This is a genomic window from Clostridium mucosae, assembly GCF_024622765.1.
GTDB lineage: Bacteria > Bacillota > Clostridia > Clostridiales > Clostridiaceae > Clostridium.
This window is the reverse complement of the sequence record NZ_JANKAF010000004.1, coordinates 115,343-173,013: the sequence shown is the minus strand read 5'-3', so window position 1 is coordinate 173,013 and position 57,671 is coordinate 115,343. Positions and strand designations below refer to the sequence as shown.

Below are 57,671 nucleotides of genomic sequence, written 5' to 3'. Positions count from 1 at the left end.
CTGTATATCTTTTTTATCAACTTCATACCCTTGCAATATATCTTCTTGATCAAAAGTTGAATAACCAATTTCAACACCTGTAACTTCTTTATATGCAAAGTAAGTTAATCCTGAACAGTCAAAAGCCTGATTTCCTATGTATGTTTCTCTCTTTAATGGATAATATTCTTCTCCATAATAACCTATAAGTTCATCTAACCTTTCTTCAGTCATAATCTCACCTTTTCCACCCCATACATATTCTAGTCCTATTTTTTCTTCAGCTAATTCTATAACTTTATTTACAATTTCCTTTTCTTCTTTTGTCATATTTATCCCTTCATTTTCATAATTTTCTTTTTTATATAAATTATTAAATGCGATAATTCCAACAACTAATAAAAATATTAACCCTAATATAAAAACTATATTTCTATTTACTCTCATCTTTTTCATCCTCAAAATCCCTTTCAATTAATTTCCTTTATATAGTTAATTTTACATTAGCCCCCTCACTTTTCCTAATTACTTTTTGATTAAGAAATAATTAATTATAAATTAAAATGAGCTGTTAAATTAAGAACAGCTCATTTCACTTCTAAATCTATCATATTTTCATCTATTCCAACATTGATATGGTGCATAATTAAATATAGCTTCAAATCTATAATAATCATCTCCATAATACGCAACTAGAGGTAATATATCAATTGCTCCAGGTCTTATTCTTCTTTTTGGAACTAATAATATTCCTGCATTTAATATATAATAATTTCCAATAGCTCCACATACCTCATTGAACCTTTCATTGTAATTAGCTCCTATATATTTTACATTAACATTCTCATAACATTTTAATGATGATAATAAAAAATATTGAGCTCTACATGGATATACATATATTACTTTGTTTTCAGATTCAATATGCATTTCTAATCTACAATTTGCTTGCAGTGGAGTTTGTTTTATATCTCGTATTATTTCTTCATTTTTCTCTTTAATCTCATATGTTTCTTTATTTACCTCTTCAAGAATACTCCAAAAATCATTTTCATATTTTTCTCTTATTTCTCGTGCTTCTTTATTTATATTTTCAAATAAATCTCCATTTATTTTGTCACTATCTTTATTAAGATCATTACAATCTAATCTTTCCACTATCATATCCTCCTAATATAGAGTTAATTTAATACTATATATTTGAACCATACATATAATAATCTATTAAGAATGTTTTATTTATCAATTTAAAGATAATTTCTATACAAAACAGACATCTTAAATGCCCATTAAGATGTCTGTTTAGCCACTATCTTTTATATCTACAATTTATTTTTTGCAGCACTTACATGGATCAAATGTAAACACTACATCAAATTTAAATTTATTACATCCATCAAATGCTTCAAAAGGTAATACATCTATTTCCCCTGGCCTTAAGCGTTCATTCGGAATAAATAAAATTCCTGAATTTAAGATAAAATAAGTTCCTAGGTCTCCATTAACCTTTTTAAACTTTTGATTAAATCCATGACCAATATATTTAACATTAATTGGACCACAACATTTTGATGAAGATGCTAAAAAATATTGAGCTGTTTTTGGACATACATATATTATTTTATTTTTGGGATTAATATGAATTTCAGATTTGCAATTTGCCTCAAGTGGTGTGTAGGTTTGATTTGAGAATTCTTCAAAACACTCTTCTTCCGCTTCCACTTTATGGTCTTCTTTAAATATTCCCATTTCTTTTTTTAGATCCTCTTCCAACTCTAAATGCATTTTTACAAATTCTCCGTCACCAACTGTATCTAATTCAGATTCATCATAAAAAGTTCTCATTAATTATATCCTCCTACTAATTAAAGAATTATTTTTTTTGCATATATCGCCAATATTCTATTCGATACAATAGTATATTCACATATATGTGAATTGACATGACAAAAAACGCATTTAAAATATTAATTATAAAGAAATAAAAGGCTGTATTAAATTTAGTTTGTAACTTCAATTTAATACAACCTTCTTTAATTTAAAATACAATACCTCACCTAAATGCTTATAAATAAAGGTTATCTAATACAAATTAAATACTTTATTTATAATAAATAACTTCTATCGTTAACCATGAAAATACCCAGTCCTTGCTGACACTACAACATAGGGTACCTCTTCTCCATCTTTATTTATATATGCTTGGTATAAATCATTTTCTAAATGCTCTAATTTTACTACTTTTTCTCCATATATATCAAATAAATCTTGTTTAAATAGCTCTTCCCAATTATTAATAATCGGAGCATTTAAAGTTATATAACTAGCGAACTTTTCTAAATCATCGGCATTACCTCCAGTAGATATATATTGGTCATATAAACTTTCAATATTAACTTCATTTAAAAATGTTTTACTCCATTTTATTTTTTCTGCTTCTGATTTATTTGATTGACCATTAATAATGTAATTTTTAACTTTTTCGCTAATATCATTATTCACTATTTTCTCATCTGAAGTTGAATTTTCTACCTCAGAAGTATTATCTGAAATTTTTTCAGAATCTTTTTCTTCAGAAATATCAGATGAATTTTTATCAGTATTATCATCTTTTAAATCATTATTTAAATTCTTCTCTGATACTTCACTTGATTTATTATCTACTGTTTTATTTGTAATTTCAGAATTATTGGCAGAACATGATATCATAAAAATTGCAGAAAACAATAAACAAATTATTATTTTTTTCATAGTTAATGGACTCCTTTCTTAATTCAATATAAATATTTTACAACTTTATATATATATTTACAATAATCCTTATATAAGTAAATTTTTGTATTTTATCAAGCGAAATACTCTATAAAAAAAATAGCCTCTTGTTAGACATCATAGGTCTATAAATATAACTCTCCGCTTAGTACTATAACAGCTTCACCACTTAATTTTACCCTATCATTTTCTAATACCTTTAATGAAATTTCTCCACCTCTATGCGAAGCTTGATAAGCATTTAATTGTATTTTATTCAATTTATTACTCCAATAATTTGCTAGTAAAGTATGAACTGAGCCTGTAACTGGATCTTCATTTATGCCTGCCCATGGATTAAAATATCTTGAAATAAAATCATATTTTTCGTTTCCTCTACAAGTAACACCTATTCCTTTTACATTACTTTTAAACTTTAATAATTTTAACATTTCAAAATTTGGTTTTAAATTTATTACATCTTCTTTATCTTTTACTTCTATGACAAGTTTTCTTGTTTTTTCACCTATTATAGCTTTTGAGTAACTTCTTATTCCCATAGCATCTAATATATCTTGCGTTAAATTAAAATCTAGTGGATTATCTATTGGAAAATCTAAACTTATCTTTTCATCTTCCTTTTTAGCTGTAAGTAGTCCACTTTTAGTTTCATATTTAATATATTGCTCTTTTATATTAAACTCATCAAATAAAACCTTAGATGTTGCTATAGTTGCATGTCCACATAAATCAACTTCAACCTCTGGAGTAAACCATCTTAAAGAAAACATCTTGCAGTCACTTATCCTAGAGTTTTCTAAAGGCTTAACAAATGCTGTTTCTGATAAGTTCATTTCCTGGGCAATATTTTTCATCACTTCATCACTTATATCCTCTTCTAAAATACAAACTGCTGCTGGATTTCCTTTGAATGACTTGTTGGTAAATGCATCTACTTGATATATTTTAATTTTATTTTCTTCCTTTATAATAATCAGCTCCTTTAAATATCCATTTATTTTTCAAATTTTATAATTAATATCATTTTACTATTTTTACATATTAATTTATATATTAATCTTCTAAAAGTAATTTTTAATTTAAGATTTCTTTAAGGTTAGCTTTATATAATTACCTCATAAGATATCAATTCTATGGGAGGCATTTATATGGCAATAAAATCATTTCAAAGATATGAAAAGAAATTTATATTAAATGAAAATCAATATAACGCACTTATTCCAATTTTATCAAAATACATGAATCCAGATAAATTCTGTAAGTTTGGACAGAACTACAGTATTTACAATATATATTATGATACTGATGATAATCAAATAATTAGACATTCTATTAATAAACCTTACTATAAAGAAAAACTTAGATTAAGAAGTTACAGTATACCTACTAGTAAAGATGATAAAGTTTTTCTTGAATTAAAGAAAAAAATTAATGGAATTGTAAATAAACGTAGAGCTACTTTAACTCTAAATGAAGCTTATAAATTTTTAGAATTAGGGGAAAGACCTGCGACTTCTGATTATTTAAATAATCAAGTTCTCAATGAAATAGAATATCACATAAGTAATCATGATATTCATCCAACTGTATATATAAGCTATATTAGAAAAGCTTTTTTTGCAAAGAATGATAAAGATTTTAGAATAACTTTTGATTCTAATATAATAACTAGACGTGATAACCTCTTCCTTGAAGCTGGTAGTTTTGGTGATAGACTATTAGATAAAAAACACTACCTTATGGAAGTAAAAATATTAGGTGCTATTCCAGTTTGGTTTACTAAAATTCTTTCAGATTTGGAGATATACAATACTCACTTTTCTAAATATGGAAATGAATATATGAGATATTGTTTAAATAAAAACTATGATACAGGGAGGAAAGATGTATGTTAGAAACTATAATTACATCAACGAATGGAGAATCATTCACACTATTTAACGCACTACTTATTATAATATCTTCAATTATTCTTGGCCTAATTATAAGCCTTGCATATATGAAGACACACAAAAAAGAAGGATATTCAACAGGATTTACAATAACTCTTATAATGCTACCTGTTATAATTGCAATTATCATACTTTTACTTGGAAATAATGTTGCTAGAGCATTTAGCTTAGCTGGAGCTTTTTCAATTATTCGTTTTAGAAGTGCACCTGGAGATCCAAAGGATATAACTTATGTATTCTTTACTTTAGCTGTTGGTTTAACTTGTGGTATGGGCTATATAGGCTATGCATTTATATTTACATTAATACTATGTGCTTTAACCTTAATATTAGATGCAACAAAGTTTGCTATGCCAAAAACAAAAACATCTAAGCTTAAAATCACAATTCCTGAAGATTTAAATTACGATGGTATTTTTGATGATATCCTTAATAAATATACAAATTCATGGCATGTTGAAACTATTAAAACTAGAGATTTCGGCTCATTATTTGAAATTCATTATATAATCCATATGAAACTTGACGCTAATCAAAAGAAATTTATAGATGAATTAAGATGCAAAAACGGTAATTTAAACATTTCATTGAACTTTGCTGGTTTTGAAGAAAAAGTTTATAATTAAATTACTATAAAAGCAAAGATAAATAAAGTATGTTTCATAAGTTAAATAGCTGTACAATAAAGTACTAGGATTGATATATACTTATTTCACACATTTTATTTATCTTCCTTTCTCTATATTTTATTACTTATGTTACTAACTACTAAATAATTTTTCATAAGCCCTATTAATTACTTCATCTTCACTTATTCCTTCAATTGTTGATATCTCTACCATCTTATTAGGTGAAAAAATTATATATTGATGTCCACTTTCATTCATATAAACCTTTATGTCATTTGGTAAACTTGTTTCTTTTTCTATATATTCTATATCTATCTTATTTGCAAATCGTATTGTCTTATCAAAGTTATATTTTACTGCCCATTTATATTTACTTTCAAAAATATCATAACTTAAATAATCATTTTCACCTGCACAACTATAAAATAAATATGATGCTATTGGAGACTTTTCTAATCTATAGTACAGTGAATCATCTTTACTAATATCATTAAAATCCTCTAGTCTTAAAGTAGCTACTTTTTCTAGCATTTCATCATCAAGTTTATAATCTCTTGTATCTATATTTCTAAAAATTATATTTGTCATAATAAAAAATATTACTAATGTTAATAATAAATATACACTTGAAATTATAGTCTTTTTATTTTTATAATTCTTATTTTTAACAAATTTAATTATATAATTTAATAAAGTTATTAAAACGATAAAAGCAATACATATCTTAATAACATTCAAATCAGATTTTACACCATAAACCATAAAGGCTGTAAAAGTTGCAATAAATGAAACTTTATAAATAGTTCTCTTAATTAAGGCAATAACTTTAAAATTATAAGATACTTTTTTCCCTTTACTTATTAATAATTTGCTTCTAATATTGAATATTAAAAATGTTATTAATCCTATAATCTCATGTATTGAGAGAGTACTAACAACTAAAAGACTTCCTAAACTTAATGGACTTGCTAAAAAATGCCCATCTAAGCTTCCTATTGTTATAATATATTGTGAGTATAAAAGAAATACTAAAGTTATAAAATTTAAACAAACATATTTTAATGATGCTTTACGAATAGTATTAAACTTTTCAACTTCATCTGTATGAATATCTATTCTCTCTTGATCTATTTCACTACAATATACTTGTATTTTTTCTCTTCCACAAATAAATTTCCATCCAGCTTCTTTACAATACTCTCTGTACTCTAATAAACTTTCACTATCTTTACCATCAAAAAAAGATACACTATCCATTATATCAACTGAATATTTCAAATTTTTAGGCTCACTTCTTTTAAACTTTAAGAATACGCCCATCATATTCTCTAATATCCATCCCTTTAATGCCATTTTTTCTAGATATTCTTCTAAACTTTTATACTCATACGGTAAAAAATTAAATATAACCCACTTCTTATTTCCCAATACCATTATTATATCCTCCTAAAAAAGATTTTCCATCTTCAACTAACAGAATTAAACGATTATACTCATCTTTTAATACTTCTAATCCTTTATCTGTTATTATGTAGCTTCTTTTCCTCCCTACCACTTCAGTTTCTCTAATCATTCCTTCTTTCTCAAATCTACCAAGTAACGCATATAATGTTCCTGGTCCAACATTAACCCTTCCCCTTGATATTTCTTCAACTGATGCCATTATATCTACGCCACATCTTTCTTCTATTAAAGATACTAATATATAATACATTGGTTCAGTTAAATTTTGAAATTGTTCTCTTGGCATCTTTGGTCACCTCCAAACATCGATATTCGATATTCTAAACACGCATATGAAATAAACTTTATTTTTGTAATACAATTATAATATCGAGCATCAATATTGTAAACAGAATTTTTACTTTTAATCCTATAATATATAATATTTATATATTGACTGCTTTATAAGGCTCTGTTTGTATGTAATTTTAAAAATATGCCTTGTTTTAATATTGCTTAAAGAGGCTCGCGTTTCGTTAGCCCCTTTAGGAATTACTAATTTCAATAAGTCTTCTCCATATTATAATTATTTTAATCCTCTATTTTAGAACTATACATAAAAGCAGTGAGTTGCTTCCCCTCACTGCTCAAATATCTTAACTTAACCATTTTATAATTTGCTTTTAACTGTACATTTTAATTATAATTTATAATTTCTACTTTTCCTCATTAACTAATACTTTCTTCAATGATGTAAATAGCATCCATAAAGCTATCATTACAAGTATGTGAGATACTCCTGCAATTCCTGAAATCATTCCATTGATTGAACTCGTTAATTGCAGCTCTAATGCTTGAATAATTCCTCTAATTAACATCATACATGCCATAAGTGGAAGTCCAATATTATATATAACCATGAATTTTTTAAAAGTTTTGTTATATAATAATTCTGTATCTCTACAAAATAGAGCTATAATTAGAAATAGTATTGAACCTAATACTATTAAATGTACGTGTATATATCCCAATGTTGTTTGCCCTGTGAATCCTATAATTTTCGTAAATTCTCTGTAAAAAACTCCACCTATCATTGCTAGTAAAAAATAGATAAATGAAATATTCAATATCTTTTTCATACAAAACTACCTCCTTGAAATCATACTATTAAATCCTATTAATACAGTCCAAACATATGCACAAGTTTTTGGAATCATCAACATTCCTACTAATGGAATAGTATCTGCAAATAATACTACAGGTATATAAAATGCAAAACTCAATACAATAGTTAACCACATAAAACGAAAACTTCTATCATTATTTTCTTTTGCACTTTTATAAAATAGAATAATTATCAACATTCCTAACAAAGCAAAAGGTATATTTCGATAAATTCCCCAGCTTAAAGGTGCAGTTATGCTTGTCCAACCATTTTGCGGGAATAAACATAAGATTATACGTGTAATTGATAATAAGTATATAGCTAATGTCATTCCATTTTTCCCTTCAATTTTGTAACGTAAACGCCATACATAATAAAGTAGTATATAAAATATAGTCATTGTTATTGAAGTTATAAACTTACCAATTCCTAATGCAAATGTATAATTTTCAAGTCCCGTAGTACATAGTGCAATTGCTCTTGGAACTAAGTGAAATGAGTCTCCTACCCCTAATGTTACTGCCATAACCCCAAATAAAAGATATTGTTTTTTCCCATTGTTTTTCATAATCATTATGATTCCTAAAGTAACTACTGTAATTAGATATACAACATCAAATGTTGTTTCCATAATTGCTTGCATTTTAATTTTCCTCCTTATTCCTTATGTATTTTTCTTTCAAGCTTAAAATAGTTATAACCAAATAGAATTCCAGCACCAAATAATGCACAACCTAAACCAGAATAGAAAACAGCAATAAATACTTCTGGAACAAGACTAAAAGCTCTTATCCCAATACCAAATGTCATCATGAAAGCCATTATATAAAATGATTTTATATCAAAAAATTTCAAAACAAACTGCATCTCTTCTTTATAGTTTTGAATTCTATTTGTATGTTTTGTAACAAGTTTATTAAAAACTATGAACCAAAAAAACACGAACACTAATATTGAAAGAATTAAGTTCAAGAAAGTGATATGTCTTACATAACTTATAAATCCTATTCGCAATATATTAAAACCTGCAATAAACCATACTGCACTTGCTAAAATTAATAGCTTTTCCTTTCTTATTTTCATAAAAATTCCTCCTTTATAATATGAACTTTGTTCATATTGAATTATATTTTTTCCCACTTTATTTAAGTGGGAATATTAATATATATTTACATTTTTATAGAAGCCATTTGTATTAAAATCTTATATATAATAAAAAAATATATATTTATATTTTTTATGAAAAACATCTATTTAAAATAAGATGATAATTTATTCTTAAAACTCCTATTTCTAATTTCGACTATATTTTATATATTGAAATTTAAATTGAACATTGTTCATATAAAGAATATTATACTCTATCATTTAGTTTGTCAATAGTATTCTTTACAAAATAAAATTCATAATTATTTGCACTATGTAGTTACTATATTTTTTAATTAAGTAACTACTTACTCTATCCTTTTTCATTTATTAACATAAATAAGAAGGATATTACCTATAAACAATTAACTTATTTATAGATAACATCCTTTAATAAACTTTATATTAAGGTCTTTCTGGCATTTCTCCTTGTGGTATTCCTTCTTGCCCTCTCATACCACCGCCTTGACCTGGCATTCTTCCTCCACCAGGACCTCCAAAGCCTCCAGTTGATTGACCTACAGTTGTTACTACACTTGAAGATGTAAAACTTTCTAATTCAGTTCCTCCTGAGTAAGCTCCTTCTGAATACAATCCATCACTTGATGTTCCAGTTGATTCTCCTCCTGTATAAACTTTATAATTTCCATTTATCTTGATATTGGGTGATGATATAACTATTGATTGTACATTTTTGCTCGGTGCAAATGTTATTAATTCATTTCCACCTTCATCTTCAACACGTAATAATGTATTTGCTGATAAGCTTGTAAATATATTAACTGAATTTTGTGTTGATGTTGTGCTTGGTGATTGAGCCATACCTGCTCCACCTGCTGCTATTAAAAGTCCACCTGAAATTTCGAACTTTCCATCATAATCTAAAGCTCCATTTCCATTATCTTCAGGTCCATTAACTATAACAACTCCATCTTTCATATATATTGATCCATTAGCATCAATACCATCTCCACTTGCATCTACAATAATCTTTCCACCATTAAGATTGATTGTTCCATTACCTGATGAAGCAAAACTATTTTGTCCTGGTCTTCCATTCATTGAAGATCCATCATTTCCACCTGCAGCATTAATACCATCATCACTTGCAACTAATTTTATGTTCCCATCATTGATATTTATTGTTTCAGCTTCTATTCCTTCATAGGATTTTGATATATTAATATCTCCGTCATTTATATCTATTACTGAATCTGCATGAATACCGTCATCACCTGATGAAGCATTAATACTACCTCCGTTAATTTCTACATTGCCATTAGAATGTATTGAATCATCAGATGAATCAATTTTTATATTTCCAGAATCAATTTTTATTCCTACTACAGCTTTTATTCCCTTAGCACTTGCTGTTTCAGCTTCTTCTACTGTTGTTTCTTGAGGTCCAAAGTCTTTAGGATTTCCCCATGTTCCCCATGAGCTACTAGCTTTACTGCTATTTTCGCTTCCTCCACCTGATTTAATAGTTATGTCTCCTCCAGTGATTGTAACATTTGTTTCTGCTTGTATTCCGTCTTCACCTGATGTTATATTAATAGTCCCACCTTGGATTAATACATATCCTCTTTCTGCATCTTCTGCGTTATTAGATTTCATTCCATCTCCTTGTGAATTTATAGTTATATTTCCACTTGTTATTGTAATAGAATCTTTTCCTCTAATACCATCATGTACAGAAGTTACTGATATATTTGCATCTCCTATCTCTAAATCATCCTTACTTGTTATTCCATTATTATAATTAGCATTTACTATAAGAGATCCTGCACCATTAATAAACAAGTCAGATTTACTAAAAATTGTAGCATTGGGTTCATCAGTAGATTCATCATCAAACACGTAATTTTCTCCATCTGTCATTTGATTCTCTGTTCCATCAGCTAAAATTATATATGTATTTTTAGAATTTTTAACATATATTGCTGAACTATTAGAACAACTTATATTAACACCATTTAAAATAAGTTCTACATTATCTTCATCTCCAGCATTTACTATTATTTGTCCATCACTTAAAGTTCCTGAAATACTATATGTTCCTGCTGAATTTATTATAACTTTATTTTCTTCTACAACTACTCCATTTCCTTCTACAGATATATTCTCTCCTAAGGTTATATTAGCATTAATATTTTCTATACTTTCACTACTTATGGAAGTTTCGTTATTATTAGCTTTTTTACTTGTACAACCAGTAACTCCTATGCATAAGGAAATTACTGATAATATAGCAATAAGTTTTTTACTCATAAATTTTCCTCCTACAATTTCATTGAGTAAATAATATCATTATTACCTTAAATTAATCTTAAAAGATTTTTAAATGTCCATTATAAGAAAAGTAGTCATATATTCCTTTTCTTATTCCATAACTTTATTTCTATTCAAAGTAAACTTATATATACACAATAAAAAATCAAAAAAATCTATAATAACAAATTTTTAAAATTTAATTTATAATAAAAAAAGTTCCTCATTACAAAATGAAGAACTATCTTATTTTAACCTATATATTTATTTTTTATTTAATATTAATGAATTTAAATCAACCTTATTTTTATCATCTTCCGAAATTTCATATTTGTCCTTATTTTCTACAACATCTTTAAGCTCTACATAGGCATTTGTTATTTTTGATGAATACTCATCAACTATTATATCTTCATTAGAAATATCATCATTTATTTTTAATTTATCCAAATCCCTATTCATTCCTAATGCTGTATTTCTTTCAAAATTATGTTGAGATAGATTTTCAGAATTTTTAAGTTGTAATTCATCTAATATATCTTTAATCATTAATAACACCTCCATATTTCTATAAAAGTATTATTAGTTAATTTTTATAAATTTATTTAGATATTTATAACTCCCTTTTATATAATCTTCTAAATGATAGCATTATCCACAATTTTATTATTAATGCATATATTCCTAATACTAGTTCTATCATTTCTGACATAAATATAAAATTAAAATTAATTACAATTATTACTACTGGATATAACCAAAGATACTTTATTGCTTTATTTCTATATTCTTTTCCTAAGCTATCGCTATATTTTTCAGATAAGATTTGTGATGCTCCTTCTAAAAGCTTTACTATAACTATAATTTCCAATATACTTACTACATTAAAGCATATTTCAGTTAAAACTATATTATTAGATGAAGTATCAATTCCCAGAAATGGCAATATAAAAATAATAAAAGAAACAAAGGCACTTATATTATTTAATTTTAATGATAGATTAAGTGAAGCATTTTCATTATCAATTAATATTTCTCTTATTCCTGAAGATACAATCAATATTGCTATAAAGTTTGGTAAAAACTGAATTGACCCTAAATTAATGTGAAAAGCTGTAAAAAACATTCCCCAAAAGATCTTTTTATAACCATTAAGCATTTATATTTCCTCCTTTACTTTTAGATATTTATAAATATCACTAAAGCTAAAGTACGGTTTATAATTGAAGGTGTTGTATACTCTTTTTTCGTATTCTTTTCCACTTCTATCAACAAAATAAATAACTGGTTTTATTTCATAACTACAGAGCTTTTTCTCTATGTCATCTATATTATAAAATTGAAAACTAAAAAATAGATTTTCATTTTTGTTATAAATTAAATCTTTTTTATTCATACTTCCTAACTTGTTTATATTGAAATCAAATAAATCCTTAGCTTCCTCAAACAATGGTGAATAAACATTTGATATCATTATATAATCAGTGGCCCAAAATATACTCCTACTATTTCCATCACTTGATCCCTCTACCCCTGAATCTTGTAGTGGAGTTTTCTCATCACTATATTTATGCAACAGTATTTTTCCTAAATCCACATCCATAATAAGTCCATCATTAAAAGTTATAGTTGCTTCACCTAACTCAAGCTCCTTATTTAAATCATACTCAAAATTTTCATGGTTTAAACTTAAGAAAACTGTATGAACTCCATATCTACCATGTCTTTCAACATTATCATTGCTGTAATCGTAAAAACTCATTAATCCCATGGAATTAGTTTCACTTGCATAAAAATTCAATTCTGGTGCGTCTTTAAAAGTTATATATACTACCTTTCTTTTATCCTCTATATTCGATATGTATTTTAATTCTATATCAAAACCTGAAATTGAAAGGCTTCCCTCACTTTCTATAATTTCAACTTCTTTATAATTTTTTATAAACACAGGTTTATCTACTTTTAATTTCTCTGATATTAAAATTGTTAATACTAAAGATACAGCTATTAATGTAATAGAAATTTTTAAAGTTTTGCTAATACTCTTCATCTTATCTCCCCCTAAATTCCCAAATTTAACACAATTTAATTATATAAAATATATAATTAAATTTCATTATAATAACTAATTATTCTTTATATAAGTAATCATGATATATTTATTAACAATGTACTCTAAATATTTACTTGATAATATAAAGTAATATATCTTATAATGAATATATACTCAATATTATAAAGTAGTTTATTTTAAAAAGGGGTGTATTAAATGGAATTTGATAAGGAAGTCCTTAAAGGGTATATTGATACTATTGTCTTATCAACATTGTATTATGAAGATATGTACGGATATCTATTATCAAAAAAAATTAGAGAAAAGTCAAAAGAAGAGTTTGAAATGAAAGAAGCCACATTATATGTATCACTAAAAAGATTAGAGAAAAAAGGGTACATCAAAGGGTATTGGAATGATACTGAAGGAACCAGTGGCGGAAGAAGAAGATATTACTCTATTACCAATGAAGGTAAAGAAACTTATCTTAAAAGTTCTGAAGAATGGAAAGCTTTAAAAAGAATTTTAGATAATTTTATGGAGGTAAAATAATATGAAAAAAATAGAAGAGTATATAGAAAAAATATATAGAAATTTTGATACAAAAGATGATGAAACAAAAATTCTAAAAGAAGAAACAAAGGTTCATTTATTTGAAGAAGTAGAAGAACTGAAAAAGCAAGGATTAACGGAAGAAGAGAGCATCAATAAAGCACTTTTTAATTTTGGCAGCGAAAAGGCTGTTATAAATGAAATGAACTTAATCCTAAAAAATCAGAACAAGTTTTCAAAGCTACTAAAAAATCTTACTTTAGCTTTCTTCGTAATTGCATGCATATTTTTATCTATTAATATAACTGATGACTTTATGCATAGAAACACTCCTGATCCTTTTACATCTGATAAAAATACAACAGCATATGTATTTGATGTTATAGATAATAAAATCAAAGATAAAGATGTACTTGATTCAGATTTAAAAAATGAAATCACTCAACTGCTAAATGATTTTAATCTGAAAAATGACAATGGATTATATTATATCAGAATAGCAAGAGAAGGAATATCTAATATAGACTATGAATACAAAAAAGATGTAACAGATGATATGATAAAAGAAGGAAAAGGAGGTTTAAGAGGAGTATATAATGATCAAGATAATATAACATGGAATATATATTCTAACAGAACTGATAAACAAGCTAATTATGATTATAAAGTACATAAAGAGGCTTGGGATAAGATGGTCAATAGGATACCAAATAGATTAGGTCAAATATCTAATTATTTATTTGTAGTTTCAGGAGTCTTGCTATGTATTTATATATTTAATAAAATCTACTTAAAAAGTCCATTTAAATGACTAATTATCTTTTGAACAAACAACAGTTATAAATTGGGAATATAAAGGCTACGATAACAGATATGTTCCATAAGCTAAATAGCTACGCAGGCATTAAATACTTAGTGAAGCTGGCTTAACTTAGTATAAAAGCCCATCTACTGAAGCTTGTCTGAAGTAGATGAGCCTATTAAATTTTAGAAAAAAAATATACCAAGAGTTTTGGTTAACTCGCTACGCCCAGGCAATTAATTTTGCCACTTTAAATTATCAAACAAAGAATTAGCCTCATTAATGATATGTATTAAATTGGAGATTTTATTATAATGAGAAACTACAATTCTTATTTAAGATATCTAAGATGGCGTTAAGAATTTTTATTGTTTGAGCGCAGCGAGTTATAAAAATTTAGTCATCTTAGATATCTTAAATTTAGAATTGTATTCGATATTATATAAAAATCAGAAAGTTAATACATATCATTATGTTTAAGTCGCAATTTATAAAACTTATATATTATGCAGCTTCTATATCATTATCACTAGCAGCTTCTATTTCTTCTTTATCTTCTTTTAAAACTATATTTAACACTAATGCTGTAATTGTACCTGTTGATATTCCTGATGCAAAAATCATTTTTAATCCTTCTGGTAGTTGTGCAATAAACTCTGGTCTAAATGTTACTCCAAGCCCTAATCCAATAGATGTAGCTATTATTAAAAGATTACGCTCATTTATTTGTACTTTACTTAATGTTTTTATTCCTGCTGCTGCAACAGTTCCAAACATAACTATTCCAACTCCTCCTAAAACAGGTTGTGGAATGCTATTAACTATTGCTGCAAGTTTAGGTAAAAATCCTAATATAACTAATATAATACCTGCCATAACTGCTACATAACGGCTAGCTACTTTTGTTAAAGGTATTAATCCAACATTTTGACTAAATGTAGTATTCGGTAATGTACCAACAGCTCCACCTATCATACTTCCAATACCATCTGATAATACGCCAGCTCCTATACGCTTGTCAGTCATATCTACTTCTGAAACTTCTCCTACTGCCTTTAAACATCCTACAGTTTCAATTGCAGTAACGAAATATGCTGGAATAAATGCTATAAGTGCTTTTAAATCAAAAGTAACTCCATATTCAAATATCTTAGGCATTGAAATCCAACTTGCTTCTTTAACTGCTGTAAAATCTACTAATCCAAGTGGAATGCATACAACATATCCAACAATCATTCCTATAAGTATTGATGCGCTGCTAAGCATTCCCTTTCCATAACGATTTAGTAATAACGTTCCAAAAAGTACAAGCATTGAAATTGATATATTTTTTATACTACCATAATCTGCAGCTCCACTTCCCCCTGCAGCCCAATCTATTGATACAGGTAATAATGTTAAACCAATTAAACATACAACTGTTCCTGTAACTAGTGGTGGAAATAGCTTCATTAATGGTCTTATAAAATAACTAAGTACTACTTCAAAAACTGCACCCAAAATAGTAGCTCCAATTATTCCTGGTAATCCTAAAACTGATCCAACTGTAATAGATGGTGATACAAAAGTAAAGTCCGTTCCCATTATACAAGCTACTTTTGAACCTACTGGTCCTATGCCCTTAGCTTGTATTATTGTTGCAATACCAGCTGCAAGTATTGATGCACTTATTAATGCTGTTCCTGTTTTAGCATCAAACCCTAATGCACTAGATATAACTAATGGAACAACTATTATTCCACCAAATGCAGCAAATATATGCTGAATTCCAAATAGTATTTTTTCTGATATTGATGGATTATCATCAACCCCATATGTTAGCTTAATCCCATCACTTACTTTTACTTTATCCATGATTTTATCCTCCATTTTTTTAATAATAAAAAACACCTCGTAATCGAGGTGTCGTCTTAAAAAATAGAAATAAAATCATAAATTTATAATACAAATCAATTTATAATAATTTCTTTTTCAAATTCAATACCTCGTAGTCTGCCTATTTACGGTTAGCAGGTAGAAACTTTCGGTCCATATTACCGATGATATACGAGAATTTCTTAATTTATATTCGTATTATACACAAACATTAGTATAATTTCAATAATTAATTATTTTGAAATCATTTTCCAAAATTATGCATCTTTTCAATTAATCTATGTTCATCTATACTAAATAAAACTTTTGAAATAATTAGTATAATGGAGCATGTCCAAATTGATTTAACCCCAAAATTTACAGTTAATATTCCACCTAAAGATGCGCCAACTAAAAATGAAAGAATTACTATTATATATCTTATTGATCTTGCGCATGCCACTCTATCATTTTTAGTTATTGCTAAATATGCAGCTTGTGAAGCTGTTCTTAAATTCCCTGTGCACATAGTTGTGCTATATGGGGAATCAACTAACCTTCTAAAAGATGAAATTTGCACTGATGAAACAAATGATATAGTGGTAGTTACAAATATGTGTTGCACAGTATTTGGTATAAATCCAATTATAAAAAGCACAACTGCTTCAATAATTAAAATGAACTTTTCAGACCTTGATGATCCTTTGTAATTCTTTATTGATTTTTCTCTTATTATTTCTGTGACTATCACACCTACTACAAATGCTAAAATAGGGAGTGCAGCCATAAAAACACTTTTATAATCTCTATTTGTAATTCCAAGTGCAACTAGTACAATATTTCCTGTTTCAGCATTAGCAAAAACACCGCCTCTACATATGAATGTATAAGCATCTAAAAATCCTCCTACTATTGCAAGAAGTATTCCTAACCTTAAAGATTCAGATGTTATTTCATGACTAGGCACCTTTTCTCTTATATTTCTAAAAAGTTTAGACGTATGAACTTCTTTTAAATTCAACTAAAAGCCCCCTTGATACTTCTATTATTACTATTAAAGGCTTATATAACACAAAGAACAATAAACAATGTGAATCCCTTGATACTTCTACTATTACTATTAAAGTATATTTTCAACTAAATACTACTTTTAATATCTAAGCTCCAACTATATTTTTAAGCCACTTCTTTTGTCTATATCTTCTAAAACCTAATATAAACTTATAAACCTCTTCGAGTGTTATCATTGCATAAACATAATAAATAGGTAATCCTAAAACAATTCCTCCAAAGAAAGCCATCGGTATTCCAACACACCACACACCTGTGATATCTAAAAGTAGAGAAGCCTTTGTATCTCCACCACTTCTAAGAACACCTACAATATTAACTAAGTTAAACATTCTAAATGGTAAATAGCATACAAATACAGTCAAACACCTAGTTATATCTAATGCTATATTATCTGGAACCGAGAATAGTTTAATTAATGGAGTTCTTATAATAATACATACTAATCCCATAGCTACTGTTAATAACAATTGTAATACAAAGAAACTCTTGGCATGTTTTTCTGCATCTTTTAGCTTATTTGCACCTAATTCATTTCCTAAAATAACAGCAGTAGCAGAACTTAGTCCTTGGAATAAAACAATACATATTTGCTCAACATTTTGAGTTATTGTAATTGATGCAACAGCTTCATCTCCCATTCTTCCATAAACTAACGAATACATAGTAACTCCTAGTCCCCACATAAATTCATTAGCTATAACAGGTGATACTGTAATAAAATACTTTTTAATAAATTCCTTATTAAAGTCAATAAGCTCTTTTATTTTAGCTGCTGCTGGTCCTCTACTTATGTACACAATAGCTAAAATAGATAAGCATTCAACTAATCTAGCAATAACAGTTGCTATTGCAGCACCTTGAACCCCTAATCTTGGTGCTCCAAAATTACCAAATATGAATGTATAGTTTAGTACTACATTAACTCCAATAGCTACTATACTTATAAAAACCGGAGCCTTAACCTTATTTGTTGCTCTTAAAAGTGAAATATAACAATTTGTTATTGCGGTTAAAGGATAACTTAAGGCTACTATGATTAAATAAGATGCTCCAACAGCTATTGTATTTTCACTTGGAGTAAAAATTCTCATAACAAACTTTGGTATTAAAAGTCCTGCTAGCATAAAAATAATAGCTCCAGAAAGCCCTATAATAAGAGATATGCCAAGAACTCTTCTTATGTTCTTCACATCCCTCTTCCCCCAATATTGTGCAGTTAATATTGAAGATCCACTAACAACACCAAATAATAGTAAAGTAAAAACAAAAAACACCTTATTAGCTAATCCAACTGCTGCAATTGCACTTTGTCCTAAAGTTCCTATCATCATGGTATCAACTAAATTTAGGGTTGTATTAAGAAGTGACTGTATTGCTATAGGAATTCCAATTGCTACAGTTTTCTTTAGAAATTTTTTATCATCAAATAAGTCTTTAAAATATGATATAACCATGGTTCATCTCCTTCCAACTATATTTCATATATTATAAAAAGCGTACCTTTCGATACACTTTTTAATAATCAATAATCCTTCTATTCATAGAATAAAGTAATCATATATAAATACTAATTTTTTACTTTACTTTAATAGTTTTATATTCTATATCTTATTAATTATAACATAATTTAAAGTATAGTAATCTATTTTTAAACCTTAAATTTTTGAATCATTTCATTTAAATCCTGTGCAAACTCTGCTTGAGCTTGAGCTGTATTAGCTACCTGTTCCATAGCTTTAGCTGATTCATAAACACTTTCATTTATTCCATCTAAGTTTCCTGACGATATTTGAGCCATATCTGCCATGCCTTGAACAGACTCACTAACTTGATTCATTGTTGCTAACACTTCTTCCGTCATTGCAGCTAGTTCCTCTGACATATTACTTACAAATATACCATCACCTTGATATTGCTCTCCAATCTCTACAAAGGTTTCAAATTGCGGAACAATATTATCATCAATAAACTTTAATAACTTATTACTATTTTCTGATAAACTTTTAAATGCTTCTTGTACTTTTTCTATAGTAAACTTTACATTACCTACTGCTTTTGAAGATTGTTCAGCTAATTTTCTTACTTCTTCAGCCACTATGGCAAATCCTTTTCCTTGGTCTCCTGCTCTTGCTGCCTCTATAGCAGCATTAAGTGCTAAAAGATTTGTTTGTTCTGCTATCCCTGCAATAGTTTCTGCCATTACTTTAATATCTGCAACAACTTTTCCTTTTTCTATATCTTTTAAAACTTCTTTTTCCATTTCACTATATACTTCTTTTGTGTTTTCAGTAGCTACTTTGCTAGCCTTTTCAACTCTTGTTGCTCTATTTCTTATTTCAACTGCATTATTACTGCCTTCCATTGCTTTACTTGATAGTATATTAACACTTGAATCCACTTCTTGTACTGCTGCTGATATTTCCTCAGCTGTTGCACTATTTTCTTGTACTCCTGAACTAACTTCCCTTGTTAATGCATTTATACTTTCAAGTTTTGCAGTCATTTCTTCTACTGTAGCTGATAACTCTTCACTTGAAGCACTCATATCCTGAGAACTATTCATAATATTTTTTATTAAATCACTAATATTTTCTTGTGCTTTATTTAAATCGCGTCCTATTTCTCCAAACTCATCATTTGATTCTATAATAATAGGATAAGACAAATCATAATTACATAATCTATTAGATAATCCTTTTATCTTACTTAAAGATTTTTTTATTGAACTTTTCATAACAAATGCAAATAGACTTGTAAATATAAATAATGCTAATATAATATAAATAATTAACTTTAATGAATTACTAAAAGTTTCCTTACCTTCAACCTTTATCTCATTAGCCCATTGTTCATTTAACTCTATTAATTTATTTAGCTCATTTTCCATATTATTTCTTGCTTGAATAATAGCTAAATGTTGTATTTCTGCTTCTTTTTTATTTCCATTATCCATTAAATTTATGTACTTCTTAACATCTTCGTTATATAACTTTAAATTATTTTTAAACTCATTAAAAATATTTCTTTCATCCTCATCATCAACTGTCGTTTCATATATTGCAATTTGCTTTTCACTTTCTTCTGAAGCATTAGTAATTTCTTTTATTAATTCATCTGAATTACCTTTATCACTTGAATTTACTAGTAATTGTATATCTTTATAAATAATCAATTGATTTTTATCTATTTTACTAATTGAGTCAATTGATTTTATAGTATTGTTATTTAAATAATCCACCGATTTATCAATACTATGCATATTATATATTCCTATTATTCCAATTACCCCCATTGAAAAAATAGTGCTTAAGAAATAAATTGTCAATCGTGTAGATAATTTTAAGTTATTATAAAATTTCATATGTCTCCCCCTGTATGCTAATCTTTTGTTTATATTACTGTTAAATATTTGTTCATATTTATTATTAAACATTTAATAAACAAATGTCAAATTTATCTTTTATAACCTCATTATGATAAATATGGTAAGTTTTAAATAACCGCATATTTTACATCACTATCTCAACTTCAGTTTCATTGTAAGTTACTTGTCCACCTATATCAGATATTCCTGAATCTGTTAGATAATTAGGATTTCCATGTTTTGTCCACCATCCAACATACATTAAAATCACGTAATCGGATACTATGTTATCAATTTTCAACTTTACTCTTATTTCTCCATTATTATTCTTTAAAGTAACTATTTTATCTTCATTAAAAGATATCTTATTTGCCATATCTTCATTTATATAAGCAATAGATATTTCCTCTTCATCCATCATATGTTGGCTTGATAAAGTATCTCTACTATGGTTAGTAAGTAATTTAAAACTTAATTTATTATCTTTTTTATTATCATTTTCTAAATATAAACTTTCGTTAAAGAATATTTCAAATTTCCCTGAAGGTGTTTTAAATTTTTTATCCTCCCAAGCTACAGGTTTATGAATTGTAAAATAATTATTTTTCAAATACTCTATACTTACTTCTTCTTTGAATTCCTTTAATGGTTCTATAACTTTTGACAAATATTCCTGCTTATCAACATATGGATAATTATCTAATTTAACTCTTTTTGCAAGTTCTTTAAAAAATTCATATTCATCCATTAATTCATTTTTAGGTTCAACAGCCTTTTCATTATAAATTATATATGGACTTGTCATAGAACTATATATTAAATCTTCACTTTCTAATGTACTTGTAGTTGGAATAAACAAATCACATTCCTTAGCTGTATCAGTCATAAACATATCAAAACATACTTTAAATTCTATTTTTGAAAAGGCATTCTTTAGATTATTTAAGTTGGCTAATTGATTTATTAAATTACTTTTTGTAACTACAGCCATTTTTATTGGTATATTATATTTTTTAGTATCCTCATTTAATCTAATATCTTTTAAATAAACTTTATAATCATCATAAAAGTCTTTTCCACTTAATGAATCATTTATAAAATCCGCCATATGACTCACATAAAAAAATCTATTTTCACAAGATTTTTCGCTATTATAAGGATCTGAATCAATTACACTTGGATAAACTTTATTGGCATAATTAACACCACCACCAGTAAATCCTATTTGTCCAGTGATAGCTCCTAAAATATTTACTAGGCTTATAGTATTTCCTCCATTTTTATATTTTTGCATACCATATCCAAGTAAAATAGTAGAATATTTATTTGTATATAGCATTACTAATTCTTCTACTTCTTCTTTGCTTACACCACAAATTTTTATTAAATTTTCAAGACTTAAGCCTTCTACATAACTTTTATATTCTTCAAAGCCATTAACATACTTTTCTATATAATCTCTATCATACAAATTTTTATCAATTATTATTTTGCCCATAGCTAGTGCAAGAGCTCCATCTCCACCTGGTTTAACTCTTACATATTTATCTGACACTTCTGCAGTTTTTGTGTATATTGGATCAATTACTACTATCTTACTTCCATTATTCTTGGCTTTTTTTATACTTTGCATTGTATGTATAGTTGTAAAGGCAGGATTCTTTCCCCATACAAATATAGTCTTACTATTTATCATATCATCTAATGAATGACTTTTTACATCTCCAAAATTAAATGTTTGTGCTTTAATTCCAGCACTCCAGCAAGGTCCACCTTTAGATTTACTAACTCCGCCATAGAAGTTAAAAAATAAATCGCCCATACTTTTAAGTAATGCACCATTTCCATATTGCTCATAATATAGTATAGACTTTGATGAAAATTCACTTTTGTAATACTCAAGTTTTTCAGCCATAATATTTAAAGCTTCATCAAAGGATATTTCTTTCCATTCATTATTGATTTTTATCATTGGCGAATATATTCTATCCTTGTGATTTAATCTATCTAAGTGCGCTAACCCCTTCTTACATATAAATCCCTTAGTATACGGATGATCTTTATCTCCTTGAATTTTTATTATTTCATTTTTATCAACATAAATATTAAACTTACAACAATCAAAACAATCTAATGTACATCCATGACTTAATTTTTCCATAACACACCCTCATTTAATTTATATATTTTACTTATTTTATAGTATTTTATGTTATATCGTTTTCTCCTTATAGAATATCAAATTTTATAATTACTTACTAGCTAAATATTTTTACTACTTATATGATAATTTTGTGGAAATATTAAGAGGCTATATCAAAATAAATTTGATATAGCCTTTTTATCATTTTCAATAATTCCATCTACTATAACTATATGTGTTGGAAATTTTCTCATACTTAATTCCTCTTAAATTATAATTCATTATAAAAAAAGGATATGGAATTAGTTTATATATTATATATTCGACATCTGTATACTATAGTTTTACTATAGTTTATTAAAATGCTGTCCAACCTGCATCTGCAACAATTTCAGTTCCATTTACAAAACTTGAATCATCAGTAGCAAGGAATAGAGCAATTGTAGCTATTTCATCTGGTGAACCTGACCTTGGCACATTTCCCATTCCAAGTCTTACTCTTGAGAATCCAAATTCACTTGGATGACTTATACCTACTCCAATTTCTGATTCTACTCCACCAGGACATATAATATTACATCTTATCCCTTTATCTGCATACATAAATCCAATGTTTTTAGTTAAACCTAATAATGCATATTTAGAAGCTGTATAAGAAACACCTGCTCTACAACCATTTAATCCGCCTATAGATCCTACGTTTATTATAATTCCAGAACCTTGCTTCAACATTGAATTAACAGCTTTTCTACAAGCATAAAATGGACCGTTTAAATTAACACTCATTACTTTTTCCCATAATTCATCTGGAACTTCAGCAACTGGCATCATTTCATCCATAACCCCTGCATTATTAACTAAAATATCAATTTTCCCAAATCTTTCTATAGCAAGATCAATCATTTTTTCATTATCTTCTTTTTTAGAAACATCACCTTGCATAGTAATAATTTTTCCTTCATAGTCCTTAGAAGCCTCAATTAATTCATCTAACTTTTCTTTTCTTCTTGCAACTGCTACAACAAAAGCTCCCTCTTTTGCATACAAAAGAGCAATAGATCTTCCCATACCTGAACTAGCACCTGTAACCACAGCAACCTTACCACTAAGTTTCATATATAATACCTCCCAAATATAATTATTTTTATTTTAAATTTAATAATTTACTTTATAACATGATATAATTTGTTAATTTTCAAACTATATTTTTTATATTATTTTATTTTTTGGTATATATATGAACTAACTTATATTTTATAATAATTTTTAGTATGTAATTGATAAAGGACTAGTCCTAGAAAAATGTATTTTTTATCCATATATTACTTTAAGTGTATTTCATTGTTACTTTTTTGTCAATTACAAATATAAATATTTATTTTATATACCACAATTTACTTTTTATGATAAACTCATATAAAGAGCAAAAATATGGTAATTATATTAAGGAGGTTTTAAAATGTGCAGCTACAATACTCTAGAAAATACGTCTATTGATATTTTGCATAAAGCATTTATATTGGCTTTTTCAGATTATCAAGTAGATCTTGATCTTTCCCTTTCTAAATTTGAAAACATGCTTTTAAGAAGAGGTTATGATTCTAAAATTTCAATTGGCACATTTAAAGAGGATAAGTTAATTGGATTCATTTATAACGGACTCAGAGTCTGGAATAATAAAAAAACTGTATATGACACAGGAACAGGTGTTATTAAAGAATATAGAAAACAAGGAATTACCAGAACAATGTTTAATAATCTAAAAAAAGAACTAATTAAAAATGATATAGAATGTTATTTGCTTGAAGTATTAAAAAACAATACTGCTGCTTTTGAATTGTATAAAAAACAAGGTTTTAAAGTTATAAGAGAATTTGAATGTTTTAAATTAGATAACTTCTCCTCCCTCCCTACAAATATATATAATATTGAAAATAAATCTATATTAAGTGAAAAAGAGTGGAATGAAATAATGAATTTTTGGGATATCACACCTTCATGGCAAAATTCTATTGATTCTGTACGATCTACTATAGATAGCTTCATCTTCTCATTAGTGAAAGATAATAATAAAATTATTGCTTATGGAATTATTGATAAAAATACCGGAGATATTCCACAGCTTGCAGTTCATAATAAATATAGAAATAAAGGTGTTGGAAAAAGTATTATAACGGATTTAATTAGAAATACAAAATCAGATATGATATCTGTTATTAATGTAGATTCTAGTTATACACCTATGATTAAAATGCTTTCATCCATTGGATTTCAAAATTTTGTTGGCCAATATGAAATGTTATTAGAATTGAAAAACTAATTATTATAAGTTTAAAATAAAATTACACTTAATTTTCATAATAAATGTTATAATATTACTATAAATTTGAAAGGAGCTAAAGATTTGGCTAATATATTAACTCTTGTATTATCATTTATTATATCTAGTGTAATTTTAAATTACTTATCAAAATATTTAATAAATAGTGGAAAGCTTCAATTTAAAGCTGCAAAAACAACTAAAGGTAAAATAATTTGGACAATCATCTGTTGTGCTATTTACATAGTTGGTTATGTAATAATAGATTTTTTAGCTTTAGGGGGAGTAGGCTTCAATATTGCTAGAGGAATATTACTAGCTATATTTGTAACTATGCTATTATTTGATTCACATAAAAAATAAAATCGTACCTACTTAGGGTACGATTTTTTTTATTAAATTTCTATAACTTGTCCTGTAGATAAATGCATTATTTTATCTCTAAGATTTTCTTTTAATATATTAAATGCCTTATTTCCTGTACAATGGCAAGTATAAAAAACAGTATCCTTATTATTTAAACATTTAACTATATTACTAATAAATTCTAAGCTTTCACTTTTTTTATTTACTGGATTAAATAAATGAAATCCACTAATAACAGTTGATATATTAGATGCCATTATTTCTTCTGCTTTTTCTACTATATTGACTATTCCCTTATGGGCACATCCAGCAATTAATATATATTTATCATTTTCCTTTATCAATAGATTTTGCTCATGAGTAAAGTCATCTTTATAATACTTGCCATCAATTTTAATAAATAATGAGTTATTTGAACTCGCTGTTTCATATTTCTTTGGAACATTTGAAAAAAGACATAGACTCTCATCAACTTCAAATATATTTTCAGTAAATACAATTCTTTCATTAAATTGAAGTCTATCATCTAATCCTACATAAAATTTAAGTGCTCCTAAAACTGAGGTATAATACTTATTAAATGCATCTTTATGAATATATATTTTTGCTTTACTATTATGTTGTAAAAATAGTTTTAAAGCTCCTCCGTGGTCCTTATGTCCATGAGATATAATAACAATGTCAACATCTGATATATCGATGTTAAGTTTTATAGCATTTTCAATAAACAATCCATTAGAGCCCAAATCAAACAATATATTATGCTTATCCGTTTTAATATATAAAGATAACCCATGTTTACATTTAAACTCTTTCGATACTGAAGTATTTTCAACTAAAGTAGTTATTACCATGACCATCACCAACCATTCCCATATTAATTCCAATTACTATTCTATCATATTTTACTTTAATTACATTACTATTTTGCTACCCCCATATGCTATAATAATAAAAAATAACTTGCGAATATTTTTTATTAATTGCGAATATAAAGGCTACGATAACTAGATATGTTCCATAAGATAAATAGCTATGCAAAGAAGTACTAGGCTTATTCCACAGTCTATTTATCTTCGCCAACTTATATTCTGCCAATTTACACAGTTAAATTAAAAATTAGACTCATTAATGATATGTATTAAATTGGAGATTTTATTATAATGAGAAACTACAATTCTTATTTAAGATAGCTAAGATGGCGTTAAGAATTTTTATTGTTTGAGCGCAGCGAGTTATAAAAATTTAGTCATCTTAGCTATCTTAAATTTAGAATTGTATTCGATATTATATGAAAATCGGAAAGTTAATACATATCATTAAGGCTAATTCTCAATTTATAAATAACTACGAAAGGAAACAAATGATGGAAAAATATATTTCAAATATTGAAACTCCAAAAATTAGTATTGCCCCAATGGTAGACAAATCCCATAGGCATTTTAGATATTTTTCAAGACTTTTAACTAAAGATGCTCTACTTTACACAGAAATGGTTACAGCTCAAGCAATAATCAACGGTGATAGAGATAAAATACTCTACTTTAGAGAAGAAGAAGGCCCTGTTGCACTGCAAATTGCGGCTTCTAATCCTGAAGATGCTTATAAGGCTGTTAAATTAACCAATGATTATAATTATACGGAAGTTAATTTAAATTGTGGATGTCCATCTGATAGAGTTTCTGGTAACTTAATGGGGGCAGCACTAATGTCTTCTAAAGAATTAGTTTATGAAATTTTATCTGCTATGAAAGAAGCAACTACTAAGCCTGTTACCATAAAACATAGAATAGGAATAGACGGAACTGGTGTTATAGAAGATAAAAATAATAAAATTATAATGAATGGATATGAAGATTTATTAGAATTCTTAGATGTTGTATCTAAAGCTAAACCTGATAGATATACAATTCATGCACGCTCTGCAATATTAAAGGGGTTAAGTCCAAAAGATAATAGGGAAATTCCCCCACTTGATTATGATATGGTTTATAGATTAAAAAAAGAATTTAGTCATTTAAATATAGAAATTAACGGCGGCTTTAAAACATTAGATTCAATTAAGGAGGCTCTTACTAAAGTAGATGGCGTAATGATAGGAAGAGCTTCATATGAAGATTGTTATCTTTTAGCTAACTTCCATAAACTTTATGAAAATACTCAAACTACAAAGCCTATTTCAAGAGGAGAAATTATAAAATCTTATACTCCATATATTATAGAAGAACTTGAAAAAGGTAACAGCATTCATACTTTGATTGCTCCACTTCAAAGTCTATTCCAAGGACAAAGAGGAAGTAAAAAGTATAAGCAGCTATTATCTTCTTCTAATGTAAAAAAAGAAAATATTCTAGAAATACTTGATACTATCCTTGAAGTAATGCCTCAAGATATATTATGGGAAGATAATTAAATAATTTTATTATAAAGCGAGAGTAAAGTTATATCTTACTCTCCTTTTATTTACCTTTAACATAAAAACTTAAATTTCTTCTTTTAAATACCTTATTTCATTAAAGTTTAACTTAATATATACTCCTTGTTTATAAATAATATTATATTTTAAAATTTATAGTGCATACAACTTCCAACTATACATGTATAATAATGTATATAATATATTTTTAATAAATTTAATACGGGGGAACATATTATGAGTAATTTTAGAGAAGTTAAACCTGAAGATTTAAATGAAAGTGCCTTTAAATTAATTGGTCATGACTGGATGCTTGTTACAGCTGAGAAAGAAAATAAAGTTAATACAATGACTGCTTCTTGGGGAAGCTTTGGTATTATGTGGGGGAAAAATGTAGTTTCTATAGTTCTAAGACCTCAAAGATTTACTAAAGAGTTTGTAGATGCATCTTCTACATTTTCACTTACATTCTTCGATAAGAGTTACAAAAAGGATTTAAGCTACTTAGGAACAGTTTCTGGGAGGGATGAGGATAAACTTTCAAAAACTAATTTAACAGTTAGTTATATTGATAATACTCCAGCTTTCGAAGAAGAAAAGCTTACAATTATCTGTAAAAAGTTATATGCTCAAGAGTTTGAACCTCAATGCTTTATCGATGGTGATATTGAAAAACAATGCTATCCAGACAAAGATTATCATACTTTATATATCGCAGAAATAGAAAAGATATTAATAAGAGAATAATTTAATAAAAACAAACTACTACTATAAAACCTTAATAGTAATAGTTTGTTTTTTATAAAGTGTGTTTAATAATTATAAAACTTTTTATATAAAAAATCTTATTAACTTTATTTAAACTAATTTAGTTTTGATAAAACAGATTCTCCAATAGTACCTTCAGACATTTTAACATCAAAATTATCTGCTATTGTTGCTCCTATTGCTGCAAAACTATTACAAGTTTCTAATACTCCATTACCTTTCATTGAAGGTGAATAAGCTAAGAATGGTACATGCTCTCTTGTATGGTCTGATCCAATATATGTTGGATCATTTCCATGGTCTGCAGTTATAATTAATAAATCATCTTCTTTAAGCTTTTCTAAAACTTTTCCTAAACTAACATCAAACTTTTCTAACTCTTCTGCATATCCTTTTGGATTTCTTCTGTGTCCCCATAGTGAATCAAAATCAACTAGATTTACAAAGCATAATCCTTCAAAGTCTTTATCCATTATTTCTAATGTTTGTTCCATTCCATGAACTGAGCTTTTTGATTTATGTGATTCTGTAATTCCTTCACCATCAAATATATCATTTATTTTTCCAACAGAAATAACATCATAATTATTGTCTTTTAACTCATTTAATACTGTTCTTCCATATGGCTTTAATGCATAATCATGTCTATTGCTTGTTCTCTTAAACTCGCCTTTTCTTTCTCCAACATATGGTCTTGCAATTATTCTACCAACTTTCCATTCATCCTTTAAGGTAATTTCTCTTGCAATTTCACAACATCTGTATAACTCTTCTAATCCAAATGTTTCTTCATGTCCACATATTTGTAATACTGAATCCGCTGAAGTATATACAATCATATCTCCAGTTTTCATTTGATGTTCACCAAACTCATCTAATATTTCTGTTCCACTAGCACTTTTATTTCCTACTATATTATGACCTGTTCTTTTAATTAATTCATCTAATAGTTCTTTAGGAAATCCTGTATCAGTAAAAGTTTGGAATGGCTTAGTAATGTGTAAACCAGCAATTTCCCAGTGTCCTGTCATAGTATCCTTACCTGTACTAGCTTCTTTCATTTTCATTTGATATCCTAATGGTTTTTCTTGCGCTTTTAAATGCTTTACTGGACGTAAATTTGCAATTCCCATTTTTTCAAGATTAGGTACATTAAAAGACTCTACTGATTCTGCAATATGACCAAGAGTATCAACATTTACATCTCCGTATTCTTTTGCATCCTCCATTTCTCCAACACCTAATGAATCTATTACAATAGTAAAAATTCTTTTATATTTCTTCATGTTATTACTCCTTTCCAATCTTCTTTATTTAAGACTATAAAAAATATATTATATATTTTTTATTATTTGTTATTTCTTATAATTTAATTATTTAATCCTAAGCTTAATTAATTAAATTATAGCATATTTAAAATTATAATACATCATTAAAGTTGTCTTAAACTTGTCTATTATATATATTTATAATACTACAATCCACTTGTATCGGTCAACGTTTTCACTATTGTATTTTATTGATATTTTATTAGAAAAATTTGATAATTTATTCTATAATTATATTATAATAGGTAAATATAAACTTGTATTAAACTTGTTTATTTTTATAGAGAGAGGTTTTATTATGGTTAATACTGATATTATTAAAAAATCTAAAAATTTAAGATATGTTGAAGTATACAACACACTATTTAAAATGATAAAGGAAGAAGACCTTCCAGATAATTATAGACTTCCTTCAGAACCTGATTTAGCTAAAGAGTTAGGAGTAAGTAGAACAACTTTACGTCAAGCCTTATCATTATTACAAGATGATGGTTTAATAAAAAACATTCGCGGAAAAGGTAATTTTATAGTAAGAAATCAAAAAAATAAAAAGATTGGACTTGAAAAATTAGGACATATTATATATAAATCATTAGAAGCTAAAATAGATCATGTAGAAATGGATTTTCATATAGAACCTCCATCCGATTATTTTATAGAGGTTTTAGGTAAAAAGACTGTTGCCGCAGTGAATATTGATAGATGGTATATGAGTAATGGAAATGCTCTAGCATATACTTATACAATTATTCCTATTGAAACTATATCTTATTTCGATATAGATTTAAAGGATACTAATAATCTTCTAAAATTTATCGAAGATGATATTTATAATAAATGTAGTAGTAGCTCAATAGATATTAAATTTTCAGAATCAGGCAAGTTTGCAACTAAAAAACACTCTATTCCCTCTGAGAAACAATACTATTTAATTGAAGAATCTCTATATAAAAATAATGAGTATCCTATTGCATTTAGTAAGCATTATTTACCATTATTGAATACATCAATTAAAATTCATACTTCAAAATAAAAATATTAAGTCATAAATTATACTATTAAAAATACTATATAACTTTATTTTAACTTATTTGATAATTTAACTTATTTTTAATTCTTTATTAACTTTTAAATAGTATTATAGAAATATAATTATAAAGAAGGTGAGAAAATGAAAAAATTTAATATATGCATAGATATAGATGGAACTATAACTGATGCATACTATTGGCTTGAGCCTTGTAACAGATACTTTAAAACAAATATTAAAGAAAATGAAGTCACAGAATACTCTATTTCTAAGGTTTTAGATATAAGTGAAGAAAGTTATTTAGAATTTTATGAAAAGTATAAGTATGAACTTCATTCCAAACAGAAAATAAGAGAGCATGTAAGATATGTAATAAATGAACTTAGTTTATATAGTAATATTTATTTTGTAACTGCACGCGAGAAAAATCTTGCATTACTAACTCATGGATACCTAAGAAAAAACTCAATTTACTATGATAATCTGTATCTTTTAGGTAGCCATTATAAAGTAGATAAAGCTAGAGAATTAAACTGCAATATTTTTATTGAAGATAATTATTCAAACGCAATAGATCTTTCAAATGCAGGCTTTAAGGTTTTGCTTATTAACACTAATTATAATAAAGATCCTATTAATAAAAATATAATAAGAGTGGATAACTGGTTAGAGATATATACAATAGTAAAAAAGCTATTATTACAAAGTGAAGCAATGTAATAATAGCTTTTCATATATTAGATTCTATTCTTATTTAATTTATAAGTTTTTATTTTCTTCTTCTTTTATAAACTACTACTCCACCAAGTAATGATGTAATTCCTAAAAGCATTGTTGATAATCCTGATGGTCCACCTGTTTGAGGAAGCTTACCTGGTTTATTATTTTTATCCTCCTCAGTACCATTTGATGTATCTCCGCCACTATTTCCTGGATTTTCCTCCGGCTTAACTTCTGGCTTAACTTCTGGGCTTTCATCTGGCTTAGATTCTTCAGTATAATCTGTAAAATCTTTTATTGCAGCCTCAAGCTTCTTATTTGCTGAGAATATTTCTTCTCTTGATCCACCGTCTATTAATAATTTTTCAACTTCAGCTACTTCTACCTTTAAGGCTTCAATAACTTCATTTGATTTACCTTCAATATTTGTCAATAGCTCTTTTGCCGTTACTAAATTAGCTTTTGCAATCTCTTTTATAGCCTCTAAACTAAAGTTTTCAGTTACTATTTCATATATTTCAGGCTTTCCAGATCCTTCTTTGAATTCTAAAGTTATTGATATAACTTCTTCTGGCTTTTCCATATTAAACATATTATAGCCTTTATCTAATGTTCCAAGCTCTATTCTTCTATCATCTGATGTTCTAGCAATAACTTTAGCATTAGATATAGTCTTTTCACTTTGGAATACTTCAACTTTATTTACTAAAGCACCATCAAATATATTATAAACTAGCTTATCTTCACTACCAAGATCTCTAGATGGTATATATGAAGTTTGAATATTATTATCCATTAAGTTAGGTAATCTATGATTATCATCAGATGGTTTAGCAGTTGATTCAAATATAACTTCTGCTTCTGGTGAATTTACTGAGAAATCAGACATTCTAAGCCATGCATCAGTTCCCTTTGTTGCAGTTACTCTTAAATATTTAGCATTAAAATCTAAGTCATACATTCTAAATTGTTCAGAAATTCCACCATTATATATTTCTGTCCAATTAGTTCCATCTAGTGAATATTCAACTTTTCCATCACGGATTCTATCTCCACCATATGCTCTATCCCCTATAAATTGAATATTTCTTACATTAGTTACTTCACCTAAATCTAAAGTGAAATAATCTCCAACATTTAATGCACCTGATGAAATAAAGCTTGAATCTAAATCTCCATCAATAATAGCATTTAAATCTTTATAATTTCCGCTACCATTTCTATTTGTTTCAACTGATTGATTTCCTCTTCCTTCAATTACTACATCCATACTAAAATTCTTTAATGTTTTATCTTCATTTGATACAAATCTAACTGCCTTTACAACTTGTGCTTTATCTAACTTTATTGTTTCACTATCTCCTAGCTTAATCCAATCAATTCCATTTACTGTATATTCAATACTTCCATTTGCATTACTATTTACATTAACTCCAGTAATAAACTTAAATTCCGGAAGTTCTAATTCAATTATATCTCCAGTTTTTAATTTAACTTTTTCTTCTAAAACAACTGAATTTATTTCATTTTTATCAGCTATACTCTTTTTATATGAAAGCTTAGCATCTACGCTAGAGTTCACTCCACTATGAGTGTTTTTATTTACCATAATTTCTCTTACGTATAATTGATTTTCTTGATCCTCCGTTGCTACATATTTAATATATCTAGCATTTTCATTAATTTCATCTTCAAACACTTCTCTGAATGTATTTCCTTCAACTATAGTTTTCCACTCAATACCATCTTTAGATATTTGAAGATTTCCATTCATGATCATATTATCTTCTGAAGTTCTTCCCATTAACATATAAATATTTTTAATATACTCTTCTTGTCCTAGATCTACTATTATTTCATCTCCAGATTTAATATTTCCTGATGATCTATATGCAGTATCTAATTTACCATCAAACATATTTGAAAGTTCATAAGGTGATTTACCATTATACCATTCCTCAAACTTTAATGGTGAAAGATTATCAGATGTAGTTGCTTGATAATTATATGTTTTTACTTCTTCCTTTAATACACCATCAAAATACATATTGTCTGTCTTTGTATTAGCTTGTTTAATAAAATCATCTAATACCTTTTCAGATATTATTGCTTTTGATGAATCTAAAACTTCAATTTGCAATGAAAGCTTTGACTTTAATTCCCACCATAACTTACTATCGCCTTTTAGCATTGCGATAACCATATCTGCTGCTGTAGATGCTGCATCTGCATAATTAGTAAGCTTTTCTAATTGAGGCGCTACTTCTTCAAGCATCTCAGAATATAACTTAGATTGAGTTTCTGATACTGCTGATTTTATTGATTCAAATCCTACTTTTAAACTCTCAAGTTCTGTAGCTGGAATTTGTTTATTATCAACCTTATCCCAGAAAGAATCCATTATAGCCCTCATTTCTGGAGCATCTTCTCTACCAGTATCAAGTCTTGTACTATGATCAGCAAATTTCTTAAAGCTCTCTTTCAACTCTTCGCCAACTAAATCTGAAATTGCATTATCCCAAGCCTTATCATGGTTATAAGCTGCAGTATTCCAAGCATAATCAGCTCCTGTATGAAGAGTTATTTTTGATGCTTCTGCAAACTCCATTGGATTCATAACAAATCCACCAATCTTACTATCTAAATCATTTCCTAAGTTATATATTGGTCCTAAAGCTAACTTATCAACTCTATAGTCGCTAACAGGATAGTTCCACCATAAAAGCATTTTTCTATTGTAAAGATTATTTACTTTTTCTGCATCATCTAAAGTTACTGTTTCGGACATAACATTTTCACCTGTCCACATAACTTCTATATCAGTATCTAGATTTTCAGCAAATCCTTTTGTATAAGGTTTAACTTGTCCATCAGTAAACATTGAAGTTCCCCAGTATTGCGTTGGAACTGTTAATAATGGTTTAACACCATCTTTTGCCTTAACAAACTCTGTGTTAAATCTGTTCATTATAGCAGCTTGTCCAACTCCATCATCTGTGAATATATCATCCCAAAGGATTGCAAAACTTCTAACTCCCATGTTATATAATGACTCACACTTATCAACAAGTGCCTGATAATCTGCTTCTGAATTTATATCTATATCCTTTCCTGGAGAAATTGCAAATACAAAATCAACTTTATTTTCAGTAGCTGTATTAATAAGCTCCTGCATTCTTGCCATTTCTTCTTGTGGATATGGATCTCTCCATTGATCCCTATGATATGGATCATCCTTTGGAGCATATATATACATATTTAATTTATTGTCTCCATAAAACTTAAATTGATCTAATCTATCTTGATGTGTCCAAGGATTTCCATAGAACCCTTCTACAATGGCTCTTACATGTTGAGTAGGGTAATCATTTACATAAACCTCAGGCATAACATTTTGATTATTTACATTAAGTACTAATTCCTTTAAAGTTTTAACTCCATAATAAGTACCAACTTCATCAGTACCTTCTATAGCTATTGTCATAGATCCATTTTCATTTGTGTTAGCAGCAAGAACATATCCTTCATTCACAGAAATAGATTCTGCTCCTTCTTTATTAATTTCAGATAAGAAATTATTCATTTCTTGTATATTATCATCATCCTCTCCGATTATTATCGTTGTGGATTCATCATTAAAATCAGTATTTACTTCAAGACCTAAAGTTTTTAAAAATTCCATTAGTTCTCTTACAGCATCTTCATCTGCTTTATCTTGTCCAATTATGTTTACTTTATTAGATAAAACTGTTCCTTCTCCTGAAGATTCTATTAATTGTGGTGTTGGGCTTACCCTTGGTGATTCAACTTTTAATTTTACTACTTTCTTATCTTGATTATTAATAACATCTGCAAAAACTGTTGTTGGTGTTGTTGTAAATATAAATGATGCTACAACTACCTTTGCTAAAATAGAATTTAATTTTGCTCTTAACATTTTATCCCTCTTTCATCTGTATTTTATTATTAATTTTAATATTAAAAATAATAATAGCTGCGCTAAAAATTATTTTATTTATAAATAATTTTTATAAATAAAATATTTCTATCACAGCTAATGCTCTAAATTTAATTAGATTACACGCCAAAAATAAACATAATTTAACTTTCATTTACAGTATATATACATTTATCCACTATGTCAACGCTTTCATTTGCTTTTTTAGTAATTACATCAAATTTTCTAAATAAATAATATTATTGATTTATTATAATAATTCCAATAATTATATGATAATACCTTGAATTTAATAAATTGGCTGTATAAAAATAATTTTTGATATTAGCCAATAAAACTGGAACTTCTAATTCAAGCTTCCTATTCTGCGAATATATAATATATAAATAATAGAGAAAATTTTCTATTTAATTTTAAAAACGTCTTTAAGTAAGTAAAATCAATGGTTTAAAAGGGGCTCGCGTTTCGCGAGCCCCTTTGTAAAAATAAGAAATTAACTTTTTTAAGGCAATAAAACTTACTTGAAATTGAATAAACTTTATATTAAATAGATTTCTAAGATTGCACCTTTTCAAAAAAATTATCTTTTCTTAATAAACAAACTTTATTGTAAAACTTTTATTTAATTATTTGCAGATTTTTTTCTTAATGTTACTACTCCAACTATTAAAATAATTCCTCCTATTGCTAGAACCATAACTGGTGATGTTCCTCCTGTATTAGGTAAATTTCCATCACCTTTTCCTGAATTATTATTTTCATCACCTGTTGGAGGAAGTGGGTTACTATCTTCGCCTGGCTTACTATCATTATCTGTATTATCTTCACCTGGTTTTTCATCTTCTCCAGGATTTTCTTCCTCACCTGGAACTGATGGTTTCTCAACTAAAGAAGATATTGCTTTGTTTAAATCTTCTACTGCTTTATCTATCTCTTCTTGAGTAGCATTTACATTTATCATAACTTCTTTTGCTACATTTAGCACTTCTTTTAGGTTAGCTATTGATTCTTCAGTGTATTTATCAGATGTCAGCATACTTTCTGCTTTTTCTATTGCTTCTGTCAATGCTTCTTTGTTAACATCCATACTTTCTTCAACTGTTGAAATTCCGATTTCATTTAGAGTTGGAGCCATTCCATTCCATTCTATTTTTATTTCAAATACATTTTTGAATTGTGATGTATTAAATACATTAAGACTCTTACTTAATTCCCCTATATTATTCCATCCATCTTCAGTTCTTATAGATACTGCTGCATTTGATACTGTAGTTGGATCTTGTAATACAGTGAACTTTTTGATATCTGTGTTATCAGAAATATAATATGTTAAATGTCCTGTTTTTGGCGCATTTACATTAGGTTTGAATGCTGTGTTTAATTTACCATCTATTAAATTAGTTGGTTCAAACTTAGCTTCTGCTGCTGGTCTAACATCAAACGTTACATCATTAGTTGTATTTTCTATTTTTAACTTAGTAACATTGGTTTTAACTGACTCCTTACCTTTATTAATAATACGAATATAACGTGCATTTACACTAGAGCTCAAGTCTTCTACAGCTGTCCATTCAATACCATTAATTGATATTTCTAAAGTTAGATTATTTTTATTTGTATATTCAGCAATAATATTTTTTAATTCTTTTATTTTGTTTAACTTAATACCTACATATTCATTTTCTGCTAATGTAATATCATTTATATTTTCAAGTATAGCTGTTTCTGGTAATATATTTACTTTATTGTTAGTTAAAGCTTCTATATTTGTATAAACATCTCTAAATAAATTGCTATCATCTTCTTTATTAATTGAGAATTCACGAACTGATATCCAGTTACTTTTGATTTCCCCTGTTGGAATAACTCTTACATATTTAGCTTTTACTTTAAGATTTTCTACAACTATTTTTTCTTTTTCTGGTCCATATGCAACACCATCTATATCCGTCCAAGTTTCTCCATCCATTGAAGATTGGAACTTAACAAAGTTAAATTTATCTCCAGCACCTGGCTCACCTTGTTCAAATGTAATACTGTTAACTTCTGTTACTTCACTTAATTCTAAAGCAACATAGTCATCTTCATTTGCAGCTCTACGAATCCACATAGTTGATAATCTAGAATTATCTCCATCAACTATATTTTGAACATGTCCCCAATATAAATTATATCCCATATTTGTATAGGGGAATAATGATAGCTTAACAGTGTCTGGATTAATTGCTTGATTAATTTTTTCACCAATTATTCTTGATAAATCCTTGGCAAATGGTACTAAATGTCTACTACCTGGCTCTGGTCTAATTTGTCCATTAATTCCTTGAACTCTATAACTTCTTGAAGAAGTATATTCACTTACACCTAAAGCATAATATTTAACAGCTTCCTCATAGTTACCTTCTTCTAAAGCAAGTGCCGCATTAACGTATGCAACTGTTGATTCAGATAAATCTCTTAACGAATCAACCCATGCCTTAATTTCATTTTTCATCAATTCATTTTTAGACTTTTGTGCAAAATTATTAGTTGCATCTAAAATTTCTTTATATTCTGCTAAAACAATCTTACTATCTTCTATTATTGATATCATTTACAGGCCAGTTTAACCACATGAAAGGTTCTCTTCCTACTGCTTCTTTAAAGAAATCGAAACTATCTTCTTTTACATATCCAAGTATAGTATCGCCTGTCCATAATATTTCAGTACTTTCAGGCATTGCAGAAATTGTGTTTAAATATTTGTTATTAACATCTCCACCTGCTGACTCTTTTGTATATACCTTAGGAACAAAAATGAAACTATATACATCACCTTTTGATAATCTCCATTGTTCTAGATCATTCATAAGTCTTACTTGATCTTTTGCTTCTCCCTCAGCATCATCGGCAAGTACTCCAAACTGGCGAACACCTATACTGTATAATTGTTCAAACTTTGCAATAATCTTTGATAAATCACTTTGATAGTTTTCATCTGTATCGAACTTCATTCCATCCTTTAAGAATGGGTGAATTGTCCATATAAATTTATTTTTTGTTTTTGCTCCAACCTCAGCTAATTGTCTAAGTTCTTCTAGCTTTTCTGCTGGGTATGGATCTCTCCATTTAAGGCTATGATATTCATCGTCTTTTGGAGCAAAAATATATGCATTCATCTTAAAGTCTCCACCAAACTTCATTAAATCCATACGATTTTCATTACTCCAAGGAATACCATAATATCCTTCTATAAAACCTCTCCAATGTCCATCTGAATAATCTTTAATTAATAGTTCTCTTATTTCATTACCTTCTATTTGTTTAAATATTAATTTTAATGATGTAAGCCCATAGAATGCTGAATCAGTATCTTTACCTAATACTGCAATTACATTATCATCTACTGATACTATATGAGAATCTATTTTCTCAAAATGAGCATCATCACCTAAATTTCTATTATTAAAATAATTATCTACAATACCTTTAGAATTATTTATTCCTACTAAAAAATTTGTTTGGTCACTTTTTATTTCAGTACCTACTTCGTATGAAATACCTTTAAATTAGAAAAAAAGATTGTATATTAATTGTAAATATTTCCATTATATGAATTTTAAATATTTATTAAATATTCTGATTTAAACTAAGTCAGTTAAAATTCAATAAGATTTAAGCCTATATTCTCATCAAATTTTCTTCCTATAGCTCCATTTATTCTATTTATTATTATTTCTGCTGTAGCACTGATAACTGCTTTATTTAAATGTCCACCTATACATTTTCCCTCTAAATTTGCAAAAGTTCCATGTATATGTAAATATACTTCCTCATCCATCACTGATATATTTCCTGTAATATTTGTAATTTCAAAGTCATCTTCATAAGTAGATGAATAATATTTCTTTTCATTTGGCTTAAATAAGCCTACAACTACATGATTAGTAGCCCCTAACCCTGATATTGAACCTGCTATTATTTTTTGTTCTTCACAAACTTTTTTAATAGATTCAATAACTTCTTCTCCCTTTTCTAATCTTAAAACAATTCTTTCATCAAATACTCTATAATCCATTTTCTATTCTCCATTTCTATAAATATACTTCATCCAGTATCATACTAAGTTTATTCTTATTTTGATTTTATCATAAATATAAAAAGGAGTATAATTCTACTCCTCAAATCTTCTCTCTTACTATTCTCATATTTTCATCATATTTTATTCCTAATTCCTTTGATATCTTATCATTTAATTTTATAAGGTTATCTTGATACTCATTATATTCACTACTTAGAATTCTCATATTCGGTATAAATATATCATAATACCCACTGCTATTAAAAAATTCAAGCATATTCTTTTTAAACTTGTAAAAAGGTTGCATAACTTTTAATATAGATTTATCATTTTGCATATCGATATTTTTTATAAGCTTTTCTTTATATTTTTCTAATTCTTCTCCTTCAGCATTTAACATATTGTATATTTCTTTTCTTGTATTTTCAGCTATATTCTTTTGTATTTCCTCTGACATATTTTCATATGCTAATTCAATAAATTTAGGTATTTTTATATCTGGCATATTATCTAGAAAACCTACTATTTTAAGCCATGCATCATACTTTTCCAAAGTATCTACTGGTTCGTTTAGATATGGTGAAAAGTGATGGGCTAAATATAACCCTAGTCCACTTGGAAAGGATCTTTTTAATTCTCTCTTTATAAACTCACCACTACTTTTTTCATCTACTATAATTTCTTCATTTAAATTTCTAATGCTTTCTTCACTTAAATCTCCAGATATAATCCTATTTAAATATCCCCTTTGTATTTTTATTTCAATTTCTTTTTTATATTTATCTTTAATAACATTATTTAATATTTCTTTCTTGTTATTGCTATTTATTATTCTTTTAATATCTTTAATAGATATATCTAACTTTCTATACAAAGATATTTCATTTAATAACGATATATCTTCTTTTGAATATTCTCTATATCCATTTTTATTCCTCTTTGATTTTATTAGCTCATGTTTTTCATAATAACTAATAGCTTTTTTAGTTAGTCCTGTTAAATTAACAACTTCATTTATTAACATACTATCACCTCAAATCTATGCTAATCTATTCCCTTAGGTTCTAGTCAATAATAATTAAATTATAATATAAAATCTTTTTATTATTAATATTTATACTAATTTGTTAAACTACTTTACATTAAAATTAATAAAACATTTAGAAAATAACAAAAGCCATACATAAAAATGAAATTAAACTAATTTTTAATGTTAAATTTCATCTTTGCATGGCTTTTATTTTTTCTTGCAGTTATTACAAATTAATTATTTATAAGAATTTTCATTTGGTAGTACTTTTGATTTAATTTCATTTGCTATTGCTTCATCTCTGATTTCCTTATGAAGTCCTTTTAGCGCTCTTTCTCTTCTTTCATTTCTTTCTTCTAGATTTTCAATTGTTTTGGGATCATCTGTTTTATCAATCATTTCATTAGCTAAATGAATATTTTCTAAAACGTTATTGATATTTTCTTGTATTCTTTCTACATTATCGCTTCTATCATCAGGCTTATTTTTCATTTTAATCCCTCCTATAAATTAAATTACATTAATATGATGTACAATTTATATTCGTTTATACTGTATTAACTATGAAATTGATTTGCCAAAAAAGTAACTTATGAACCCCTTTTTCTATTTTTTATAAAAAAAAGTTGTATCAAAAGATACAACTTTATATACTAATACAATATAAATTTTTATACCGAAATATTATCTTTAAATCTTTTTAACAAATTCTGACTTTAACTTCATAGCACCAAAGCCATCAATTTTACAATCAATATTATGATCTCCATCAACTAAACGTATATTCTTTACTTTAGTACCTTGCTTTAATGGTGATGAACTTCCCTTAACTTTTAAATCCTTTATTATAGTAACAGAATCTCCATCGCTTAAAATATTTCCATTTGCATCTTTTACTACTTTTTCATCTTCATTATCATTATTTACGGAGTCTAAAGTCCATTCATGTGCACATTCTGGACATATTAAAAGACTTCCATCTTCATAAGTATATTCTGAATTACATTTTGGGCAATTTGGTAAACTTATCATTAATCCATTTCCTCCATTAGTTAAATATTTAAACTTGTACAATATATTAATTAAAATATTGTTCTTTACAAAAAAATATATAAGGCAATCCTTATATATTTTTATACTATCATAATCACATTATATTTACAATTATTATACTTATTTGTTCTTATAAAATTAATTTTTATATACATATTTATTCCTAATTTTACTTCTAGTGTAACTTTATATATATTAGAAATTTTAAATTCACACTATTATTTTTTCTATAGGCATTATCAGGTTGCAAACACTAAAATATTAGCATTTATATCAGTATAATATGAAACATAATGTACCCAATCTTTTAAGTTTGATTTACTAATATCATTCTCTACAACTTCTATTGCTATAAAAAAATATTCCCCTTAAGTAGAAATTTCAATAAATATCAGTATTTTCACCAGTATATATCAACATATCTTTGAAAAAACTAACATTAAATTCTACAACTAAAAGGAGATTATAAAAATGATGAAAACTTTCAAAAAATCCTTATTCCTACTATCCTTATTAAGTTTATTTTTTATTCCATTAAAAGCTAACGCCATAGAAAATACTTCTTTCACTAATGATACTTTAACTAAATCAAAATGTGATTTAAAAATGAATGAAAGAAAACTATGGATCGATCATGTTCTATGGACTAGAAATTATATTATAGCTGATATAGATTCTCTTGAAGATAAGGGCCCAGCCTTAGAAAGACTTCTTAAAAATCAGGATGATATTGGAAACTATATAAAACCCTACTATGGTGAAGAAGCAGGAAATAAGCTATCTTCTATATTGAGAGAACATATACAGCTTGCTGGGCAAGTTCTTGATGCAGCTCAAAGTGGCAACAAGAATGATTTTGAAAAATATAATAAATTATGGTATCAAAATGCAGACCAAATAGCCGACTTCCTAAGTTCTGCTAATCCTAAATACTCAAACAAAACTTTAAAAAGTATGTTACACAAACATTTAGACTTGATTTTAGAAGCAGTCAATGCTAGATTAAAGAAAGATTGGAAGTCAGATATCGATGCATTTGATAGAGGAGAAGATCATATGATTATGTTTGCAGATATACTTTCTGACGGAATAATCAAGCAATTTCCAGAAAAGTTCAAATAATTATTAATATAATGCCAAAATAATATAAGAGTATAAATGCTCTTCATACTCTTATATTATTTATATTTAATCCTATATTTATATTTAATCCTATATTTTTATTTATCATAATTTCATAATTAATTCAAATTCATCTGATGAAATAGGCTTGCTAAAATAATATCCTTGTATTCTATCACACCCTATTTCATATAAAATATCAAACTGTTCTTTTATTTCTACACCCTCTGCAACAACAATTATATTCATTTCATGTGCAAGTTTAATTATACATTCAGCTATCACTCTATCATTTTCACTTTTATGTATATTATCTATAAATGATTTATCTAGTTTAAGCTTATCTATTGGAAGTAATCTTAAATAGCTAAGAGATGAATATCCAGTTCCAAAATCATCCAATGCTATTTTAACTCCTAAATCTTTTATTTCATTAAGTACCTTTAAATTTTCTTCTATATTATTCATAACTATGCTTTCTGTTATTTCAATTTCTAAGTATTCTGCTGGTAATCCACTTTTATCTAATATTTCTTTTATTGTATTTAAGAAATTACTTTGATAAAGTTGTATAACTGAAACATTAACAGCTATAGTCATTGGAGTAATTCCTTTATCAAGCCATTCCTTATTCTTTATGCAAGCATTGTATAATACCCATTCCCCAATTGATATTATTAATTCACTTTGCTCTGCAAGTGGTATAAATTCTATTGGTGAAACATTTCCAAAGGAATTGCTTATCCATCTTAATAAAGCTTCTGCTCCTATAACTTTAGAATCATTAATATCTACTTGAGGTTGATATAGTAATTTAAATTCTGATTTACAAATAGCATTTCTAAGACCATCTATTAATTGCGATTTTCTAACTATATCTTTAGACATACTTTCATGATAAAATAAATATCTATTTTTACCATTTTCTTTAGCTTTATACATAGCTATATCTGAATTTTTAAGAAGCTCTGATTTATTTGAAGCATCATTTGGAAAAATACTTATACCAATACTTACACTAGTAAAAATGTTTTTTTCCTTAACTTTAAATGGATTTTTAAATAACTCTAGAATTTTAATAGCTAGTTCTTCAACTTTTGATTTTCCATTGATGTCTAAATTTAATATTAGAAATTCATCTCCATCTAATTTACATATAAATTCATCATTATCTAAAATTTTTATAAATTCTTTTGCAATACATTTTAAGAATTCATCTCCATAATCATGTCCTAAAGTATCATTTATATTTTTAAAATTATCTATATCAATTAAAAATGCTGCTCCTCTATATTCCGTTTCTAAATCCCCTAATAATTCATCATCAACTTTATCTAAGAACATATGCTTATTAGGTAATCCAGTTAATTGATCATAAAACGCTAAAGTTTCAATTTTTTCTTCTGCATTTTTTCTTTCAGTAATATCTGAAATAGAGCCCGAAATCTTTACTGGATTATTTTCACTATCAATTAATGCTTTACCCCTTATAAATACCCACTTAATATTATTAAGTATGTCAACTACCCTACATTCAACATTAAAATAAGAAGATTTTTTATTTAAATGTTCTTCAAACAATAATAATACTTTTTCTAAATCTTCCTTTAATATTATTTTTTTAAATGTATCTATTAAATCTTCTGAACTATAAATTGTATATCCAAGTAAGCTTCCAAACTTATCTGATAAATAATGTTCTTTATTTTTAAAATCATATTCCCAAATTATATCATTTGCTCCATCAATAGCAAGCTTATACCTCTCTTCACTAGCTTGTACTTCATTATATTGCATTTCTAATGACTCTTCTGTAGCCGCAAGTTCTTCATAAACAACGTTTAGTTCATCATAATTTCTACTTAATTCTTTTTCAGTTATAATTCTTTTTTTTATATTAATAATTAATATTACTATAAGAATTACTAAAGATAAAATTACGATAGAAACTATATATATTTCTATTTTATATGTACTATAAAATGAGAATGGCTTATTTATAATATTATATGTACTTGGAATCTTGTCTATAGATATATCATATTTATTTAACTCATTATAATTAAATATGAACTTACTAGGTGATTCTCTTTCAATAGGTATATTTTGCACATTCTCTCCATTTAAAATATTTAAGGTCATCTCTGCTGCAATTTTCCCTTGACTATATCCATCTATTACTTTCCCGCCTATAATATTATCTGTTAACATAAAATCCCAGCACACATAAACGGGTATATTTAATTCTTTTAAATGGCTATTAATTTCACCATAAGGTACATAATTACCAGCTTCTGATTTTAATTGTCCTATCATTAGAATAGCAGTTTCTTTATTTAAATTATTTCTTTTATCTAAAATTTCAGATAAATCAATATCTCTATAAAAATTAAAATTAATATCATAGCTATATTTAGATATAGCTTTTCTAACTAATTCCTCATTTAGCTTCCCAGAAGACATAGAATCTGAAATTACCATAACATCTTTTACATCTTCCTGAAAAAATAATATACTATCTATTGTAGACTCCACATCTATAGCTTCCACTACTCCTGTATAATTGGATTTTCCTTTAAGCATTTCATCATTAAAGTTATTTATTCCACAAAATACAACTGGTATGCTTCCAAAAATATCCTCCCCATAATTTATCATGAAATTTAATGCATCATTATCTGAACATATAATTGCATCAAATTTAGTATTCTTATATTTCTCAGTATAAAGTTTATTTAATATGCATATATAAGTTTCGCCTCTATTATTTTTTAAGTCCATAAATTCATAATATAATATTAAATCATCTCTTACTCCTAGAGTTTTTTGTATACCTTCCTCAATATCTCTAGTCCACTGTAACTCTTCACTATATGAATTTAAAATTAATATTTTTTTATTTGATTCAGCCTTTATAGGAACTTGAAAATTCAAGATAATAAATAAAAATATTATGAAGGAAAACATCTTCTTTTTCAAATTTCCACCCATTACATCCCCCTAACCATAAAATAAATTATTAATCTGTATTTATTTGTACTCTTTTTCTAATTGCGACTTTTAAAGTTGTCTTATAATTTAATATAGGGTTTCACAAAATAATTATACTCAATGATATAGCATTTTTCTACAGTAAAAACCAAAAAGTATTATTAATTAATTCATATTATACATATATATTTAAGAGAGTGTAAACTTCATAGATCGATGCAGTAACTCCTTAAAATAAATGCTTAAAATTATTTTTACACTCTCAATTGTACCTCTTAATAATATCTTGCTCTAACCTCTCTTGTAAAACCATAATCAATAATGACTGGTTCCCCATTAACTATTCCCCAGCTACTAGTCCTGCAGAGATCATTTGCTAATAAATTATATCTATATACAATATTCTGAAGTTCTCTTAAGCTAAAGAGTTCGTCAATGCTTCTAACATTAAAATAATAAAGAATATCTTTAATATTGTTTATTTTATCTGCTTTTTGCATTATTAGATAATCAAAATTATAAGAGGCTTCCTTCACCTTTGCAAATAAATCTGAGGAATCTATTGATGAAATTTGATATTCAACTTTATTTTGCGCTATTCCAGCTTCATTTTTTGCAATTTTTATCACATATCCATTTCCTAGGTCAAATACTCTTCGTGCCGAACCTGAACCAATGTATCTATAAAACATTCTTCTCTTGTTAAACATAATTTACCACTCATTTCAATTATTCATTTGATAAAAATCTAAATAGAAATATTAAGGAATATTCTACATATTATCTTATTCTACCTACAGTAAACTAGTTCATATTTTAAGGCTTCTTATTAATTTTGAGATTTAAATTAATAAAAAAAGATATTTAAAGTTACTAACTTTAAATATCTTTTTTTATATCAAGTTTAATTTAATAAGTCTTTTTCCAAATTGATTTACTAAACATAATTAACATTGGATAAATTTCTAACCTACCAGCAAGCATACAAAAAGATAATGTTATTTTACTTAATGGTGAAAATGCTGAAAAGTTACCTATTGGTCCCACCATTTCAAATCCTGGGCCAACATTACTTATAGTTGTTAATACAGATGTTGATGTTGTAACTAAGTCAAACCCATCAAAGGCAACAATAAACATCGCTATTAACGAAATTACAATGTGTGCTCCTATAAATAAAAATACACCTGATATAGTTTCTTCATCAACTAATTTTCCATCTACTTTAACACTTTGTATTCTTTTAGGATGTAATATTTTATCTATACCACGTCTTATAGCCTTAAGTACTATAACTATTCTTATTGTTTTTACTCCACCACCTGTAGATCCCGCCATTGCACCTGTTAGCATAAGTATCATTATTATAATTTTACTTAGTGTTGGCCATAAATTAAAATCTACTGTCGCATATCCTGTAGTAGTAACTATAGATGAAACTTGAAATGATGATTGCCTTATTGATTCATTTAAATTTCCATTATTAAAATCCAAAATATTTATCGTTATAAATATTATAGATATCAAAATCATTAATAAATAATATTTTAGTTCCTCACTCTTGAAAAAGTTCTTAACATTTCCTTTTATTATTTGAAAATATAAGGCAAAATTAATTCCAAATAATATCATAAATACTGTTATAATCCACTCAACAGCAGGGTTATTAAACGCAGCAACACTTGAATTCATATTAGAAAAACCACCTGTTCCTGCTGTTCCTAATGCATGTATTACCGAATCATATGGAGAAAGACCTGCTGCCATCAATAAAATTGTTTGTATTACAGTTAAAATTAAATATATTATATATAAGATTTTAGCTGTTTCTCTTATCTTAGGAACTATTTTTCCAGGGTTTGGTCCTGGACTTTCTGCTCTTAATAAATATATTGTATTAGAACCAAGTGATGGTACTAATGCTAATATAAAAATTAAGAATCCCATTCCACCTATCCAATGTGTGAAACTTCTCCAAAATAATATTCCTCTTGGCAATGACTGAATTTCTGTTAATATTGATGCTCCTGTTGTTGTAAAACCAGATACAGTTTCAAAAAATGCATCTACAAAAGATGGGATTGCACCACTTATAACAAATGGTAAAGCTCCAAATGCTGCTATTACAATCCACGCTAATCCTACAGTCAAAAAACCTTCCTTTGCATACATCCCTTTTTCTTTAATTTCTATTCTTCTAAGTAACAAAGCTATTGGCATCATTAAAATCATAGTAATTAAAAATGCAAAGCTATCTCCATCTCCAAAAGCTAATGATATTCCAAAGGGAATTAATAAAAGTATTGATTCATAAAGCAATACATTACCTATTACCTTTAGAATAATTTTATAATTCATATTATCTGCCACCTCCAGAGAAGATGTCATCAATATGAAGGATATTCATATTCTTAGTTACAATAATAACTCTATCATTTACTTTTAAAGAATCATCTCCTGTTGGAATGATTATCTTATTATTTCTAACAATTGTTGCTACTAATATATCTTTATTAAAGATAATATTTTTAAATTTTATATTTATATTTTTAGTATCATTGCCAACTACAAATTCCACTGCCTCTGCGTTATCATTACAGATTCTATATATATTTTCTATGGAACATTTTTTCTTATTTCTTAAAGTTCTTGCATATCTTAATATCTTATATGCAGTAACTAACTTTGGATTTACTATAGAGTTTATTCCTACTGTCTTTCCTATTTCTCTATAATTATTTCTTGTTATTTTAGTTATTACATTACTTACAGATTTGCTACTTGCTAAAAGAGACGCTATAATATTATCCTCATCTCTACCTGTTAAAGTAATAAAACTATCAACTTCTAATAAACTTTCAGATAATAATAACTCTTCATCCATACCATCTCCATTAATTATTATAGAATCTGGTAAAAGATCGTTAAGCTCTTCACAAATTTTTATATCTCTTTCTATTATCTTACAATTCACTCCAACTTCACTAAGCATTTTAGAAAGATAATATGCTATTTTCCCTCCACCAATAATCATGGCTCTTTTCACTTTTTTCTTATATTTTCCTAGTTTATTAAATAAATTTTGAATATCTTTATGTTCACCTATAACATATACTCTGTCATCTTTATGAAAAATATAGTCTCCTCTAGGCATTATAAATTCATCATTTCTCTCTACTCCACAAAATAGTACATTCCCTCTAATAAAAGTAATATCACTTACCCTTTTACCTTCGAGATCTGTATCATTAGACACCTTAAATCCAACTAAATTCACTTTACCACCGGAAAAACTATCTATACTACACACTGATGGATATTTAATTAACTTAGCTATTTCCATTGCTGCAGCTTTTTCTGGATTTATTACTAAATCTATTCCTACTGCTTCAGTTAATAAGGTTATATCTTCATCATAATCTGGAGTTCTAACTCTAGCTACAGTATATTTAACTCCTAACTTTTTAGATGCTAAAGAACAAAGCATGTTTAACTCATCACTATCTGTTACTGAAATTAATAAATCAGCACCTCTTATTCCCGCTTCGTCAAGAACCTTTAAACTAGTACAGTTTCCTTTAACACACATTACATCTAAATTATTATTAATTTGTTCTAAAGCTCCATCCTTATTATCTATAATAGTTATATTATCTCCGTCCATAGATAAGTATTTTGCTAAGGTATATCCTACTTTACCTGCACCGACTATAATAATGTTCATGTTAATTCTCCTTGTTACCTAATCTTAGTCATATGTGTAATAAATCAATTATACCTTACAAATAAAAATAATAATAGTGATTAAATCTAGTAAAAATAATATTTAAAAAAACTTTAAATTTAGGTGAGAATTATTTTTATTTTAATATTTTCTACAACATCACAAAGAAGCCACCTACAATAAAACATTATAGATAGCTTCTTTTTAAAAAGATAAAATATCTGTATATTTATAATATTACTTAGATTTCTTATTTTTTATATTTATATCAAAAAAATCTAAATCATTAATATCGTCAATTTGCCTTATTTCATCTAATATCCATCTCTTTTCATTTTTTATAAATTTCCAGTACTCTTCAAAATGAGTACGTCTATATTTATTACCTTCTATTACTTCATTTGTTTCCTCTTTTATTGTATAATCGATTGATTTTGCTTTTATATGAACCCATAAAGAATCTTCATTAGTTCCATCTTGATCCTGCAGTGCAATAGGAATAGCGCTTATTAACTTCATTTTTTCTAGGATGTTTTTTTCTTTTCTTACTTTCATCCATTCTGTTTTTGATTTATGCCTTATGTATAACTTTTCACTCATATACTCTTTAGCTAAATCTTGATTCCTTTCCATCCAGGCAACTTGAACTTTATAAAAAGCTTCTTCTATATCATTCTTTATACTATTATAATCCCAATTATAATCATTCTTAGATAAATTCTTAATAGCCGAAATACTTTTTGCTTTCTTTTTACTAAGTCTTACCTTTAAAACAATTGTTCCTGCTGATCCAACAATAGCAAACATGCCAAGATTAATTATTGAAGTGATTGGATTACTTCTTCCTCTATAACTTCCACTTGGTGAACCTCCATGAGAGGAACTATGGCTTCCACCGCCTCCTCCACCGCCAGCTCTAGCATAAGCAACTAATGGTCCATTAACAACCAAAATCACCATTATTATTGCTGAAAATCTCTTTAGAAAATTACTAACTTTAAATTTCTTCATTACTCTCTCCCCTTTAAGTGTTTAAATTTTATTAATTACTTTACATAAAAGGATTTAAAGCAAAACTTTAAATCCTTTTTAATCTAAGCGAAAACTTTATTTCTACTATATATCTTAAATCCAGTATCCTCTATTAATGTAAATATACTTGAAGTTATAAAGTAAATTCCAACTCCCACAGGTGCTTTTACAGTTATAGCTAATCCAAATATCAACATAGGAATAATAGATTTTATACTTATCGGTTCTTCATTAATATTAAAAATCTTAAAATAAGAAATTATACTTGGTAATATAGAAACTATTGTGTAAATCAAAGGAACAATAAATTTATCATCTGTGCTACCAATATTCATAACCCAAGGAATTAACATTGTCATAGATTCAAATTGAAGCCTTGTTATAGACATATATAACCCAGATACTACTGGTAACTGCAATAATGAAAGAAAGCATCCAAACATTCCTTTAGAATTATTTAAATAAAGCTTATTTAATTCCTCATCTTGTCTTCTTTTATTATTTTTATACTTTTTCTTAACAATCTCTACTTGCTTAGAAAAATTTATTTGCTTTTTCATAGAAATTCTTTGCTTTATAGAAAAAGGTAACATCAATAGCTTTACAGTTACTGTTATCAATACTATAGCTATCCCCAAATCCCCTGTTATATTAAAAGCAAACTCTATCATAGATTTAAATATATTTATAATGATGTCCATAAAAATCCTCCTAATTATTTAAATAATTTGAAATTAATTTATAAGACATCCTTTTAAAATAAAGTACAGTACCGCCATATATCTATTTTCTCATAGGTCTTATATCCATCAGCATTTAAAATCTTGGAAAAATCTAATCTTTCTTTATTAATCAAATTATTGAAAATTGCTTTATTAAATTTCTCCTTATTTCTATAAACATAGCCTTTAAAACATATATATATGTAAGTTGCAATACTAAAAATAAAAACTAATTGAATCAGATATATCATATCAAATTTCATATATTCTCACCCCTATGAGTTATATTATAACTCATTATGTGTTATCGCGTATCAACTGTCAATACATGGAACAAATTTAAATAACTTTTATTTATACTTTTTAATACCTTCTAAATAAAATAATAACTGGAATCATTTTTTTATTTTAAAATTGATTCCAGTTATTATTAGAAAATCTGCTGTTAGTATATAACAACAATACCTATGTGCTTCTAATTCTAATTATTGTTTCTTATTAAGTATTTTCTCTGATAAGTCTAGAAAGTATAGAAAAATGGAAATGGTGGGACAAAATAAGGATATCCTAATAGAGCCAATGCAGCTAAATTTCCAAGTGGAAAACCTTTCCTCCTAAAACGTCTAAATCTTCTTGGACGACCGACACCTGGGAATTGTCGTTGTTGATTAGATTCATTTTCATCTTCTGGTTCCATAACATCTTCTCCAACTAACACTATAACACGATCTCTATCTACATCCTCAATAATTCCGTCAATTGTACTTCCATCTGTCAGTGTAATAATAACGTGAAAAGACATAAGCCTTTTACATTTATCGTGTAATGGTTGTAAGTCTCTGTAATAATCAATTCTTTCCAAAGACATTTTTTATCAACTCCTTTCATGACTATGATATTCACCTATAGGTGCAACTGTACCATAGTAGTCACCAAAAAGTGAGAATAATTCGAACATTTTAGAAGTTGCTATATGCTTCCACTTATCTGCATTCCAAGAAATAATATTTTCTGCACTATCAACTTTTTGTATGTCTTTATATGATAATATAAAAATAACTAATACCCTTATCAAATTAATAAGTTTATTAGTCATTTTTATACTATCATTTTTATCTATTTATTACCTTACCTTGTAATCCTTCTATTACATCTAAAGTCTTTTCATGCAATGATTCATCAAAGCTAGCACAAAGACTTCCATCAACTACTACTTCTGCATTTCTAAATTGTGATTGGAACATCACTACATTGCTTATTACACATATATTAGTAACTACTCCAACTATCTCTATTTCAGTAATATCCTCACCTATTTCGTTTGCAAGTTTAATCATATCACTTGGTGCCATTCCAAATCCGTATTTTTCGTAATGAATCGTATTTTCTCTATTTGAGAACTCTTTTAACCTACCATATAATTCATGACCTTTAGTACCTTTTATACAATGAACAACTGGCAAGTTTTTTCCTTCCCTAGTATCTAGATAATTATCTAAATGAGTATCATAAGTGAATAACACCTTGTTATTCTCCTTTATATATTCATTTACTTTATTATAAATTCCATTTTCTAAAGATATAGCTTTCTCAAATCCCAATGCCCCATCAACAAAATCCTTTTGATAATCAATAACTACTAATAATTTTTTCATCTTAAATTCCTCCCCAATTTTATTATTATTTTCAAGTGTTGTTATATCTATCCTTACTATTAATTTAATACTATTATTTTATCATAATAACTTAATAATAAATATATTTCTCTATTTCATTTTCAATCTCTTGAAGAATATTCTAAACTAAATTATAAAAAATATGGGGAGATTATTTGTGTAAAGCATTATTTATTCTAAAATCCATAAAGATTTTCACCTTAATTTTTTCATTCTTTCATTTCTTAATTATTTAATTAAAAATATTTCTATCTACTTTAAACTATTGATAGCCCTCCATCTACCACAATATGTTGTCCTGTTACATAACTTGATGCATCAGAAGAAAAATATAAAATAGTTCCATTCAACTCACCTTTTTTTGCAGGTCTAGATGCTGGACAAAGTGTATTATAACTCTTTAAAAATTCTTGTGATTTAAATAAAGTATCTTCAGTCATTTCAGATTCAAATAACCCTGGGCAAACAGAATTCACTGTTATACCAAACTGAGCATAAGATGCAGCCATACCTTTTGACAATCCTAAAACTGCTGCTTTAGATGCATTATAAGAATGTCTAATAAATACATCCGCTTTATCTGCTAATAGTGCATTTATTGAGCTAACGTTAACTACTTTTCCGTAATTTTGCTTTTTCATAACTGGAATAACATATTTACTAACTAAGTAAATACCTTTCACGTTAGTATCCATACTCTTATCCCAATCTTCTTCGCTAAGGGTATCTACACCACCACGTACTGCGATTCCTGCATTATTTAATAATATATCAATTCTTCCAAATTTATTAATTACAGCTTCTATTGCAGCTTTCACTTCCTCTTCATTAGTGACATCACATTTAACTGCAATGGATTCTACTCCTAAAGCTTCTATTTCTTTTGCTAAACTTTCTATTTTTTCAACTCTTCTTGCTAAAACACAAACATTTGCACCTTCTTTAGCATATGCTATTGCTGCATCCCTTCCCAGTCCACTTGATGCACCAGTAACTACTGCAATTTTTCCCTTTAAATCAAACATATTTATACCTCCCATATTTTTAATGTACTAATTTATTTGTACATTTAATTATAAAGTTCTTTATATAAAAGTATTCCTTATAGTTTATGTAAATATTTCTTTTTTTATTTAGTATCAATTCAATCAATACAGAAAGCAACTTACACACAAATAAAATAAGAGCTGTTACAAACAGCCCTTTAATAAAAAACCTATAATGTGAAATTAAACCTAAACAACATCTCAATTTTAATCTTATTTATTAATAATATGTTTTAAATCTATAATGGCATTTATTTTAAGCCCATTTTCTTCTAAAGAAATTGATTTCAAATTAATTCCTTTAAAATTATCCTTATATACTATTGCATCTCCTTTATCAAACTCTACATTTACTTCTCCATCTTCAGGAAACCAATCTTTCACAAAACTTTTTAAAACTAAATTAACTATCCAATTTGATATTCTTAAATCTAAGCACTTTACTTCATCTATTGTTATTACCAAATCTTCATCACTATTAACACTTGGCTTAATCTTTACTTCAATTGGTGTTTTTAAGTCATTTGAAATTTCATAATTTACATAAATGCTGATATATTCATCCTCTATTTTTATTTTAACATCCTTCATTTTTTCGTTATTAGTTTTTTCTAAAAAATAATCCACTCCATTTAATATAGTTTCTTCTGAAGCAAATAATTCTCCCTTAACTCCTATTGGATTATTTATCACTTCTATATTATTAGCTTGAAGTCCAGATATTGAACTTATAAAATTTAATATTTCATTTTCATTTTTATTTTCTGTTTCTGCCATATTATTTATCTCATTATTATCCTTATTAATATTTTCACTTTTGTTTTTATTGATTTTATTAAGGGATATAACTGTAACTATAAATATAATTAAAACAGAAACTATAGAAGCAATTATTGTAGATAACTTCTTATTCATTTTTATCCTCCTTAAAACTATTTATATACTATATTATTTCTTTTGTGTTAATGCTTATTAACTTAGTAATACTGTTATTATATTTTGTATTAACTTAAGTATCCATATTATAAATAAAAATTATAGTAAATGAATCAAATTTATTTTTGATAAGTTACCTTATATTACTTGCTATAGCTTTTATATAAAAAATCTTTTATTTTTTTCTATATATTATATAATATTAACATGATATCTATTGAGAGGGGTTTAGTTTTATGAATAATACGCTAACTGAAGAAAATATAAAAAAATTAAGAGAAGAATTAGAATATAGAATGACAGTAAAAAGAGCTGAAATTGCAAAAGAAAAAGCAATAGCCGCTGCACATGGTGATAGATCAGAAAATGCAGAGTATAAAGAGGCTTGTGCAAACTATAGAGAAAATGATAATAGAATTCAATACTTATTAAACATGATTTCAACAGCAACTGTTATAGATGATGAAGAAATTGATAAATCTGCTTTAGGAATAAATAGTAAAGCTAAAATTAAGTTTATAGAAGACGATTTTGAAGATGTTATAACTTTAGTTACTGTTATGGATTCAGACCCTGAAAATATGTGCATAAGCATAGAATCAGACCTTGGGTTAGCTTTAAAAGGCAAGAAAGTTGGAGATATTGTTGAAGTTGAAGCTCCTGAAGATAAATATACAGTTGAAATATTAGAAATTTTATAATAGCAAAAGTGCCTGTAGCACAAATATAAAGGCTACGATAAATAGATATGTTCCATAAGCTAAATAGTTAAGCAAAACTAAGGCCTAGTAGTTCTTCCTTCGCCAAGTACTTCTAATTGCTCGCTATATGCTTATTCCACAGTCTATTTATCTTCGCCAACTTATATTCTGCCACTTTACACAGTTAAATTAAGAATTAGCCTCATTAATGATATGTATTAAATTGGAGATTTTATTATAATGAGAAACTACAACTCTTATTTAAGATATCTAAGATGGCGTTAAGAATTTTTATTGTTTGAGCGCAGCGAGTTATAAAAATTTAGTCATCTTAGATATCTTAAATTTAGAATTGTATTCGATATTATATAAAAATCGGAAAGTTAATGCATATCATTATGTTTAAGTCGCAATTTATAACAATTATTCTTCATAAATCATCTTTTTTGTCATTCCACCATCTATGATAATATTTGCTCCATTTATAAAATCATTTTCTTCTTCACATAAAAACAAACATGTTCTTAATATATCACTTGGCTTTCCTACCCTACCTGATGGATGTTGTTTATGGTCTATTTCTCTAAGATATTCATAATTATCTACTTGTATCCATCCAGGGCTTATAGCATTTACAGTTATCGGTGTATTTGATAAAGATATAACTAAACTATTAGTTAAGGAAACAATTCCACCTTTTGATGCTCCATATGCTTCCCAATCTGATTCATTTTGATTATATCTAGTTGAAGCTATATTTATAATTCTTCCAAAGCTTTGACCCTTATTTGCTTTCACAAATTCTTTGCAACAAATAAAGCTTCCCCTTAAATTTGTATTTATAACATTATCGAATTCTTCTATGTTAATATCAAATATTGATTTACTATATGAACTTATCGCTCCATTATTTATCAATATATGAATAGCTCCATATTTTTCAATTGCTTTAGCAAAAACATCTTTTATTTCATTTTCATTTTTTAAATCTGCTTTATAAAATTCAATATTTTCATTATTATATTTAGCATCTAAAATATCTACTGCAATTACTTTAAATCCTTTATCAGCAAAACCTTCTGCTAAGTGGTATCCTATTCCTTTTGCTGCTCCTGTAATTAATGTAACTTTCATATAACCATACACCTCCATACTAACTTATAAGTTCACAACTTCAAAGCCATATATTCACATATTTATCTGAATGTATACTATAAAATTTAAAGTAAAAGATATCTTTAATCTAATGTATTTAAAGATATCTACAATATTATCTTACTTTAAATTCTTAATTCCCTCTTCTAATATTTTTAGTTGCAGTAAAGTTTGCTCATCTGTTATAGTTTTATCTTTATTATTTACTATTGCTTCATATAAATCATCATATACTCTTCCATAATCACCATTAACAGATTTAACTTTTTCCTCATGGATTGTTCCTTCATCATCCATATATGTTAATGTTCCATAATG

55 protein-coding genes, 1 pseudogene and 1 riboswitch (2 of these 57 running past the window's edge) are annotated in these 57,671 nt (G+C 26.9%); of the genes and pseudogenes, 12 read left to right on the top strand and 44 right to left on the bottom strand.

The window, feature by feature from the left end:
• The 5 genes from NSA50_RS07135 to NSA50_RS07115 form a co-directional block, all read right to left on the bottom strand.
• A protein-coding gene (locus NSA50_RS07135) for a C40 family peptidase (RefSeq protein ID WP_257444063.1) crosses the window boundary here: on the bottom strand, positions 1-435 show its 5' portion. Its footprint begins 177 nt before the window's first position; the window shows 435 of its 612 coding nt (coding positions 1-435); the start codon lies at positions 433-435; the stop codon falls past the left edge of the window.
• Positions 436-594: 159 nt separating this feature from the next.
• Entirely contained in the window at positions 595-1,137 is a 543-nt protein-coding gene (locus tag NSA50_RS07130) for a hypothetical protein (protein WP_257444061.1), read from the bottom strand.
• A 171-nt stretch (positions 1,138-1,308) separates the two neighbouring features.
• On the bottom strand, positions 1,309-1,824 hold the full coding sequence (locus NSA50_RS07125; protein WP_195430560.1) for a hypothetical protein: 516 nt from the start codon (positions 1,822-1,824) through the stop codon (positions 1,309-1,311).
• 282 nt (positions 1,825-2,106) lie between these two features.
• The gene (locus NSA50_RS07120; RefSeq protein WP_257444058.1) at positions 2,107-2,730 is read right to left on the bottom strand and encodes a hypothetical protein; all 624 of its coding nucleotides are present in this window, start codon (positions 2,728-2,730) and stop codon (positions 2,107-2,109) included.
• A gap of 146 nt (positions 2,731-2,876) precedes the next feature.
• A complete protein-coding gene (locus NSA50_RS07115; protein WP_257444208.1) occupies positions 2,877-3,695 on the bottom strand; it encodes a PhzF family phenazine biosynthesis protein in 819 nt (272 codons plus the stop codon).
• A 204-nt stretch (positions 3,696-3,899) separates the two neighbouring features.
• Between NSA50_RS07115 and NSA50_RS07110 the strand changes: the two genes are divergently transcribed.
• Both NSA50_RS07110 and NSA50_RS07105 read left to right on the top strand, forming a co-directional pair.
• Positions 3,900-4,646 carry a polyphosphate polymerase domain-containing protein gene (locus tag NSA50_RS07110; RefSeq protein WP_257444056.1) on the top strand — a complete coding sequence of 249 codons (747 nt, stop codon included), beginning with the start codon at positions 3,900-3,902 and terminating at the stop codon, positions 4,644-4,646.
• A complete protein-coding gene (locus NSA50_RS07105; RefSeq protein WP_257444055.1) occupies positions 4,640-5,329 on the top strand; it encodes a DUF4956 domain-containing protein in 690 nt (229 codons plus the stop codon). Before NSA50_RS07110 ends, NSA50_RS07105 begins: the two co-directional genes overlap by 7 nt.
• Before the next feature lie 135 nt (positions 5,330-5,464).
• Here NSA50_RS07105 and NSA50_RS07100 read toward each other — a convergent pair whose 3' ends face one another.
• From NSA50_RS07100 to NSA50_RS07060, 9 genes are all read right to left on the bottom strand, one after another.
• Positions 5,465-6,766: a DUF2812 domain-containing protein gene (locus NSA50_RS07100; protein WP_257444054.1), complete on the bottom strand. Its 1,302-nt coding sequence runs from the start codon at positions 6,764-6,766 to the stop codon at positions 5,465-5,467.
• A complete protein-coding gene (locus NSA50_RS07095; protein WP_195263467.1) occupies positions 6,750-7,082 on the bottom strand; it encodes a PadR family transcriptional regulator in 333 nt (110 codons plus the stop codon). The genes NSA50_RS07100 and NSA50_RS07095 overlap by 17 nt, the downstream gene beginning before the upstream one ends.
• Positions 7,083-7,491: 409 nt before the next feature.
• On the bottom strand, positions 7,492-7,914 hold the full coding sequence (locus NSA50_RS07090) for a DUF2871 domain-containing protein (protein ID WP_257444053.1): 423 nt from the start codon (positions 7,912-7,914) through the stop codon (positions 7,492-7,494).
• A gap of 6 nt (positions 7,915-7,920) precedes the next feature.
• The gene (locus tag NSA50_RS07085; RefSeq protein WP_257444052.1) at positions 7,921-8,583 is read right to left on the bottom strand and encodes a hypothetical protein; all 663 of its coding nucleotides are present in this window, start codon (positions 8,581-8,583) and stop codon (positions 7,921-7,923) included.
• A gap of 14 nt (positions 8,584-8,597) precedes the next feature.
• The gene (locus NSA50_RS07080; protein WP_257444051.1) at positions 8,598-9,023 is read right to left on the bottom strand and encodes a hypothetical protein; all 426 of its coding nucleotides are present in this window, start codon (positions 9,021-9,023) and stop codon (positions 8,598-8,600) included.
• Positions 9,024-9,491: 468 nt separating this feature from the next.
• Positions 9,492-11,357, bottom strand: coding sequence for a carbohydrate-binding domain-containing protein (locus tag NSA50_RS07075; RefSeq protein ID WP_257444050.1), 1,866 nt, complete (start codon positions 11,355-11,357; stop codon positions 9,492-9,494).
• A 264-nt stretch (positions 11,358-11,621) separates the two neighbouring features.
• Positions 11,622-11,906, bottom strand: a complete 285-nt coding sequence (locus tag NSA50_RS07070) for a hypothetical protein (protein ID WP_257444042.1) — start codon at positions 11,904-11,906, stop codon at positions 11,622-11,624.
• A 64-nt stretch (positions 11,907-11,970) separates the two neighbouring features.
• Complete coding sequence (locus NSA50_RS07065) at positions 11,971-12,516, bottom strand: hypothetical protein (protein ID WP_257444041.1); 546 nt, start codon at positions 12,514-12,516, stop codon at positions 11,971-11,973.
• On the bottom strand, positions 12,517-13,407 hold the full coding sequence (locus NSA50_RS07060; protein WP_257444040.1) for a hypothetical protein: 891 nt from the start codon (positions 13,405-13,407) through the stop codon (positions 12,517-12,519).
• A gap of 219 nt (positions 13,408-13,626) precedes the next feature.
• Here NSA50_RS07060 and NSA50_RS07055 point away from each other — a divergent pair, with 219 nt between their 5' ends.
• Both NSA50_RS07055 and NSA50_RS07050 read left to right on the top strand, forming a co-directional pair.
• A complete protein-coding gene (locus NSA50_RS07055) occupies positions 13,627-13,962 on the top strand; it encodes a PadR family transcriptional regulator (RefSeq protein ID WP_257444039.1) in 336 nt (111 codons plus the stop codon).
• A 1-nt stretch (position 13,963) separates the two neighbouring features.
• The gene (locus NSA50_RS07050; protein WP_257444038.1) at positions 13,964-14,773 is read left to right on the top strand and encodes a permease prefix domain 1-containing protein; all 810 of its coding nucleotides are present in this window, start codon (positions 13,964-13,966) and stop codon (positions 14,771-14,773) included.
• Between the two features lie 495 nt (positions 14,774-15,268).
• On the opposite strand, the gene NSA50_RS07045 is transcribed toward NSA50_RS07050, so the two are convergent.
• From NSA50_RS07045 to NSA50_RS07020, 6 genes are all read right to left on the bottom strand, one after another.
• Entirely contained in the window at positions 15,269-16,618 is a 1,350-nt protein-coding gene (locus NSA50_RS07045; protein WP_257444037.1) for a uracil-xanthine permease family protein, read from the bottom strand.
• Between the two features lie 114 nt (positions 16,619-16,732).
• A riboswitch (purine riboswitch) is annotated at positions 16,733-16,834 on the bottom strand.
• Positions 16,835-16,883: 49 nt separating this feature from the next.
• Positions 16,884-17,639 (bottom strand): YoaK family protein, encoded by a 756-nt coding sequence (locus NSA50_RS07040; protein ID WP_207738517.1) that lies wholly within the window; start codon positions 17,637-17,639, stop codon positions 16,884-16,886.
• Positions 17,640-17,775: 136 nt separating this feature from the next.
• On the bottom strand, positions 17,776-19,146 hold the full coding sequence (locus NSA50_RS07035; protein ID WP_195430580.1) for an MATE family efflux transporter: 1,371 nt from the start codon (positions 19,144-19,146) through the stop codon (positions 17,776-17,778).
• A 194-nt stretch (positions 19,147-19,340) separates the two neighbouring features.
• Positions 19,341-21,053, bottom strand: a complete 1,713-nt coding sequence (locus tag NSA50_RS07030) for a methyl-accepting chemotaxis protein (protein ID WP_195430583.1) — start codon at positions 21,051-21,053, stop codon at positions 19,341-19,343.
• Between the two features lie 148 nt (positions 21,054-21,201).
• The gene (locus tag NSA50_RS07025) at positions 21,202-23,217 is read right to left on the bottom strand and encodes a molybdopterin-dependent oxidoreductase (protein WP_257444036.1); all 2,016 of its coding nucleotides are present in this window, start codon (positions 23,215-23,217) and stop codon (positions 21,202-21,204) included.
• A gap of 339 nt (positions 23,218-23,556) precedes the next feature.
• Positions 23,557-24,315, bottom strand: coding sequence for an SDR family NAD(P)-dependent oxidoreductase (locus tag NSA50_RS07020; protein WP_195430588.1), 759 nt, complete (start codon positions 24,313-24,315; stop codon positions 23,557-23,559).
• A 343-nt stretch (positions 24,316-24,658) separates the two neighbouring features.
• Here NSA50_RS07020 and NSA50_RS07015 point away from each other — a divergent pair, with 343 nt between their 5' ends.
• Together NSA50_RS07015 and NSA50_RS07010 are read left to right on the top strand one after the other, a co-directional pair.
• Complete coding sequence (locus NSA50_RS07015; RefSeq protein WP_195430591.1) at positions 24,659-25,519, top strand: GNAT family N-acetyltransferase; 861 nt, start codon at positions 24,659-24,661, stop codon at positions 25,517-25,519.
• Positions 25,520-25,603: 84 nt separating this feature from the next.
• On the top strand, positions 25,604-25,882 hold the full coding sequence (locus NSA50_RS07010; RefSeq protein ID WP_257444032.1) for a hypothetical protein: 279 nt from the start codon (positions 25,604-25,606) through the stop codon (positions 25,880-25,882).
• Between the two features lie 32 nt (positions 25,883-25,914).
• On the opposite strand, the gene NSA50_RS07005 is transcribed toward NSA50_RS07010, so the two are convergent.
• Entirely contained in the window at positions 25,915-26,772 is an 858-nt protein-coding gene (locus NSA50_RS07005) for an MBL fold metallo-hydrolase (RefSeq protein WP_257444030.1), read from the bottom strand.
• Between the two features lie 476 nt (positions 26,773-27,248).
• On the opposite strand from NSA50_RS07005, the gene dusA reads away from it, so the two are divergent.
• Both dusA and NSA50_RS06995 read left to right on the top strand, forming a co-directional pair.
• A complete protein-coding gene (dusA, locus tag NSA50_RS07000; RefSeq protein WP_257444028.1) occupies positions 27,249-28,298 on the top strand; it encodes a tRNA dihydrouridine(20/20a) synthase DusA in 1,050 nt (349 codons plus the stop codon).
• Positions 28,299-28,538: 240 nt separating this feature from the next.
• Positions 28,539-29,048 carry a flavin reductase gene (locus NSA50_RS06995; RefSeq protein WP_257444026.1) on the top strand — a complete coding sequence of 170 codons (510 nt, stop codon included), beginning with the start codon at positions 28,539-28,541 and terminating at the stop codon, positions 29,046-29,048.
• Between the two features lie 116 nt (positions 29,049-29,164).
• On the opposite strand, the gene NSA50_RS06990 is transcribed toward NSA50_RS06995, so the two are convergent.
• Entirely contained in the window at positions 29,165-30,355 is a 1,191-nt protein-coding gene (locus NSA50_RS06990) for a phosphopentomutase (RefSeq protein WP_257444024.1), read from the bottom strand.
• 340 nt (positions 30,356-30,695) lie between these two features.
• On the opposite strand from NSA50_RS06990, the gene NSA50_RS06985 reads away from it, so the two are divergent.
• Complete coding sequence (locus NSA50_RS06985; RefSeq protein WP_257444022.1) at positions 30,696-31,430, top strand: GntR family transcriptional regulator; 735 nt, start codon at positions 30,696-30,698, stop codon at positions 31,428-31,430.
• 138 nt (positions 31,431-31,568) lie between these two features.
• Positions 31,569-32,147, top strand: coding sequence for a 5' nucleotidase, NT5C type (locus tag NSA50_RS06980; RefSeq protein ID WP_195263442.1), 579 nt, complete (start codon positions 31,569-31,571; stop codon positions 32,145-32,147).
• Between the two features lie 49 nt (positions 32,148-32,196).
• Here NSA50_RS06980 and NSA50_RS06975 read toward each other — a convergent pair whose 3' ends face one another.
• From NSA50_RS06975 to NSA50_RS06950, 8 genes and pseudogenes are all read right to left on the bottom strand, one after another.
• Positions 32,197-36,084, bottom strand: coding sequence for a beta-N-acetylglucosaminidase domain-containing protein (locus NSA50_RS06975; protein WP_257444019.1), 3,888 nt, complete (start codon positions 36,082-36,084; stop codon positions 32,197-32,199).
• 643 nt (positions 36,085-36,727) lie between these two features.
• On the bottom strand, positions 36,728-38,698 hold the full coding sequence (locus tag NSA50_RS06970; protein ID WP_306813914.1) for a discoidin domain-containing protein: 1,971 nt from the start codon (positions 38,696-38,698) through the stop codon (positions 36,728-36,730).
• Positions 38,676-39,296: a beta-N-acetylglucosaminidase domain-containing protein gene (locus NSA50_RS19750; protein ID WP_306813913.1), complete on the bottom strand. Its 621-nt coding sequence runs from the start codon at positions 39,294-39,296 to the stop codon at positions 38,676-38,678. Before NSA50_RS19750 ends, NSA50_RS06970 begins: the two co-directional genes overlap by 23 nt.
• 126 nt (positions 39,297-39,422) lie before the next feature.
• Positions 39,423-39,476, bottom strand: a pseudogene (locus NSA50_RS19745) (hypothetical protein); the annotation flags it as partial.
• Positions 39,477-39,742: 266 nt separating this feature from the next.
• On the bottom strand, positions 39,743-40,162 hold the full coding sequence (locus tag NSA50_RS06965; protein ID WP_195263439.1) for a PPC domain-containing DNA-binding protein: 420 nt from the start codon (positions 40,160-40,162) through the stop codon (positions 39,743-39,745).
• A 103-nt stretch (positions 40,163-40,265) separates the two neighbouring features.
• Positions 40,266-41,189: a MerR family transcriptional regulator gene (locus NSA50_RS06960; protein WP_257444017.1), complete on the bottom strand. Its 924-nt coding sequence runs from the start codon at positions 41,187-41,189 to the stop codon at positions 40,266-40,268.
• Between the two features lie 243 nt (positions 41,190-41,432).
• Positions 41,433-41,687 carry a small acid-soluble spore protein Tlp gene (gene tlp / locus NSA50_RS06955; protein ID WP_195263437.1) on the bottom strand — a complete coding sequence of 85 codons (255 nt, stop codon included), beginning with the start codon at positions 41,685-41,687 and terminating at the stop codon, positions 41,433-41,435.
• Positions 41,688-41,885: 198 nt separating this feature from the next.
• Positions 41,886-42,227 (bottom strand): zinc ribbon domain-containing protein YjdM, encoded by a 342-nt coding sequence (locus NSA50_RS06950; RefSeq protein ID WP_195263436.1) that lies wholly within the window; start codon positions 42,225-42,227, stop codon positions 41,886-41,888.
• Between the two features lie 495 nt (positions 42,228-42,722).
• Between NSA50_RS06950 and NSA50_RS06945 the strand changes: the two genes are divergently transcribed.
• Complete coding sequence (locus NSA50_RS06945) at positions 42,723-43,370, top strand: glycosyltransferase (RefSeq protein ID WP_257444205.1); 648 nt, start codon at positions 42,723-42,725, stop codon at positions 43,368-43,370.
• Between the two features lie 105 nt (positions 43,371-43,475).
• On the opposite strand, the gene NSA50_RS06940 is transcribed toward NSA50_RS06945, so the two are convergent.
• The 12 genes from NSA50_RS06940 to NSA50_RS06885 all read right to left on the bottom strand — a co-directional run bounded on the left by NSA50_RS06940 (position 43,476) and on the right by NSA50_RS06885 (position 55,476).
• Complete coding sequence (locus NSA50_RS06940; protein WP_257444014.1) at positions 43,476-46,361, bottom strand: ABC transporter substrate binding protein; 2,886 nt, start codon at positions 46,359-46,361, stop codon at positions 43,476-43,478.
• A gap of 275 nt (positions 46,362-46,636) precedes the next feature.
• Positions 46,637-47,071: a hypothetical protein gene (locus NSA50_RS06935; protein WP_195263434.1), complete on the bottom strand. Its 435-nt coding sequence runs from the start codon at positions 47,069-47,071 to the stop codon at positions 46,637-46,639.
• A gap of 199 nt (positions 47,072-47,270) precedes the next feature.
• Entirely contained in the window at positions 47,271-48,719 is a 1,449-nt protein-coding gene (locus NSA50_RS06930) for a TrkH family potassium uptake protein (protein ID WP_257444012.1), read from the bottom strand.
• Position 48,720: 1 nt separating this feature from the next.
• Positions 48,721-50,085 (bottom strand): Trk system potassium transporter TrkA, encoded by a 1,365-nt coding sequence (gene trkA, locus NSA50_RS06925; RefSeq protein ID WP_195263432.1) that lies wholly within the window; start codon positions 50,083-50,085, stop codon positions 48,721-48,723.
• 237 nt (positions 50,086-50,322) lie between these two features.
• Positions 50,323-51,096 (bottom strand): Tim44 domain-containing protein, encoded by a 774-nt coding sequence (locus NSA50_RS06920; RefSeq protein WP_257444009.1) that lies wholly within the window; start codon positions 51,094-51,096, stop codon positions 50,323-50,325.
• A gap of 83 nt (positions 51,097-51,179) precedes the next feature.
• Positions 51,180-51,818: a membrane protein insertase YidC gene (yidC, locus tag NSA50_RS06915; protein WP_257444007.1), complete on the bottom strand. Its 639-nt coding sequence runs from the start codon at positions 51,816-51,818 to the stop codon at positions 51,180-51,182.
• 53 nt (positions 51,819-51,871) lie between these two features.
• Complete coding sequence (locus NSA50_RS06910) at positions 51,872-52,102, bottom strand: hypothetical protein (protein ID WP_195263429.1); 231 nt, start codon at positions 52,100-52,102, stop codon at positions 51,872-51,874.
• A gap of 257 nt (positions 52,103-52,359) precedes the next feature.
• Entirely contained in the window at positions 52,360-52,641 is a 282-nt protein-coding gene (locus tag NSA50_RS06905; RefSeq protein ID WP_374940967.1) for a hypothetical protein, read from the bottom strand.
• Positions 52,642-52,713: 72 nt separating this feature from the next.
• Positions 52,714-52,935: a hypothetical protein gene (locus NSA50_RS06900; protein ID WP_195263427.1), complete on the bottom strand. Its 222-nt coding sequence runs from the start codon at positions 52,933-52,935 to the stop codon at positions 52,714-52,716.
• Positions 52,936-52,951: 16 nt separating this feature from the next.
• The gene (locus NSA50_RS06895) at positions 52,952-53,494 is read right to left on the bottom strand and encodes a cysteine hydrolase family protein (protein WP_195263426.1); all 543 of its coding nucleotides are present in this window, start codon (positions 53,492-53,494) and stop codon (positions 52,952-52,954) included.
• 278 nt (positions 53,495-53,772) lie between these two features.
• Positions 53,773-54,540, bottom strand: coding sequence for an SDR family NAD(P)-dependent oxidoreductase (locus NSA50_RS06890; protein ID WP_195263425.1), 768 nt, complete (start codon positions 54,538-54,540; stop codon positions 53,773-53,775).
• 234 nt (positions 54,541-54,774) lie between these two features.
• A complete protein-coding gene (locus NSA50_RS06885; protein WP_257444001.1) occupies positions 54,775-55,476 on the bottom strand; it encodes a hypothetical protein in 702 nt (233 codons plus the stop codon).
• Between the two features lie 257 nt (positions 55,477-55,733).
• Between NSA50_RS06885 and NSA50_RS06880 the strand changes: the two genes are divergently transcribed.
• Positions 55,734-56,198 carry a GreA/GreB family elongation factor gene (locus NSA50_RS06880; protein WP_195263423.1) on the top strand — a complete coding sequence of 155 codons (465 nt, stop codon included), beginning with the start codon at positions 55,734-55,736 and terminating at the stop codon, positions 56,196-56,198.
• 423 nt (positions 56,199-56,621) lie between these two features.
• Here the strand turns inward: NSA50_RS06880 and NSA50_RS06875 are convergent, their stop codons facing one another.
• Together NSA50_RS06875 and NSA50_RS06870 are read right to left on the bottom strand one after the other, a co-directional pair.
• Positions 56,622-57,332: an SDR family oxidoreductase gene (locus NSA50_RS06875; RefSeq protein ID WP_257443998.1), complete on the bottom strand. Its 711-nt coding sequence runs from the start codon at positions 57,330-57,332 to the stop codon at positions 56,622-56,624.
• Positions 57,333-57,473: 141 nt separating this feature from the next.
• Positions 57,474-57,671 carry the 3' end of an oxidoreductase gene (locus NSA50_RS06870; protein ID WP_195429566.1) on the bottom strand. It continues 819 nt past the right edge of the window, so 198 of the gene's 1,017 nt are visible here — the last part of the coding sequence; its start codon lies off the right edge, out of view; it ends in the stop codon at positions 57,474-57,476.

Excerpts from the sequence above, each read along its gene's own strand:
- NSA50_RS07045 (WP_257444037.1), bottom strand. The coding sequence starts at position 16,618 with ATGGATAAAGTAAAAGTAAGTGATGGGATTAAGCTAACATATGGGGTT.
- NSA50_RS06995 (WP_257444026.1), top strand. The coding sequence starts at position 28,539 with ATGAGTAATTTTAGAGAAGTTAAACCTGAAGATTTAAATGAAAGTGCC.
- NSA50_RS06890 (WP_195263425.1), bottom strand. The coding sequence starts at position 54,540 with ATGTTTGATTTAAAGGGAAAAATTGCAGTAGTTACTGGTGCATCAAGT.
- NSA50_RS07080 (WP_257444051.1), bottom strand. The coding sequence starts at position 9,023 with ATGAAAATAAGAAAGGAAAAGCTATTAATTTTAGCAAGTGCAGTATGG.
- NSA50_RS07025 (WP_257444036.1), bottom strand. The coding sequence starts at position 23,217 with ATGGAAAAATTAAGTCATGGATGTACATTAGATTGTTTTGATTGTTGT.
- NSA50_RS07035 (WP_195430580.1), bottom strand. The coding sequence starts at position 19,146 with ATGGTTATATCATATTTTAAAGACTTATTTGATGATAAAAAATTTCTA.
- NSA50_RS06920 (WP_257444009.1), bottom strand. The coding sequence starts at position 51,096 with ATGAAGAAATTTAAAGTTAGTAATTTTCTAAAGAGATTTTCAGCAATA.
- NSA50_RS06875 (WP_257443998.1), bottom strand. The coding sequence starts at position 57,332 with ATGAAAGTTACATTAATTACAGGAGCAGCAAAAGGAATAGGATACCAC.
- NSA50_RS07120 (WP_257444058.1), bottom strand. The coding sequence starts at position 2,730 with ATGAAAAAAATAATAATTTGTTTATTGTTTTCTGCAATTTTTATGATA.
- trkA (WP_195263432.1), bottom strand. The coding sequence starts at position 50,085 with ATGAACATTATTATAGTCGGTGCAGGTAAAGTAGGATATACCTTAGCA.
- NSA50_RS06965 (WP_195263439.1), bottom strand. The coding sequence starts at position 40,162 with ATGGATTATAGAGTATTTGATGAAAGAATTGTTTTAAGATTAGAAAAG.
- NSA50_RS07075 (WP_257444050.1), bottom strand. The coding sequence starts at position 11,357 with ATGAGTAAAAAACTTATTGCTATATTATCAGTAATTTCCTTATGCATA.
- NSA50_RS07015 (WP_195430591.1), top strand. The coding sequence starts at position 24,659 with ATGTGCAGCTACAATACTCTAGAAAATACGTCTATTGATATTTTGCAT.
- NSA50_RS07020 (WP_195430588.1), bottom strand. The coding sequence starts at position 24,315 with ATGAAACTTAGTGGTAAGGTTGCTGTGGTTACAGGTGCTAGTTCAGGT.
- NSA50_RS19750 (WP_306813913.1), bottom strand. The coding sequence starts at position 39,296 with ATGGATTTAATGAAGTTTGGTGGAGACTTTAAGATGAATGCATATATT.
- dusA (WP_257444028.1), top strand. The coding sequence starts at position 27,249 with ATGATGGAAAAATATATTTCAAATATTGAAACTCCAAAAATTAGTATT.
- NSA50_RS07110 (WP_257444056.1), top strand. The coding sequence starts at position 3,900 with ATGGCAATAAAATCATTTCAAAGATATGAAAAGAAATTTATATTAAAT.
- NSA50_RS06880 (WP_195263423.1), top strand. The coding sequence starts at position 55,734 with ATGAATAATACGCTAACTGAAGAAAATATAAAAAAATTAAGAGAAGAA.
- NSA50_RS06905 (WP_374940967.1), bottom strand. The coding sequence starts at position 52,641 with ATGTCTTTTCACGTTATTATTACACTGACAGATGGAAGTACAATTGAC.
- NSA50_RS07105 (WP_257444055.1), top strand. The coding sequence starts at position 4,640 with ATGTTAGAAACTATAATTACATCAACGAATGGAGAATCATTCACACTA.
- NSA50_RS07030 (WP_195430583.1), bottom strand. The coding sequence starts at position 21,053 with ATGAAATTTTATAATAACTTAAAATTATCTACACGATTGACAATTTAT.
- NSA50_RS06935 (WP_195263434.1), bottom strand. The coding sequence starts at position 47,071 with ATGTTTAACAAGAGAAGAATGTTTTATAGATACATTGGTTCAGGTTCG.
- yidC (WP_257444007.1), bottom strand. The coding sequence starts at position 51,818 with ATGGACATCATTATAAATATATTTAAATCTATGATAGAGTTTGCTTTT.
- NSA50_RS07060 (WP_257444040.1), bottom strand. The coding sequence starts at position 13,407 with ATGAAGAGTATTAGCAAAACTTTAAAAATTTCTATTACATTAATAGCT.
- NSA50_RS07125 (WP_195430560.1), bottom strand. The coding sequence starts at position 1,824 with ATGAGAACTTTTTATGATGAATCTGAATTAGATACAGTTGGTGACGGA.
- NSA50_RS07055 (WP_257444039.1), top strand. The coding sequence starts at position 13,627 with ATGGAATTTGATAAGGAAGTCCTTAAAGGGTATATTGATACTATTGTC.
- NSA50_RS06990 (WP_257444024.1), bottom strand. The coding sequence starts at position 30,355 with ATGAAGAAATATAAAAGAATTTTTACTATTGTAATAGATTCATTAGGT.
- NSA50_RS06980 (WP_195263442.1), top strand. The coding sequence starts at position 31,569 with ATGAAAAAATTTAATATATGCATAGATATAGATGGAACTATAACTGAT.
- NSA50_RS06930 (WP_257444012.1), bottom strand. The coding sequence starts at position 48,719 with ATGAATTATAAAATTATTCTAAAGGTAATAGGTAATGTATTGCTTTAT.
- NSA50_RS07065 (WP_257444041.1), bottom strand. The coding sequence starts at position 12,516 with ATGCTTAATGGTTATAAAAAGATCTTTTGGGGAATGTTTTTTACAGCT.
- NSA50_RS07085 (WP_257444052.1), bottom strand. The coding sequence starts at position 8,583 with ATGCAAGCAATTATGGAAACAACATTTGATGTTGTATATCTAATTACA.
- tlp (WP_195263437.1), bottom strand. The coding sequence starts at position 41,687 with ATGAAAAATAAGCCTGATGATAGAAGCGATAATGTAGAAAGAATACAA.
- NSA50_RS06960 (WP_257444017.1), bottom strand. The coding sequence starts at position 41,189 with ATGTTAATAAATGAAGTTGTTAATTTAACAGGACTAACTAAAAAAGCT.
- NSA50_RS06975 (WP_257444019.1), bottom strand. The coding sequence starts at position 36,084 with ATGTTAAGAGCAAAATTAAATTCTATTTTAGCAAAGGTAGTTGTAGCA.
- NSA50_RS06885 (WP_257444001.1), bottom strand. The coding sequence starts at position 55,476 with ATGAATAAGAAGTTATCTACAATAATTGCTTCTATAGTTTCTGTTTTA.
- NSA50_RS07100 (WP_257444054.1), bottom strand. The coding sequence starts at position 6,766 with ATGGTATTGGGAAATAAGAAGTGGGTTATATTTAATTTTTTACCGTAT.
- NSA50_RS06940 (WP_257444014.1), bottom strand. The coding sequence starts at position 46,361 with ATGGGTGGAAATTTGAAAAAGAAGATGTTTTCCTTCATAATATTTTTA.
- NSA50_RS07090 (WP_257444053.1), bottom strand. The coding sequence starts at position 7,914 with ATGAAAAAGATATTGAATATTTCATTTATCTATTTTTTACTAGCAATG.
- NSA50_RS06950 (WP_195263436.1), bottom strand. The coding sequence starts at position 42,227 with ATGATAAGTTTACCAAATTGCCCAAAATGTAATTCAGAATATACTTAT.
- NSA50_RS06910 (WP_195263429.1), bottom strand. The coding sequence starts at position 52,102 with ATGAAATTTGATATGATATATCTGATTCAATTAGTTTTTATTTTTAGT.
- NSA50_RS07050 (WP_257444038.1), top strand. The coding sequence starts at position 13,964 with ATGAAAAAAATAGAAGAGTATATAGAAAAAATATATAGAAATTTTGAT.
- NSA50_RS07070 (WP_257444042.1), bottom strand. The coding sequence starts at position 11,906 with ATGATTAAAGATATATTAGATGAATTACAACTTAAAAATTCTGAAAAT.
- NSA50_RS06985 (WP_257444022.1), top strand. The coding sequence starts at position 30,696 with ATGGTTAATACTGATATTATTAAAAAATCTAAAAATTTAAGATATGTT.
- NSA50_RS07095 (WP_195263467.1), bottom strand. The coding sequence starts at position 7,082 with ATGCCAAGAGAACAATTTCAAAATTTAACTGAACCAATGTATTATATA.
- NSA50_RS06970 (WP_306813914.1), bottom strand. The coding sequence starts at position 38,698 with ATGATATCAATAATAGAAGATAGTAAGATTGTTTTAGCAGAATATAAA.
- NSA50_RS06945 (WP_257444205.1), top strand. The coding sequence starts at position 42,723 with ATGAAAACTTTCAAAAAATCCTTATTCCTACTATCCTTATTAAGTTTA.
- NSA50_RS06895 (WP_195263426.1), bottom strand. The coding sequence starts at position 53,494 with ATGAAAAAATTATTAGTAGTTATTGATTATCAAAAGGATTTTGTTGAT.
- NSA50_RS06900 (WP_195263427.1), bottom strand. The coding sequence starts at position 52,935 with ATGACTAATAAACTTATTAATTTGATAAGGGTATTAGTTATTTTTATA.